The organism is Chitinophaga parva, from assembly GCF_003071345.1.
Lineage (GTDB): Bacteria > Bacteroidota > Bacteroidia > Chitinophagales > Chitinophagaceae > Chitinophaga > Chitinophaga parva.
Genome location: NZ_QCYK01000003.1, coordinates 634,387 through 692,057 on the forward strand (window position 1 = coordinate 634,387; position 57,671 = coordinate 692,057).

The window sequence follows — 57,671 nt, forward strand, 5'->3', positions numbered from 1 at the left end:
AGATATTATGTGTTTCGGGCATACGCATAAACCCTATCACCGCATATTACCTGGCGCACCGGATGCAGCAACGCCGCATTACCGCCACGCCATCAACATTGGCGCGGTCGGTAAGCCCAAAGACGGTGATCCCCGTGGCGGTTACGTGCTGCTTCACATCGATGAAAATGCCAGTACGAAGTCTACTGCAGGTATCCGGGTAGAATTTATCCGGTTTGAATACGACGTAGAAAAGGCTGCAAAAGCGGTAGAAGATAGTCCACTACCGGATGCATACGCAGAAAGCCTCAGGAATGCCCGCTAGTCTCCATTAATCCCGGAAGTGGAATACCGGTTCTTCCAGGCCGGTGCTGCATAGGGCAGGAGATAAAATGATACACATGGTCAACAAAGCAGGCGGTATAGGTGTATGGGGTGCTTGCTACATTATCCTTCATGGCGCTGCTGCAGCAATTTCTCCAGCTGTTTCAGTTTGCCTTTCCAGAAGCCCTCAAAAAATTCCAGCCATTGTTTCACTTCATTGAATCCAGCTGCCTGGAGGCTGCAATGCCGCTCCCGGCCCAGGTCTTCAATGGTGATAAGGCCGGATTCCTGCAACACTTTTACATGCTTTGACACCGCCGGCCGGCTGATGTTAAAATTGTCTGCCAGGGCATTGATGGTAAGGCTTTGCGCCGCCAGCAGCACCAGGATGGCGCGGCGCGTGGGATCGGCGATGGCCTGGAATACGTCTGCTTTATGCGGGTACATGGGCGCGTTCATTTAAAAGATCTGCAAAACGGGCTGCTATCTTGCCTTTCCAGCCCTTGCTCATGATCATGGCGGCTATTACATTCTTCCAGCCTTTGAAACCAGCTTGTGTAAGCGTGAGGGCGGTGCCGCCTTCCCGGGCCTCCAGCGTCCAGGTGATCAGGGTGTCCAGGTTAATAACGCCGGGCCTTGGGCCTCCCTGCCAGGTATACACCAGGCGGTGCGGGGCCTGTACTTCCTTTACTTCTGCATACACAATACCGTCCCATCCCATCTTTACGCGGGGCTGGCTGTGAAACCGGAAGCGATGCCCCACTTCCGCACGGAAATCGTTTGGCATGAGCCACTGGCCCAGCAGGGCAGGGTCTGTCAGGTATTCCCATACCTGCTGCGGCGGGTGCGGCAGGAACCAATGCACCAGGATATCTTTTTCCATGATAAGTAACCTTTGAGTTACGTAAAGATAGGTAACCTGCAGGTTATATAAAAATGTTTTCCCCCGGCGCTTGTAACAAAACAGCCGGGTACGCCGTTAAAAGGGCATTCAAGATAAGGGGGCCCGTCCCTGTAGCACGAATGTGTTAAATTCGTCTACGCCATTTTTACTTGCAGGAATTTTTTCTACTTTGTTATTTTAGAACCAAAATCAATCAATTGTAACCCTTTTTCATGATATCACAACAGTTCCCAGCAACTGGTGATCGTGTTTGCCTTGTAGTCCAGGAACGTGTAAAAGTTTGTTTGAGAAAGGGCGCCCCGTCCCGTCCACGTGCTTTTTTTGTAATGGTGTTTACGTTGTTTTCCTTTGCCTGCTTTGCACAACAACAATCGTCCGGTTTTATTGACAGTGTGCGCCAGCACTATGAAAAAATGGCCCTGCCTTTTTTGTTCAACGGGTTTGAATACGTGCGGTATGACCTGCGCATCTTCAAACAGGAGCATCCTTACTTCCGCAAGCCCGCTTATGCACCGGGCGACATCTGGTACGACGGACGGTATTTCGCCGGCCGCACCTTGCTGTATGATGATGTGAAGGAACAGGTCATTATTCCCGCGGACTATATACCCGGTCTTTACGGGCAGATAGCGCTGCTTTCTGAGCGGGTGGACAGTTTCAATGTGTACGGTATGCAATTCATCCACATGAAAGACAGTACCCAGTACCGTCCCGGTTTTTATGCGCGCATGCACCGGGGTAACAAAGGCACGTTGTATGGCCACTTCCTGAAAACGCTCCAGAAAGGCGTGATCACGCAGGATGGGGTAAGAGACGTGATCACTGACGTTACCTATTTTGAATGGGAGTCCAATGGTACTTACCAGACCTTGCGTACCCAGGCAGACCTGAGCAGGGCCCTGCAGGTAAAACGCAGCCAGCTGAAACGGTACATCCGCAGCCAGGGAATAGAATTTCGTAAAGACCGTGAAGCCGCCATGGTGGCCGCGGTGCAGCATTTCGATCCTCAATAAACCGCTTGCATGAAATATTGTTTACTCCTCCTGTTCTGTATCATAGCATGCACCGGTGCCCTGCGGGCACAAAGCCCCGTGCTGGCCAGGCCTGTAACCGTGCGGCTGGACAGCGCCGGCATACAACAGCTCACAGATACACTTGAAAAACAGACAGGCGCTTACTTTTACTATGACGTAACCGCATTTGACAATACTTATTTCACCGCCACCCTGGTGCAGCAACCCATGCGCGAAGTGCTGGACTCCCTGCTGGGCAGGTTGGGTTTTTCTGTAACGGAGGATGCACAACATCATGTGTTCATCGCCTCCGGCCCCCCGCTTACGTTGCAGATCCCGCTGGCAGGCAGGCCACCGGCCCCCATACTGGCAGTAACCCCGCACGCGAACGGGCGGGTGTTGCCCCGCGCCGGCAAACGCAAGACAGCCGGAGGGCCCGCTACAGAAGAAGAGAATGCGGCCGTAAAGGCTTCGTACGATGATTTCAAAACGTATAATATTGGTAATAGCAACAGCACGGCGGGCAATGCCACCATTACAGGCTATATCCGGCGTGCCACTACCAATGAAGGCATTGGCAACGCTACGGTAGCAGTGCAGGGCCTTACCGTAAAATCTGTTTCTGATCCCTATGGTTACTACACCATCACCCTGCCCAAAGGCAGCTATGTGCTGCGCTTTACCTGCATTGGCATGATGGATGCCCGCCGCCAGGTAAGCCTCCGCGGCGATGGCAAACTGCCCGTGGTGATGCATGATTTTGTGCAAAGCCTGAAAGGTGTGACCATTGAAGGGGAGAAGTCGTCCAATGTGCGGAGCGCCGCCATGGGTGTGCAGAAAATAGATATCCAGACCATCAAGCGCGTGCCCTCGCCCATGGGAGAAGCAGATATCCTGCGCGTGTTGCAAATGCTGCCGGGAGTTACCTCCGCCGGCGAAGGCAGCACCGGCCTTAACGTGCGCGGTGGCAACGTAGACCAAACCCTGGTACTGCTGGATGGCGCTACCGTGTATAACCCCGCCCACTTCTTTGGTTTCTTCTCCGCCTTCAACCCGGATGTGATCAAAGATGCGGAATTGTATAAAAGCAGTATCCCCGTGCGTTACGGCAGCCGCCTGTCGTCCGTGCTGGACGTGATCACCCGCGAAGGTAATCAGCATAAGTTCTCCGGCTCCGGCGGCATAGGCCCGCTGAACGGGCACCTTACGCTGGAAGGTCCTATTGGTGACAAGACCACTTTCATCCTGGGTGGCCGCGCGTCCTACTCAGACTGGATACTGCACCTCCTCAAAGATCCGCAGTACAAGCGCAGTTCCGCCGGCTTTTATGATGGAAACCTGAAGATCACCAACTCCTGGAACGATCATAACACCATTTACCTCTCCGCCTACATCAGCCACGACAATTTTAAACTGGATAGGGATACGGCGTACAAGTACGGCAACAAGAACGCGGTGCTGCGCTGGAAGCATATTTTCAGCAGCAAGGCATACGGCACCTTCTCCGTGGGCACGGACAATTACAATTTTAGTATGAACAGTGATGCCAATGAGATCACTGCCTTTAAATACAGGTTCAACGTGGCACAGCAGCATGCCAACGTGGACATGAACTTCATGCCGAGCAACAAGCATCACCTGGAAGCAGGTCTGGGCGGCATTTACTACCAGCTTTCGCCCGGCGATTACCAGCCCAGTGGCAAAAGCCTGGCGCGCCCCAACACGGTGCCGAAAGAACAGGCGGTGGAAGCCGCTGCTTACGTGGCAGACAACTACACCATTACGCCAGATCTTACGCTGAATGTAGGCCTGCGTGGTGCTTTCTTTGCCAACCGTGGCCCCGCCGTGGTGAATGAGTACCTGCCTGGCCTGCCCCGGGAAATTTCCTCCGTGAAGGATTCTGTGATGTACGGCTCCGGCAAAACGATCAAATCATACGCCGGGCTGGAGCCCCGCATGGCACTGCGTTACACGCTCACTACCAATTCTTCCGTGAAGGCGGCGTACAACAGGACCCAGCAGTTCATCCACATGCTGTCTAACACCACGGTAGTGTCACCCACGGATGTGTGGAAGCTTAGTGATACTTACATCCGGCCGGAGATCGGCGACCAGGTGTCCATTGGTTACTACCGCAACTTTAAACATAACACCATCGAAACATCGGCAGAGTTGTATTACAAATGGATCCGCCATGCCCTTTCATACAAGAGCGGTGCTAACCTGCTGCTGAACCACCACGTGGAAACGGATGTGGCCAATGCAGACGGCAAAGCCTATGGGGTGGAACTGCTGGTAAAGAAGACCGCCGGCAAGATGACGGGATGGGTAAGCTACGCCTACAGCCGCACCCTGCTGCGCATGCGCGATCCGCTGGTAACCGATCCTACGAACCACGGCAACTATTATCCCGCGGACTACGACAAGCCGCACACGGCGAACCTGGTGGCGAATTACAGCATTTCCCACCGCTTTAATGTATCACTGACATCGGTGTATGCCACCGGGCGCCCTATCACACTGCCCATTGCCAGTTATTATATTGACGGATCGGTGCGTGTACTGTATGCAGACCGCAACAGCGCCCGCATCCCGGATTATTTCCGTACAGATTTTTCCGTGAACATTGATGGTAACCACAAGCTGCACAAGGTGGCGCACAGTTCATGGTCGCTGGGCGTGTACAACATGCTGGCCCGCCGCAACGCCTACTCGGTCTACTTTGTATCGGAAAATGGCCAGATCCATGGTTACAAGCTTTCCATTTTCGGTACGGCCATTCCATTTATCACGTACAACTTTAAGTTCTGAGGTACGGGTAGAAAATTTTTTTAAGATCACATCCTGAACGGATGATAAACCCAGGTTGATGAAGCGGAAATTAATTTACGGACTGTTAGGAATGATGTGCCTTACATGGCATTGCAAAGATCCTTACCGGCCGGATGTAACCAGTACGGATGTGCACTACCTCGTAGTGGATGGTGCCATCACGGGTGGGCAGGATGATACCACGGCGATCATGATCAGCCATACCCGCCCCCTCACAGATAATAACGCCAGCGGCCCGCTGGTGGATGCCGGGGCCCGGGTAGAGGTAGAGGCAAAGGACGGGCCCACGTACCCGCTTGTTTTTAACCCTGCCAGCAGTAAGTATGAGGCCACGGGGCTGCCCCTGCAGGCCGGCGCGGAATACCGCCTCCATGTATGGAGTGAACAAAAGGAATACCTGTCTGACTACACGCCTTACAAGCTAACGCCGCCCATAGATTCTGTGTACGGGGTGGAAGAAAAAGGTGGCATGCAGATCTACGTCAATACGCACGACGCCACCAACACCAGCCAGTACTACCGCTGGCGGTATGCAGAAACGTGGGAATACCACTCCAACTACCAGTCGCAGTTGAAGTTTGATACCTTGTCGCCCGATTTTGACCCGCTCCACCCGGACCTGGTGCCGCGGCCTTATCCTGAAATACAGGCGCTTTACCGGTGCTGGCATACGCTGCCTTCTTACAACATCTTGATAGGTACTACCAGCCAGCTTAGCGCAGACGTGCTGTACAAAGGGCCGCTGGTCTTCTTCTCATCAGGGGATGAGCGCCTGCAGGTGCTGTACAGCATTATGGTGAAGCAAACGGTGCTGACCCGGGAGGCGTATAACTATTGGGTGAATGTGAAAAAGATCACGGAGCAGATCGGGGACATCTTTGGACCCCTGCCTTCAGAGATCCATGGCAATATTCATAACGTGAACGACCCTGCGGAAACGGTGGTGGGCTTTATCACTGCCGCTTCCTCCATGTCCCAGCGGATCTTTATCAAGCCCCCGGCCGACTGGATACGGTCCCACTACAATTGCCCGGCGGACACGGTAGTGATCTGCGATCCCATGGAGCCCGACTGCGATCCATGGCAACGGCGGAAAGGATTGTTTGCCGGTGGCGGCTATTTCCCGCTGAACTGGGTTGACCCGCAGCTGCCGCATAACAAGATCCTGGCGGCAAGTGGTTCCTGCGTGGACTGCCAGTACCGGGGCGGTGTCAATGTAAAACCGGATTTCTGGCCCAATTAATTTTTGAACGTGATGAAAAGATGTCTTTTTATACTGGGTTTCCTGGTGGCCACCTGCTGTGCGCATGCGCAGGATGGGGTATACCGGGAACGCCTCTACGTAAATATGGACCAGGACCATTACCTGGCAGGTGAGTGGTGCTGGTTTTCCGTATATAGCCTGGATGCCGCCACAGACCAACCCCGGGTCTTCAGCCGCATTGCGTATCTGGAACTGCTGGATGCCCATGGCACGCCCGTGGTGCAGACCAAGCTGGCGCTGGACAGTGCGCGGGCACAGGGTGCCGTGCAGCTGCCGGCAGACCTGCCCAGTGGTACCTACACCTGGAGGGCCTACACCCGCTGGATGCGCAACTTCAGCAGTGAAGGCTTTTTTACGCAGCAGGTCAATGTGTACAATACCCTGCATCCTGAAGCAATGAACGGGGCGCATCTCATACCCGGTGCCCTGCAAGGCGCGCCGGATGCGGCTTTGCACTGCAGCACGGATAAGCCACTGTACGACCGCCGCAGCCAACTGGAGATCCGGCTGAAAACCGGCGTACCGGTCACCGGCCTGTCGCTCTCGGTGTTCCGCGTGGATACGGTGATGGAGAAAGTAAAGCTATCGCCGCAGGCCTACAAACACTACCCGCTCATCGATACGCTGCTGCCGGAGCTGCGGGGCAATATCATCACCGGCCGTATTGTAAACCGGGCTACAGGTACACCCGTGGAAGGCGTTATCGGCACGCTGTCCGTACCCGGCAGGAAGCCGGTGTTCCAGGCCGTGAGCTCCGATGCGAACGGGCGCTTTATTTCCGAACTGGAGGAGGCGTACGGCAATAGTACCCTGATCATGGAGTGCAGGGAAAAGCAGTACCGCATTATCCCCGATTACCAGTTTGCCCCGGTGCTTACGCCCGCCCAGGAAGCCGCGCGGGATAGCCTGCCGGAAAATGTATTGGAAGCGTATGCCACCCGCCATGTTTCCGCGCAGGTGGAGCATGCCTACCGGGAGCGCGACCTGGCCGCGCCACCTGCACCCCTGCGGGATAGCGTGCCTTTCTTTGGCCGCCCGGACGAAGAAATATTGCTGGATGATTATACGCGCTTTACCACTATGGAAGATGTATTCCGCGAGGTGATCAAGCAGGTGTTTGTGCGCCGCGCAGGCGGTGTGCTGCACCTGCACTGCTGGAACCTGGGCACGGAAATGATGGAGCACGATGATGCGCTGGTGCTGCTGGATGGGGTGCCGGTGTACAACAATAAGGAACTGTTTGAGTTTGACCCGCTGAAGATCCGCAAGATATCCGTGCGGGCAAGGCCGGTATATTACGGCCCCATACGTGCCGCCGGCGTGGTGTTCATGCAAACGTACAGTGGTGACCTGAAAGGCTACCCGCTGGACAGCACCCAGGTATCCGCACAGGATTTCGTAGGCCTGCAAAACCCGCATCCATTCCCGGCACCGGCCTATGTTTCGCAAACAGAGCGCAACAGCCGTTTCCCGGACTACCGCAGCCTTTTGTACTGGCAACCATCGGTGCGCTTTGATGCAGCCGGTGCCGCCACGGTACAATGCTATACCGGTGACCTGCCTGGGCATTACCTCGTAGTGGCCGCCGGGCTGGATGCCGGGGGTAAGCCTTGTTATACCACGCACGCATTTGATGTGAAGTAAACTGTTTCCACATACCACGGAAAAAGCAAGGGTGTATCGCGCTGGTCGATGCACCCTTTTATTTAGTGTTCCTGTACTTGCAGTGCTTTATTTTTCCGGGGGGCACACCTGCATGAAAGACACGGCGCTGCTGGCCTCATAAGATTGAATGGTGCCGGTGGGGCAGGGGATGGCGTAGTTGCGGTATGTAAGGCCCCTGGCCACATCGCGGTTACCCCAGGCGGTGTTGATGTTCTTGCGGATCCAGGGCAGGTATTGTGCCTGTCCGCCATCATTCACCAGGTTCATGATGTAGTGCGCAAAGATAGCTTTGAGCACCCCCTGCTCATTCCAGTCGCCCTCCGCGGGGAGGATACCGGCAGTGTCGCAAAGATGCTGCTGCGTGTAGTCTGCCACCTTCTTTGCATCGTCCAGGTAAGCAACGTCATTACTTTGCTGGTAGAGCATTACAGCGGCGCCAATGAAGGTGCCGTAGTTGTAAGTATAGTCGCTCCACCCCGGATTGCCTTTGATGTTGTTGTCTGCCACGCGGCCGGTGCTGCTGTTGTACAGGTTATGGCGCCCGTAGTTGAACACTGTTTTTGCTTTATCCAGGTAGCTGGTGTCTTTTGTGATGTTATACAATGTCATCGCGGCGATCACGGTGGGGAAGGTGATGCAGGAGTTCTTACCGGTGTGCTGGAAGTCCCAGAACATGCCACCATCCGCAGGATCAAAGGAGCCTGCAAACACGCGGCTGAAGCCCGCCTTGGCGTGGTCCAGGTATTCCGTATTGCCGGTAAGCTGGTGGGCGCGGGCCAGGGAAATGATCCACCACATCATATCGTCGTAGATAAACCATACGGTGGTGTTGTTCCAGTTATACTGGTCATACCGGTTCAGGCCACCGGTGTAGATGTCTTTCACTTTTTGCAGGTAGTCTGCGTTGTGGGTGCGTTTGTAGGCATCCATGGCCATGTCCCAGTACACGGCCTGTGTCCAGATGGCGCCTATACCGGTTTTCTCCGTGGTGGCGTAGTATAGTTTGTCCGAAGGACTGTAGCAGTACTGGTTGAAATTGTTATAAGCGGCCGTGGCGTCTGCATCCGTGTAATTGACGATGGCGGGCGTGGGTTTGCCCGGTGTAACCGGGGCCGGGTCATGTTTTTGCTGGCTGCAGCTGATGTAGCCTGCGGCCAGTAAGGGGACCAGGAACAGTAGTTTTTGCATGGTACGTTTCATTGGGTGAAGATAAGCATGGTTCCGTGTAAATGTAAACCGGCAGCGCGCAAAAGGCACTGCCGGCGGAAAGATGCTACCAGCCCGGGTTCTGGACCAGTTGTTTATCGTTATTGATATCGTTGTTCGGGATGGGGAAGAAGTAGTGGCGTTTGTTGAACACGCGGGTTTCAAACGGCACCACCTTCAGGAAGTCCGGCAGGTCTGCGCTGATGTTCAGGCCATACATCGGGCCATTCTCCGTTTGCTCGGCTATTTTCCAACGGCGCACGTCAAAGAAGCGGTTGTTCTCAAAGGCCAGTTCCACGCGGCGCTCTTTGCGGATCAGTTCCCGCAGCTCATCACCGGATTTGGGTGCCGGCAACGTGGCGGAGCCGTATTGGGGGATGCCCGCGCGTTCCCGGATCTTGTTCAGGTATTTCAGCGCTTCGGGGCTGTTGGGATTGGCTTCGTTCTCACATTCCGCGTAGCTGAGATAGATCTCTGCCAGGCGCATGAGGATCACCCCGCGGTCGTCTATGTCCCACTTGCCCAGGCTCATGGCTTTGCGCACAATGTAACCGGTAGTGGAGTGATCGCCACCGCCGGCTTTCATGCCGGAGTTGCCGGAGTAGAACAGTTCCGTGGTAATGGGCCCAAAGTCTTTGTTTAACCATGTGCTGTTGTTGTACGTGATGTCCACGTAAAACCGGGGCTCACGGTTTACCCATTGGTTGTAAGTGCTTTTGGGCATTACATCGGAGGGCGCCTGGAAGTCAGTGAAGCCGGTCTTTACATAGCCGGATTGCGGATCGTCAATGTTGCGGCCATTGGCCGTAAAGAAAGCGTCCACCATGTTCTGCGTAGCGCCCAGGCCACCACTGCCTCTTACATCGCCGGAAGAGGCGCCTGCGTGGTAGGGGCACAGCTCGTACTGGCGGGGGCCAATGGAAGACTGGCGGCGTTCAAAGATCACTTCCTGGTTCCAGTCTTTGAGGGTCACGTTGCGGCAGGAAAGATAGGGGTCAATGCTGCCATCCGCTTTCCGTTCCGTATAAAGATTGTAGGTGCTGCCGTCAAACTGGGTGAGGAAATCCTTGAAAGCCGCAGCTGCGGCAGCCCAGCGGGCAGGGTCAGCGCCCTGGTTGATCAGTTGTTTGCCATCCTGGTTTTTCAGGGCTGCAAGGTCCGTGTTACCGTTGTACAGCGGGCTGGCATTGTACATCAGCGCTGTGGCGCGGAAGGCCAGGGCAATGTCCTTCGTGATGTGGCCCAGCTGCGATGTGTTGCCGGATTGCTGTGCCTTCATGGTGGGCAGGTCCTGGGCCGCCAGTTGCAGTTCATTGGCTACGTATTGCGTGCACTCGTCGAAGCTGCTGCGGGGGATCTGGAGGTTGGTATCCACGGGTGTGGGTGTTTCGCCCAGGATCACCACCGGCCCGTAAATGCGCATGAGGTAAAAGTAGTACATGGCACGCAGGGCGCGGGCTTCCGCCTTGTACTTGGTTTTGCTGCCGGCATCCAGGTCGGTTACTTTATCCACGTTCTGGATAAATACGCTGGCGGCACGGATGCCTCTGTAAAAATTGGTCCAGTAGTCGCCCACGAAGCCTGAATTGGCATCCCAGTTACCGATATTCACATCATTGGATTGTACAAAACCCCATACGTAATCGGCTTCATCACTGCCGCCGGTCCAAAGGCCACGGTTGGTCACACCGCCGGGATTGCGCTGGCCGTATTCATCGGGTACCCGTTCGTACACGTTGGCCAGGAATTGTTCGGCATTGTGCCAGTTATGAAAAGTAAGATCTATGGTCAGCCGGTCATCCGGCACCTGGTCCAGGTAGTGTTTGCAGCTGGTCATGGTCAGCAGCACGGTGGCAATGGCTAATATTTTCTTCATAACGCGTTGCTTAAAAATTAGAATTTAACATTGATGCCGGCGGCAATGGTCCGTACGTTCGGGTAGCTGGCGCCATTGGCTTTACCCCCCTGGGTATTGATCTCAGGGTCCCACAGTTTAAAGTCGCTGAAGGTAAGCAGGTTGATGCCGTTCAGGTAAATGGAAGCGGCGCGCAGGCGGGTGCGTTTCAGGAAACTGGCAGGCAGGTTATAGGCCAGCTGTGCACTCTTCAGGCGCATAAAGCTGATGTCTTTCACCCACCAGGAGCTGGTTTGTGTATTGTTCTTGTTCTCAGCTTCGCCGTAGGCCAGGCGGGGATAGAAGGCATGCGGGTTGGGAGCGTCCACTGTCCAGCGGTCAGTTGCAACCGCATAAGCGTTGGTCTGGCCGCCACCGCCATTAAAGGGAATGATAGCGTCACCCCCCAGGTACACATCTGCATGCTGAACGGCTTCAAACAAAGTACCGAAGGAGAAGCCTTTGTAATCCACCGTAAAGCCAAAACCATAAGTAAGGGAAGGCACGTCGCCATGACCGATCTTTGTTACGTCGTACCCGTTGATCAGGCCATCGCCGTTGAGGTCTTTGTATTTGATATCCCCTGCTTTTACCGTTGATCTGTCACCCGGTACGGCGCTTTTGGCCACCTCGTCATCGCTTTGGAACAGGCCTTCTGCCACATAGCCATAGCGGGCGTTCACGTTATTGCCGCGATGGTTCATCCAGGGATAAGCCTGCGGTGGTGTATCGTCTTCCCGCAGTACATCTTTGTTCAGTGTCATGTTGCCGCGCAGTTGTACACCTACTTCGCCAAAATGGGTGTTGTATTCCAGGGATGCGTCAATGCCTTTGTTGTCCACTATGCCCAGGTTACCATACTGCTGGTTTTGCAATCCCATGAAAGCCACGTTGGACGCGCGTTGCAGGAAGATGCCGGTACGGTGTTCCTTGAACAGGTCCACGTTCACGCTCAGCTGGTCGTTCAGGGTATGAAACTCCATGCCCAGGTCCTGTTTATTGGATACGGACCATCTTACATTGGTACCGTAACGGTCTATGTAAATGCCATCCACGTGGTTCTTGCTGTCGCCAAAGGTATAACCCTGGTTGCCATCCTGGTTCAGCTTCGTGATGTAGAGGAAACGTTCGCCGGTGCTGCCAAGGCCGCTGTTACCATTGGAGTAGCGGAATTTCAGGAACGTAATGGCGTGCTCCAGGGGACGGAAGAATTTTTCGTTAGACACCACCCAACCGATGCCTACAGCAGGGAAAAAACCGTAACGGTTCTGCGGTGCAAACAGTTCTGAACCGTTATAGCCGAAGTTAAATTCCGCGAAGTAGCGGTCATCATAAGAATACGTGCCTTTACCTGCGTAACCCAGGTAGCGTTCCGGGATAGAGGTGATGAAATCATTGGCCAGTGCATTGGTCTTGTCACTGGAGTAGAACAGCGCCAGCCCGGACACCGTATGTTTGCCAAAAGTACGGTTGTAGTTGATGGCGGCTTCCGTGTAGAACTGGCGGGTGGTCTGCCGGTCGTTGTCATCCCGGTCAAAGCCGAGGAACTGGTCGCCGCTAAAGGTCTTTACCAGGTTCAGCGAACCATCGTCGTTGTAAGGTTTGTTCTGGTCCGGGAAGTAGGTGTCTTCACGGCGGGAACGGATGATAAAGTTCTGGTTATACGTATCAAAAGAGAACATAGCCGTGGCATTGAGGCCGGGCGTGATCATGCCCAGGTCCTGTGTGGCGCGGATGTTTGAATACAGTTGTGTCTTAAATTCATTACGGTAGCCGCGGCGGGTGAGGTCTGCATAAGGATTGCGGAAGCCACCGTTAGCGCTCTGGCCGGGCACAAAGCCACCGGGATACATGACGGGATAGGCCACGGGTGCGGCGTCCATGGCGCTCTGGAAAATATCTCCGGTATTGATGCCGGGATAGTTACCGTTAGAAAAATAACCCTGCACGCCTACATCCAGTTTGGTGGTCCTGGTCACCTTCAGGTTCAGGTTCGTGGTGAAATTATAACGGTTGTATTCCAGGGACGAATTGTATTTCTGCAGCGCGTCCGTTTTCAGGAAGCCGGATTCATTGTAATAGCCCAATGATACATAGTACTGCGCGTTCTCCACGCCGCCGCTGGCATTCAGGTTGGCCTGGCGCATGTGGCCATGCTTGTTGAACACCGCGTTCATCCAGTCCACGTTGGGATACAGCAGGGGATCTGCCTGGTCCTTTGTTTTCTGGATATAATCGTCGCTGTAAATGGGGTTGTGGTTGCGGGTGGTCAGGGCTTCGTTGGCCAGCTGCATGTAGGTAACGCCATCCAGCATTTTGGGGCGGCGGGTAAAGGTGGTCTGGCCTTCCTGGTAGTCCAGGTAGATCTGGGGCTTGCCCACTTTACCACTTTTTGTTTTTACGATGATCACCCCATTGGCGCCCCGCACCCCGTACACTGCGGTACCGGCAGCGTCTTTCAGCACCGTAAAGGATTCAATGTCTTCCGGGGAAATGCTGTTGATGGAGCGTTCTACGCCATCCACGAGGATGAGGGGATGGGAGTTGTTGCCCCCGCCAAAAGTGGAGATGCCGCGGATCCAGATATCCGCGCTGCCGCGGCCGGGCTCACCGGAGCGCTGTACGCCCACCACGCCTGCAATGCGGCCTGCCAGCATGCTGGTAATGTCGGACGCCGGCTGTTTGAGCTCCACCGGGCGGATGGAGGATTGTGCGCCCACCAGGCTGATGCGGCGCTGGGTACTGAAGCCTACCACGGCTACTTCGCCCAGCGACTTACTATTGCGCTGCAATTGCACCGCGATGTTTGTTTGCGAGCCTACCGTTACTTCCGATGTTTCATAGCCAATGTAGCTGAAGGAAAGCACTGCGGCAGGAGAGCCTACAATGATCTTGTAGCGGCCATTGGCGTCGGTGGCCGTCATTGTAGGGTTGCCTTTCACGGCCACGGCTACACCGGGCATGGGCTGGCCCGTTTCATCGGTCACCGTACCGGAGATGATGATCTCCTGGCGGCTTTCCGTGGTGGTACGGGCCGGTGGCGTGGTTTGCTGGCTGATCACGAGGATGTGATTTACCTCCGTGCATTCCAGCGTGGTGTTATTGAATAATTTGTTGAGCACCTGTTCCAGTGCTTCGTTATTGAACGTACATTTTTGCACTGCATAGGAGCGGAGCAACTGGCGGTCGTAAGCAAAGGTAATGCGGGTAGTTTGCTGCAGCGCTTTTACCGCCGTTTCCAGGGTACCGCTTTTGATCGCCACGGTAACGCGGGTATCCTTAAGCAGTTGCCCGCGCCCGGCATAGGCCGGCGCCATGAAGGCGACGGTAAAAAAGAGCACGACAATGAGTGCCTGACGGACTAAGTGTGTAGGCTTTCTTTTCATACGTGGTGAATTAGTAAATGGTTGAGGGCTGTGGTAGCCGGTTCATGGAATTTTGGTGACAGTTACAGTTTTCAAATCGGGCTTTTGCGCAAAAGCGGTATTTATTCATGAAGCAGCACCTGGTTCCCGATGCCGCTGATCTTAAGATGGTGAATGGCTGCCAGTACGGCCACCGCCTGTGCGGGGTCCATGTGGAGATCCAGTTCTGTGGTATAGCGTGTAGCCTTTACCGTAGCCGAGGTAGCGGTAATGCGTACGCCGAAGTTCTTTTCCATGAGCACGGCCATGTCTGCAAACGAAGCGTCGTTCAGTACCAGGGAACCATGCTGCCAGGCCAGCGCATCCGGCTCCATGGCCTGCACGCGCAGGGTGTGCGCTGTTTTATCCAGCAGCAGGGCCTTGCCTTGCGTGAGCACAGTGCCTCCACCGGCGCCTTCCACCTTTACCCGGCCGCTGCGCACGCTGATCTCCATAGTATGCAGTGCCGTATAGGCGTTTACGTTAAACGAGGTGCCCAGCACCGTGGTATGGAGGTCGCCGCTCTGCACGGTAAAAGGAGCGGAGGCGTTGGTCTTCACGTCAAAGAAAGCTTCACCGTCCACCACTTCAATGTGCCGGTGGGCACGGAAATCGTCGGCAATGCGTACGGTTGATCCGGCGTTGAGTGTCATCCGGGAACTGTCCGGCAATTGGAGGGTGCGTTGCTCCCCGTTGCGGGTATGCACTTCGTGGTAGGCCAGGGTGGAGGAAGGGCCTGCCTGCCGGTACCACCAGGCACCCAGGGCCAGCCCGCTTACCATTGCGGCAGCAGCGGTGGTGCGCACCCAGCGGCGGCGGTGGAAGGCGATTAAAATCGATTTAGCAGGCACCAATGCGGGACGGATGTGTTGCCACATTTCCTCGCTGATGCGGGCTTCCTCTTCCGCGGTGAGTTGCACCGGTGCTTCGGCGTCAAAATGCTGGTACCATTGTTCCACGGCGTGGCCTTCAGCAGGTGTATGCCGGCCCAGTAAATAACGCTGCAGCAGCTGGCGGATCTTTCTTACTTCCAAAACGTGCGTTTTATAGCTTATACAGAAAACGGACTGGTAGTACCAGTGCTGGTGAAAATTTTTTTCATACGTGGCAGGCCCCGGAAGGAACCGCTTTATTCACATATATGCGTAGTGTACACCAGGTACTAGTCCGGGTTTGATTTTTTTTAACAGGTTGGAGCGCTGAGCAGGTAACCCTTTCCGCCTGCTGGTAAAACAGGTTGGCATGCCGCGCAGGTGGTTGTTCCCATTTGCCGGCAGCTGCATATGGCAGGGCACAGGTGGCGTAGACAGCAGGATGAAATTGTTTTCAGGAACGGATATGACAGAATAAGTAGAACAAAAGGATGGCCCATTCGCCGGCGCTATTGGGGGCCAGGGCGGTACGCAGTCTCTTGAGGGCTTCTGTAAGCTGGTTCTTTACGGTTTGCTCTGAAACGTCCAGCTGGGCTGCAATTTCTTTGATGGGCAGGTCCTGTTCCCGGCTCATGCGGAACACTTGTTGCATGCGGGCAGGCAGCCTGCCCACTTCCGCGGCAATGCGGGCTTCCAGTTCCTTGGTCTCCGTGAGCTGGCTGGCAGCGGGTGTGTCGAGGATGTCAAAAAGCGCGGCTTTTTTGATCTCACCTGCCTGGAAGGCAAAGTGGCTGATCACCCGGTACTTGATGGCCGTAAATAAGTAAGGGGCCAGGCCGGCGCCGGACGGAAGGGATATTTCCTGGCGGCGTTTCCACAGGGAGATCATCACTTCCTGCACTAGGTCTTTGGCCTCGTCCGGGTCTACCCGCTGGCAGGCCTTGGTGTACAGGGCTTTCCAATACCGGTCGTACAGCTGCCGGAAGGCGGCCGTATCGTCTTGCTGCACGGCAGTGAGCAGTGCAGCGTCAGTTGGTAAAGACTCGTACCCGTGCATGTTAGAGGGAGAAGAAGTAAATGATACTGTTATCTGGCAGGGCCGAAAAATAATAAAACCCGGTGAATTGGCATGGGTAATTTTTGAAACCGGTGCGGGCCATGCCGGTGACAAACGGGGCTTTTCCTGGTACGATCTGTGGGTAAAACGATTTCAATACGAAATAATTCTGTAGAAATTCTAAATTTGCTGCTGGTTTTTCCTGAAGCTTCACCGCCCCGGCGGGACAATTTTACGCTGTACCTGATGAGAGTTACGATCAATTGCATGCTGGCTGCATTCACATTAAAGAAGAGCGCCTTTATCATAATATGCTTGTGCGCCTTTGCTGGTAGCGGGTTTGCGCGGGCGGTGGCAGGGTCGCCCAATGCCGTGGATACCCTGCTCACGGACACCCTGCCCACGGACACGCTGCCGCATGGGTCCCCCGCCATCACCGCGGCCGATACCACCGTGCTTTACCGCATTAACAGCACTTATTTCCTGAGCATCTGGCAAGACCTGAAATACACGGTGGCCAGGCCTGCCCACTGGGAGAAAAAGAACTGGCTGCAATTTGGCGCCGTAGCCGCCGGCACCGGTGTGCTGCTTGGGGCAGATCACTCCATCAAGCAGTTCATGATGCATAACCAGACGGTCACTACTACCCATATTACCAACCAGGTGGAGCCCTGGGGCAATGCGTATGCGCCTTACCTGATAGGCGTGGGCTACCTTACCGGGGTGGTGCTGCACGACCGTAAGCTGGAAAGCGGCAGCCTGATGGCCGCTAAATCCCTCGTGATCTCCACGGCTATCTACACCGCTATCAAGAGCGTAGTGCGGCGGGGACGCCCCACCTATTATGATGGCAACGTGAATTTCAGGCCTCCATTCAGTTCAGATAAATACCATACCTCGTTCCCCTCGGGGCATAGCAACACCGTGATGACAGTGGCCACTGCCCTTGCGGAGCTGTATGGCAAGGACTATCCCTGGGTGCCGTATGTGGCCTACAGTGTGGCTGGTCTTACGGGCATTACCCGCATGTATGAGAACCGCCACTGGAGCAGTGATATCCTGGTGGGGATGGCCCTGGGGCATTTCGTGACCCAGAGCGTATTCCGCCACTACCGGGAGCGGGAACATAAGCTGGCGCTGAAAATGCAGCAATACCATTAGGCAATAGTGTGAGATCCATACCCGTAAGCGGTTGTATCCCAATGGATGCAGCCGTTTTCTGTTGGTGAAAATATTCGCATCCGGAAGGGAAAAATTTCGCAGGCGATATTTGATACCACCCTTTTTTTAACTTGCACTTATGGAACAACTCACCATCCGCCCATTGGCATATGACGACGCTACCATAGCGGCCCTGGCGGAGCTGATCGTGGAAACGGTGGCCCATGGCGGTTCTGTGAGCTTCATGCATCCCTTTTCAATGGAAGATGCCCGCGCATTCTGGCAAAGTTCCCTGCACGCGGCAGGGGAGGGTAGCCGCATCGTGCTGGGTGCTTTCCTGGATGGTGCGCTGGCCGGTACCCTCACCCTGCTGCTGGAGTGCCCGCCTAACCAGCCCCACCGCGCCGAACTGGCTAAGATGATGACCGCCGTAACACACCGTGGCAAGGGCATTGCCCGCGCACTGGCCCTGGAAGCAGAAAAGCTGGCAAAGCAGCATGGCAAGTCCCTTATCAACCTGGATACCGCGGAAGACGAGGGTGCGGCCGGCCTGTATGAAAAGCTGGGCTATATCCGTGCCGGCCTTATCCCGGATTATGCCCTGAAGCCGCATGGCGGGCTAACGGGCACCATTCTTTATTACAAGCGCATTTAATCCCTATCCACCTGCATGAGCGTACAACCGGTTCACAAACTCAGGAAAGTATTAGGCGTAGCCTTTGGCATCGCCATCGTGGTGGGCAGCACCATTGGCGTGGGCATTTTGCGTACACCGGGCAGCATAGCAGCCCTGGTGCCCAGCGCCCCGCTCATCATGGCGTGCTGGGTGGTACTGGGGCTTTACATCCTGCTGTGCGCCGCATCGTACGCGGAGCTTACCGCCATGCTACCCAAGGCCGGAGGGGCTTACAACTACATTAAATATGCGTTTGGTAATTATGCAGGTTTCCTGAACGGGTGGCTGGATTATATCTGCAACATTACTGCGCCGGCGTATTTCTGTATTGTGATCAGCGAGTATGCGGTACTGTTATGGCCGGCCATGGTGCCTTTCAAGACCCTGGTGGCGCTAGGGGTACTGACGTTGTTTACCGCTATCCACCTGCCCGGGATCAGGGGCGGCGCGGCTACCCAGCAATTTACCAGTGGCCTCAAAGTGTTGCTCTTCCTGGTGCTGGTTGTAGGTTGTTTTGCCAGCGGGCATGCCAGGGGATTTGCGCCGGCGGCCAGGCCTTTGCTGCAGGGTGGACTGGTGTTGGGTATCATCAAATCATTGCAGCTCATCATGGGTACGTATGACGGGTGGATGTCGGTATCATTTTTTGCGGAAGAAAATGAAGACCCCGGCCGCAGCGTGCCCCGTGCTTACTTACTGGGCGCCCTGATGCTGATGATCATTTATGTGCTGATCAATGCCGCCATCCTGTACGTACTGCCGGTGCAGGCCATCGCCAGCTCGCCGCTGGCTGCGGCTGATGCGGCTGGCGTGGCATTTGGCAAATGGAGCGCCCCTTTCATGGTCATCATTTCCCTGTTCTCTTTACTCAGTATTCTAAATGCTTACATGATGATCCCTGCGCGCATTTTATTTGGCCTTTCGCGCGATGGTTTTTTTGTGCAGGCGGGAACCCGTGTGAATAAAGGCGGTACACCCTGGGTGGCATTGGCCATCTGTTACGTGATCACGGCGGTGCTGATCATTGTAAGCTCTTTTGAGCAATTGTTCACGCTGGCAGCGTTTATGATGAACATCACCACCGCCTTTACCTTTGCCTCCCTCATTGTGCTGCGCCGGCGGGAGCCCTTGCTGCCACGGCCTTACCGGGCATGGGGCTATCCGTTTTCCACCTGGCTGTCCATCCTTGTTACGCTGGCGTTACTGGTGGCTTTTGCGGTGAGCGATACCCGCAGTTTGCTGATCGTGCTGGGTATGATCGCGGCTTCTTATCCTTTGTACAAATTTGTGATCATTAAAAGGTAACGACAGGTGCTACCTGGTAAGGTGCCTGTTTGCGGTGCACAACCGGTAATGTCCGTTGTGGCCACTTTCCAGTATTGGGGGTGGTTTAACGGGAGGAAGTGTGAATTTTTTTATTAACTTCAGAAGATAAAACCCCAACTCCAATGCAACCAAAGATCGCTCGCTGGTACCTGTACATGGTGCCAGTACTGGCCCTCATCCTCGCGTTTGCCGTAGGCCATGTCCCGTATCAATATTATGTACCCGTATGGATGCTGAATAGCCTGTTGATGTTACAGGCGCTGCGCATATTGAGCGCCGGCACGCGGCCGGCAATACGTACGTTTGCCTGGCTCTCGGTGCTGCCCTGGGTGGCGTTTACCATTTTTGCAGGCATGGGGCGCCCGCCCCAGACCACGGAAGGGTGGGCCTTGCTGGCCACGGAACAGGAAGTGCGGTTTGCCATACTCATTGCAGGCAGCATTTCGGTGATGCTGGGGCTGTCTGTTATAGGCCAGGCATTGCGCGAAGCGGGCGCCGGGCTTCGCGGCCAACTGGCTGTGGCTGCGGGTTTCATGGCTACGCCGTTGTTCATTATCAATATGGCCTTTTGGGGCGCTTGCCTGCCCATTGCCATGCAACATTTTATGGCGAGCGGCGCACCGGAGGCAAGGCCGGACCTATGGGCGCCTTTGAAATACCTGTTCTTTGAAATTGCCAGCGTGGCGGGCCTGTTGTATTACCTGTGCGCCTTGTTACTGGCGGCCGGACTGGCACAGGTGGGCTGGATGAAACCGCGTAGTGCGCGGGTGGTGGGCGGTATCTGTATCGTGGCCATGGTGCTCTCCATCCTGCCACCGGGATTGCCCACCCCATTGGATGTTTTGTCTTACTTCGTGTCTATTCCTGCTATTGGTTTCCTGTTGTTTTATTACATGGCGCTGCACCTGCTTTCCTTAAAGGACAAGGAGGTATAAACACGAAAGCCCGCCACCAGGGCGGGCCTCCATGTTTATCAGGATAATGGAGATTACAGGCTGTTTTGTGCACGGGCTGTATCCGTCACAGATTTGGTGTCCGGCTTTACGGCACCCGTGGCGTTGATGATGTACTTGATCGTCACCGCGGTGCTGTCTTTTGCATTAGGAATACCAGACAGCAGGAAGGTGTAAATGTTTCCCTCCGTGAGGCTTACAGTGCGGCTGGTGCTTACCCCCGCGCTGCTGCTTACATTCAGCGTAAAGTTGCCCGCGCTGGCAGCGGCAAAGTCAGACACGCCACCAAAGGCCAGTTGCACGTCGCCATGCCCATTGTTGATATGCAGGGCGGCAGAATCCGGCACTGCATTCACATAGCGTACCAGGGCCGTGCCTTTGTCGGTTTGCAGGCTGTCTACATTGTCTTTCGTTACTACGTTGCGGTAGTTGCCTTTGGCGCCCATTACAAAAATGGAGTAATACTGGGTCGTGTCCAGTTGCGCGGTGCTGCTGGCCAGCAGGGTACCGTTCCAGTAGTTGTACGAACGTACATTGCGCTGGCCGGGCCATGCAGCCAGGTAGCCGCCGGTATAGCTTTGGTAATAAATGGGAGCAATGATAAAGCCGCCACCGGAAAGATCTACCCCGATATTGGACTGGTCAGGGGCCAGGTTAAAGGCCATGATCCCGGCCACGGGTACATTCGGATGATCGTTGTCATGATCTTTGTTACAAGCAATCAGGAACAGGCCTCCCAAGAGCACGACGCCCAGCATCGCAAGCATGTTTCTCGTTTTCATTTTGCAGGTTTTTTTTCAGTTAAGCGATTTCAATGGAACAATGTTACAGCTGTTACAGCCGTGGTTGTAACGCGCAGGTGTTATTATAGACAGCCGCATGGGCAAAGGGTTTATTTTTTTAAGGAATCCTTAACAAAATCGATTTAAGCAAGCATTGTGCCTGCGCTACCGGGCGCTGCGGAAAAATAAGGGTTGCGGGAAAACGCCTGCTGCGTTGTCCTGGTTGGGATGCCGGGAAGGCGCATGAAACACGGCTGGCGCTGGAAGAGCGGCACGCCGTGCCTGGTCCGGGTTCACGTACGCCTGGGCTAACTAAGGCCATCGTATTTAACCCTGCTGCCCATTAACAGGGTGACCATTTTTTATTTACTTTTAGCCCCGGTTTACCGGGCCTAAGGTCTTGCGCTGCAGCACGTCCCCGTGCGCTACCATCTGCGCCCACCATGCCCTTATTTTTTTACCTGCCCAAGGGCCCACGTTACTTCATTCAGTTATGAGAAAATTTCTCGACGAAGATTTTTTACTGCGCGGGGAAGTTGCCCGCCAGCTGTACCATGATTACGCCGCCACCATGCCGGTGATCGATTATCACAACCACCTGCCGCCCGACCAGATCGCGGCCGACAAGCAGTTTGAAAACCTGACCCAGGCCTGGCTGTATGGCGACCATTACAAATGGAGGGCCATGCGCATACACGGCGTGGCAGAAGCATACTGTACCGGCGCTAAGAACGATTGGGAAAAGTTTGAACAATGGGCGGCCACCGTGCCTTACACGATGCGCAATCCCCTGTACCACTGGACCCACCTGGAACTGCGCCGCTACTTTGATGTACAGGAATTACTCAGCCCGGCCAGTGCTGCCAGCATTTACCGCGTGTGCAGTGAAAAACTGCAATCACCGGAATATTCCGTGCAGCACCTGCTGCGCAAAATGAAGGTAAGAACCCTCTGCACTACGGATGATCCGGCAGACAGCCTGGAATTTCACCAGCAGTTGCAGGGGCTGGACATCAAAGTGCGCCCGGCTTTCCGCCCGGATAAATCCCTGGCAGTGGAAGATCCGGAGCACTACAACGCTTACCTGGAGCGCCTTGGCGCGGCCGCAGGCATTAACATCCGCCGCTACCAGGACCTGCTGGATGCACTCAAAAACCGGCATGATTTCTTTGCGGCTATGGGCGGTACGGTAGCAGACCATGGACTGGACAAGCTGTATGTAGCGCCTTTCACCGCAGCGGGCATCAACGCCAGCTTCGACAAGGTAAGAGCAGGGCAAACCATTTCCCCGGAAGAAGTAGCTGCCTTCAAATCGGCCCTGATGCTGCAACTGGCGGAGTGGAACGCGGAGAAAGGGTGGGTGCAGCAGTTCCATTTGGGGGCGCTGCGCAATACCAACTCCCGCATGCTCAAGCTGCTGGGACCGGATACCGGCTGGGATGCCATTGGCGATTATCCGCAAGGCATCGCCCTGGGCCGCTTCCTGGACCTGCTGGAAAGCAAAAGTAAGCTGGCCAAGACCATCGTCTATAACCTGAACCCGGCTGATAATACCATGTTCTCCACCATTGCCGCCAGCTTCAATGACGGCAGCACACCCGGCAAGGTGCAGTACGGGGCTGCATGGTGGTTCCTGGACCAGAAAGATGGAATGACGGATCAGCTGAATGCCTTGTCCAACACGGGTTTGCTGAGCCGCTTCGTAGGCATGCTCACAGACTCCCGCAGCTTTTTATCGTATCCCCGCCATGAGTATTTCCGCCGCATCCTGTGTGACATGCTGGGCACGGAAATAGAGAACGGGGAACTGCCGCACGACATGTCCTGGATAGGCAAGATGGTGCAGGATATCTGCTACAACAATGCCGCATCGTACTTCGGTTTCTAAACGGCATTTACCTGAAATAAAAACACCGGTCATCCTGCAACAGTGACCGGTGTTTTTTTATGGCTATATCGCAGGGCTTACAATGCCAGCGATGACTTTACTTCTTTGATAGACTTGAGCAGGGTAGCGGTGTGCTGCTGCAGGGTATCGTACTCGCCGTTTTCCAGCACGCCGGCGGTAATGAGCTTGGAGCCCAGGCCCACGGCGCATACACCGGATTTGAACCAGGTGGTAAGGTTCTCTTTGTTACGTTCTACGCCACCGGTGGGGATGAACAGCTGGCCGGGGAAAAGTTCGCGCACGGAACTGATGAACGCGGGGCCTACAATATTGGCCGGGAAGATCTTGATCAGCGGGGCGCCGAGCATCTGGGCCTGCAGGATCTCGGTGGGGGTCATACAGCCGGGCACCCACATTTTGCCGGCGGCTTTTGCCACTTCGGCCACTTCGGGCAGTACCACGGGGCTCACCAGGAAATCTGCGCCGGCATCCAGGAATGCTTTGGCTTCTGCAGCACTTTTAATGGTGCCGGTACCCAGGAAAAGATCCGGGAATTGTTTGCCAGTTTCGGCCTTCAGGTAACGGAAGTTTTCCAGTGCTTTCTCACCGCGGTTGGTAAATTCCACCACGCGTACGCCGGCGTTGTACAGGGATTTCAGTACCTGCAGGCACACGGCAGGATCGGGCCAGTAAAAGAGGGGCAACAGGCTTTGGTCCAGCAGTTGTTGCAAGGGCGTGGAATTATTGCTCATTTGATAAAATGGTTTGATGAATCGTATCAACGCTACTGGTGGTAGCATCGCTTTCGATGAAAAGTTTATTAAAAGCCGCTGCAGCAGCAAATTCCAGGGTTTGTGGCCAGTTGTGCCCCTGTGTGTGGCCATAGAGCAGGCCCGCCATGAAGCAGTCGCCGCTGCCTACCTTATCCAGGATGGATGCAGCTTTGTACGTGCGGGATACGATGGCTTCCGTGCGGGTATTGAGTGCGGCATAATATAAGATGCCGCCGCCCGGCTGGTCAAAACGGAAGGTGTTTGCCACGGCTTTCACTTTAGGGAAAGCCGCCATGAGGGCCTGGCTGGAGCGGGTGGCCTGTGCCAGGTAATCCGCCTGGGTATTGCCTTCCGGCCGCAGTGCATCCACCGGTATGCCCAGCATTTTCTCTGCCGCCCACACATTACCCATTACCAAGGTACAATGTTTTACGAGGGAGGGCATCACCTGGTGGGGCGTCATCTTGTACTGCCAGAGGCGGGCGCGGTAATTAAGATCCACAGACATGGGAATGCCCAGGTCTGCCGCGGCCAGCACGGCGGCTTCGCAAATGGCGGCCAGGGACGCGTTCAGTGCGGGCGTGATGGCGCTGAAATGGAACCAGCTCACATCTTCCAGGATCTGCTCCCAGTTGATCTCCGCCGGCTGCAATTGTGCAAAGGAGGAATGGGCGCGGTCGTAGATCACGCCGGTGTGCTGCAGGTCATTGCCCTTGGGCAGGTAATACAGGCCCAGGCGGCCTTCCCGCAGGATCACCGGTGTGGTATCTATGCCTTGCTCCTGCAGGTATTGCAGCAGCGAAGCGGAGAGGGCGTTGTCTGGCAGGGCGGAGAGGTAAGCAGGCTGTAAGCCCCAGCGGGCCAGGGCGGTAGCTACATTGGCCTCGGCGCCGCCCACAAAAAAGGGAAGCTGGTGGGTATGCAGCCACTGGCCGCTGAGGTCAGGACAAATGCGCAGCAAGAGCTCCCCGAAGCAAAGTATTTTTTTCTTGGACATGACGGTTTTCGGTAATGCGGTTGATAACGTGGGTTTAAAGATAAAGGTTGAATTTAATTAAAAGGAGCAAAACAGCCGCTAACGGCGGTAATAATTACTATAACGTTTTCATGGAGGTACTTGTTTGGCTTTCCCGGTGGCATGGACCGCCCGTTTTTTGCAGCGGATTTAACAATTTTTTTTGTTTTTATTTTTCAGTCTGGATTATCATTATTATCTTGACATAAGAAAGAGCGCGGCTATTGATGTTTGCCACAACCAAATTCTAAACACATTACCTTTTAGCTAACATAGACAAGTATCACCCAGCATTGAGCCGATTGAGAATTTTTCCTGAAATCATTTATCAGTGCGATGTTGTAACGTTGTAGGGGTATACAGGGAAAACACAGTATCACTTATTTTTACAACCAAAATCGAAACTTTCACCCTGCCAGTTTTCGCCATACGGCGGCAGTGACATTTCATTAATCCATCAACACACTTATGTATCGCACGGCAACGAGGGTTGCTGCGGTACATTTTTATTTTACAGTTGACAATAAAGGCCCCGTTTTCCACGGGAGCGGCTCCCGTATGCCTGTTATGAGTGATGGTCAACAGATCTGAGCGCCTGCTGCAGCGGGGAGGGGAGGTCCATATGCCGGTATTGAACGATTTGTTTTTATAAGCATCAACCAAAATCTGAATCATTATGCGAAAAATTCTACTGCTGCTTAGCTGCATGCTGTTAGTAATGGCGTCTGTGGTACATGCACAGGTGCATCCCGTGAATGGGAAGATCGTGGATGAAAACGGGAGCCCCGTGCCGTTTGCATCCGTAAAATTAAAGGGGTCTAACACGGGTACCTATGCCGATGCCAAAGGCCTGTTTACCATTAATGTAAAGCATGGCGCTACGCTCAATGTAACCGGTGTAGGCTATGTGCCGGTAAATGTAACGGTGAATGGGAGCGAGGTGGCCGTTGTACTGAAAACGGATGTACAATCGCTCAATGAAGTGGTGGTAACCGGTTTGGGCGAAGCCACTTCCCGTAAGAAAGTGCCCATTGATGTGGCGAGCGTGAACTCGAAGAACTTTGCAAAGAGTGCCACCACTTCGCTGGAACAAAGCCTGCAGGGACAGATCGCGGGTGCGCAGATCGTGCAGGATAACGGGCAGCCGGGTTCCGGCTTCACCATCATCCTGCGTGGTGTGAACGCACTGAACGATCCCGGCCCCATGATCCTGGTGGATGGTGTTGAAAACAACGATATGAGCGCCCTGGATCCTTCCATGGTGGACCATGTGGAAGTGATCAAAGGCCCTGCTGCCGGCCAGCTGTACGGTGCCAAAGGTGCCAACGGGGTGATCCAGGTATTTACTAAAAAAGGCAGCCGTAATCAACGCCCCAGCATTACCCTTACCTCCAAGATAAGCAGTGACCAGATCCTGCGTACCGGCCGCTCCCTGGTGGCGGAAAAGCACCACTGGAAAACAGATGCACAGGGCAATATCCTGAACTCAGACGGGGAAGTGCTGAAGCCGGACGCAAACGGCTACTGGGAAGATCCCGTGGAGGACCTGGACGTGAATGCCAGCAACGACAAGCCATACAACATCCCAACCTATGACCACCTCAAACAAGGCTACCGTACCGCGCTGACCTACAACAACGCGCTGAACATCATTGGAGGCGGTAACAATTTTGACTATGCATTCGGCGCATCCCGCCTGGACCAGCAGGATGTGTTCAGCAATAACTTCAACCGTACGAACGTGACGGCCAACCTGGGCATGGAACTGGCCAAGGGCCTGACCCTGCGTAGCACTACGCAGGCCATTTTTGGGTATAACAACCTGCTGGGTGGTAACCGCTTTGCCATGGTGAACTCTTATCCCTTCATTGATCTTACACACCTGGATACCTCGGGTATGATCGTGCGCAAGGCCAAGAATGAGAACCAGATCAACTCCCTGTCTGAAAAGCAATGGCACGACCGGAATAACAAAAGCACGAAGATCTTTGAGAACGTGAACCTGAATTACAAGTTCCCGAAGTTTGTAGAAGTGGATTTCAAGTATGGCTATAACCTGGCCATCTATGATAACTACAGCATGTACAAAAACCAGGAAAGTGCCGTTACCAAGAACATCTACTGGGGCCCTTCTGTAGATGGCGCCATCACGGATTATTACGACCGGCAGCTGAACCAGAACGCGCTGACCACGTTGTTCTTCAGAACAGATTTCAAACAGGACTTCCACCTGGACGTGCCGCTGCACACCGTTACCCAGGCGGCGTACGACTGGCGCTCCTTTGATGAACGTTATTTCAAAGCGGTGGGCGTAGGGCTGCCCACGTTCCCGCCGTACAACCTGAACTCTGCCAACACCAAAACGGTGTATGATAACGATGGAGACGGTACCAACCAGCATATCCGCACTTTTGGTTACCTGGTAAGCCAGTCGTTTGATTATGATGACTGGATCGGGATCTCCGGCGGCTTCCGTGCTGACTATGCGTCTACTTTTGGCGCGGGCCAGAAAGCAGCTACCTTCCCGCGCGGAACCTTCTTTGTGCATCCTTCCCATTTTCTCCGCATAAGCTGGCTCAATGACTGGAAGCTGCGCGCAGCCTATGCCTCTGCCGGTACACCTCCCGGCGCTTATGACCGCCAGATCACACTGGATGCAGGTACCCTGGGCGTAGGCGGTGTGGCAGTGTCACTACCCGGTACGGCCTCTAACCCCGACCTGGTAACACAAAAAACCAAGGAACTGGAAATAGGCACCGACATTGCCGTGCTGCCTACTACCGGCGATTGGTTCAGTAAAGTGAGCCTGAACGCAACGTATTGGAAGCGCCGCGCGGAAGATATTATTCAGAATGCAGACGTGGCCCCTTCTACCGGTTCCGGTGCATTGAAATCCAACCTTACTACGCTTAGTTCCCGGGGTGTGGACCTGGCACTGGACATTATCACGGCTTCCATGAAGAACTTCCAGTGGAACACGGCGGTGCGCTGGGGCTTTGCCAAAACGCACGTGGAAGATATTTCCAACCACCAGACCGTAGTAGCCGGTATGTTTGGCCTCCAGGAAAAACAGGACCTTGGCATCTTCTATGGCCAGACCCCGCTGCACAGCCTGGACCAGCTGATGGTAGATGGCAAAACACCCTACATTGCCGAAGCAGACCGTGGTAATTACACGCTGGTAAATGGCAACGTGGTGGATACCCGCACCAACGCGGCAAAGCTCACCGCTGCCAACGATCTGAAAGTGATCGGTAAATCCTTCCCCGACTTCAACGCCTCCCTCATCAATACCTTCACTATCTACCAGGCCTTCACGGTGTCTTTCCAGTTTGACTGGACCCATGGCAACCAGATCTACAACATGACCCGCCAGTGGCTGTACCGCGATAAGATTGCAAAGGACTATGATGATGTGATCAATGTGAATGGTAAGAGCGGCGCTTTTGCAGCCTATTACACCAGCATGTACAACACCCTGCAGCCTAACGGATGGTACGTGGAAGATGGTTCTTTCATCCGCCTGCGCGACCTTTCCCTTACCTACGACGCTACGCGCCTGATCAATGCCCGCTGGATGAAACGCCTGGCGGTAACTGTTTCCGGCCGTAACCTGGCCACCTTCACCAAATACAAAGGCCTGGACCCGGAAACCACTACCGCCGTGGATTCCCAGGGTAGCGGCATCTCCGGTGTGGGTGCCTTCAAAGGGGTGGACTACTTCACCATTCCTAACCTGAAATCTTACCAGGTAGGACTGAATATTGGTTTCTAAAATCTTGCGTGAACAAAAGGAAAAACAATGAAGAAGCTATTTATATATTTCGTGGTGGGCGCAGCGCTGGGTATTACTGCCTGCAAAAAATCCACCCTGCAGCAGGTAAACCCGAACAATCCATCCCCTTCCGGCTCACTCGTGGCGGAAAGCGGTATTAAAGGTTTTGCACTGGGTATTTTCCAGAAATGGATAGCCGATGTGCCGGGTGCCGCCGGTACCAATATCATGTTCATTGGTACCAATAACCACGCTATCATGGGGGATGAAGTATTTTCTCCCTACGGTAACTACGGCATGCGCTACACGGGCCAAACGTATGCCATCACCCTGCCTAATGGCACCAAGGTGATCAACCCTATCGGTACCACGCAGGAAGCGCAGTTGCAATCTACCAATACCCGCCTGGCCGGCTCTACCAACTCTTTCCTGTACGAATGGGATGCATGTTATTACACCAACTCACAGGCCAATACGCTGCTGGCAGCCCTGGACAATCCCGCGTTGAACTTGAGCGGCGATGCCGCCACGAAAAAGGCCGTGCTGAGCGCGTGGGCTTACTGGTGGAAAGGATATGCCTATTCCCGCGTGGGCTCCATGTACCTGGCCGGCGTGATCACCAACGACCTGGGAGGCGCAGGTACTACCAATGGGAACTATGTGGATCATAACGCCATCATCACAGAAGCGAATGCCAACTTTGACAAGGCGGCCGGTATCCTCAATGGTATTGCGGAAAACAGCGCTTATGATGAAGTGATGACGGCGGTGGTGCCCTCCTTCAACGACAATACAGACATCACCACCCCGGCAGCCTGGGTGCGCATGATCAATACCTACAAGGCCCGGAACCTGCTGGCCAACAAGAAGGTGGCTGCTATGACCGCGGCCGACTGGACTGCCGTTAAAACCCTGGCGGAGCAAGGCTCCCTGGCTACGGACCAGGTGTTTAAATTCGGTATGGACCCGGATGCCACAAATGACTTGTCTGCCAACTTTTTCCATCCCTTTGCATTCATGGGCGAAGGCTCTGCATTTACTTTTGTAAGTGAGCGCCTCATCCAGGATTTCAAACCGGGCGATCAACGCTTTACCAAGAACTTTAACCTGCTGCCTGCCGCACAGGTGAACGTGCGCAGCCGCGGGCTGCAGTTTGGCACCCGGTGGAATGCCATCGCCGTGGAAGATGGAGGCCGCTATGCTACCAATAATAGCATAGGTATTATGCCCCTGTGCGTGTCTTACGAAGAGGCGCGCCTGATGGTGGCAGAAGCCGATATCCGCACCACCGATGTGGAAGCAGGCCTCAAGATCATTGACGAAGTGCGCGATTACCAGGGCGCCGGGCTGGCGCATGTAGCCGGTACAGGGCTGACGCAGGCACAGGCCATTGAAGAACTGCGCCGGGAACGCCGCATAGGCCTGTTTGAAAGAGGGGTGGCATTTTACGATGCCCGCCGCTGGGGCGTTACCGCGCCTGCCGCGCAAGGCGGTGGCCGTGCAAACGCTATTGTAATGGTGCCCGGCCAGCTGGTAGGCTCCGCGTCTGCACAGGCACTGCCCTGCTTCATTGAGTATAACTACATGGACTACTGGGATGTGCCGCAGAACGAGCTGGATTTCAACGGCGCGCTTTCCGGTTCAGCACCCATTAAGAACTAAGGAGCACTGCATAAAATCAACCCTGGCCCGGCATGTACAATGCCGGGCTTTTTTTGCTTGCATACAGGACAAATACTTGTTACATTAACGCAACTATTGACAAGCTTATGCGAATTCATTGTTTCCACGTTATGCTGGCCTGCTGCCTGTCACTTCCCGCAGCAGCACAGGAGCGCATTGCGCTGAACCAGGATGGTTTTTATCCCGCGGGCCCTAAGCTGGCCTTTGTAACCGGGCACCTGCCAGGCGGCCCTTTTTATGTGCTCACGGAAAACCGTGCGGACACCGTGTTTAAAGGTACCCTGGGCCCGGAAACCGCCTCCCGCAATTCATCCACCGTGACACGCAGGGCCGATTTTTCCGCGTTGCGGCAAGCGGGACGCTATGTGCTGAGCATTCCCGGTGTGGGGGTTTCTTATGCGTTCCCGGTGAGGGCCCATGCCATGGAACCTGCATCCATAGCGGCTTTGAAAGGGTACTATTACCTGCGCTCCAACATGCCGCTGGAAGTTGCATATGCCGGGCCGTGGCAGCGCCCCGCGGGCCACCCGGATACGGCCGTGCTGGTACATGCCTCTGCGGCAGATGCCCGCCGCCCGGAAGGTACAGTGCTGGCCAGCCCTGGCGGATGGTACGATGCAGGGGATTACAACAAGTACGTGGTGAATTCCGGCATCAGTGTGTACACGTTGCTGGCTGCCTATGAAGATTTTAAACCGTACTACGATACGCTGCGTACCGGTATTCCCGAAAGCAGCAACCACCTGCCGGATATCCTGGATGAAGCTTTGTATAACCTGCGCTGGATGCTGACCATGCAGGACCCGCAGGATGGCGGGGTATACCACAAGCTCACCAATGCCGCTTTTGACGGATGGGTGAAGCCGGGAGCCACCACCTTGCCCCGCTACGTGGTGCAGAAAAGCACCGCCGCCACGCTGGACCTGGCTGCAGTGGCTGCCCAGGCGGCACGCATATTCGGTGCCTTTGAAAAAGAAGCGCCCGGGCTGGCAGATTCCTGCCGGCGCGCGGCCATTGCGGCCTGGAACTGGGCGCAGGCACATCCCGCGGTGCTGTACGACCAGGATGCGCTGAATAAAAGGTTTGCACCGCCCATCAGTACCGGCACCTATGGCGATAACCACGTGGAGGATGAATGGTTTTGGGCGGCGTGTGAACTCTATACCACCACCAAAGAAAAAGTATACCGGCAGGCATTGGAAAAACGTATATCCCTCCCCGTTAGTGTGCCGGATTGGGGCCATGTGCAGTTGCTGGGCTACTACACGCTGCTCCGCACGGGTGCCGTGGGCCGGCCCGCGCTGAAAGACAGCCTCCTGCGCCTGGCAGACGGGTATGTGAATGCCCTGCAGCACACCGCCTTTGCCACGGTAATGGGCGGCAGCACAAAGGATTTTGTATGGGGCAGTAACGCGGTGGCGGCAAACCAGGGTATGCTGCTGCTGGCGGCTTACCGGCTTACGCATGCCCCGCGCTATGCCCTGGCCGCGCTGGATAACCTGGACTACCTGCTGGGCCGCAATGCCACAGGATATTGTTTTGTAACGGGCCAGGGCAGCTTTGCTACTATGCATCCGCATCACCGGCCTTCTGTATCGGACGGCGTGGTGCCGCCGGTACCGGGGCTCCTGGCGGGAGGGCCTAACCCGGGCATGCAGGACCATGTGCATTACGGGCATACCGCACCGGAACTGGCCTATATGGACGATGCGGCATCTTATGCCAGCAATGAAATTGCGATCAACTGGAATGCGCCACTGGTATATCTTTGCGGCGGCATAGAGGCCCTGCAGCGGGACCTGGGGCTGGCCAGGTAACAATGAAGGGAACTGTTGTATGAATCCACGTAAAGGCCGGCGGTGAATTACGGCTTTGTAGTAACTTGCAGGAGCTCAATTTTAAACGAATCACCATGCTACAAATTTCCAATGACCGCCTGCAGGTAAGTATTGCAACAAAAGGCGCTGAATTGCAACAGGTCCTGCGCAAGGACCTGCAACAGGAATATCTCTGGCGCGCAGACCCGCAGTTCTGGGCCAAGAAAAGCCCTGTGCTGTTTCCCATTGTGGGCGGGTTAAAGGACAACCATTATACGTACCAGGGGCAATCCTATTCCCTGGGCCGTCATGGCTTTGCACGGGATATGGACTTTAGCGTGGCGGCGCAATCTGCCACCAGCATTACCCTGGAGCTGCGGGACACTGCGGATAGCCGTGCCCGTTATCCCTTCGCATTTTCATTTTCCATTACTTATACCCTGGTGGATACAGTGCTGGCGGTGAAATACCAGGTGCACAACCCCGGCGGGGAAACGATGTATTTCTCCGTGGGCGGGCATCCTGCGTTTAAGGTACCGCTGGCGGAAGGAACTGCTTACACGGATTACCGGCTGGAGTTTAACCGGGTGGAAAACGCTGGCCGCTGGCCGCTCTCCGCGGATGGGCTGATCAAAGAAGCGCCATTGCCGCTGCTGGACCATACGAAGGTGCTGCCGCTGAAAAAGGAATTATTCCTGGAAGATGCGCTGGTGCTGAAGCACCTGGAGTCAGATGTGGTAACGCTGTGCAGCGATGCTACGCCACGGGGGCTGCGCTTTCATTTTGGCGGGTTTCCTTACCTGGGCATCTGGGCGGCGCCCAATGCAGATTTTGTATGCATAGAGCCATGGTGCGGTATTGCAGACAGTGTGCTGGCCAGCGGGGAGCTTACGGAGAAGGAAGGGATCAATGCGCTGGAAGCGGGCGGTACATTTGAGCGCCAGTGGGAGGTAGGATTTTTTTAGAAAAGGTTTAGTATTAACTAAACGTTAAGAAAAGGGCGGGAGGAATGTGGGAAATTCGGGTCATTGATAACCCAAAATTCCAGACGCCATGCTACTAACGTTTACTACAGGGAACTACTGCTGCTTTAAAGAACCACAATCATTATCACTTTTAGCTGATGGCCGGCACCTGCCCCATGATGTGCGGGTGGTGCAGGCCAGGGGCTGCCGTGCTTTGCGGGTGGTGGGTGTTTTTGGAGACACGGCCACCGGCAAAAGCCACCTGGGCAAGGCGTTGCGTTTCATGCAGCGCGCCGTGCTGGAGGGCTGGCAGGATGCGGCTTTACACTGTCCGCCCTTTTGGGCGGAGGGCCATGCAGCGCAGGCACCTTCCTTTTTTGAAGTGTTGCTGGTCCACAATGATGTCCGCTATCGCTATGGATTCACTTTGCAGGAACAGCAGGTAGCTGCAGAATGGCTGTATGAGCGGAAAGGGCGCCGGGAGCTGCGTTTATTTTCACGCCGTGGGCAGGCGTTGCTGGTCCACGCTTCTTTTACGGAAGGGCGCCGCCTTATTGGTATTACACCACCGGATCTTTTACTGCTTACCATAGCGGCGCGTCTCCGGTTTGCACTCGTGGCGCCGGTGGTAACGTTTTTCCGCGGGTTCCATTTTACAGACGCTGCGGCTCCGTATCCGTTTGATGCGGCATGGGAGGCCAAGGTGGCCATACCGGCGCCGGTCATGAGCCTGCGCAGGTTATACAATGAACTGGGCATGGAGTATACCGTAGGTGCCATGCAATCCTTAGTGCAGGCCCGTGCAGCGGCCCGGCGCGGGGAGGGAAGCCCGCCGGTTACCGCTATTACCGGTATATGCCAGGATGCCCGCCAGGAGCTGATTACGGCTGGCACCCGCAGCCTGCTGGCCATTACGCCGTCCATCCTCAAAGTGTTGAACGAAGGTGGCACCTTGTTCCTCGATGACCTGGACGCACATTTATCCTTTGCAGTGCTGCAAGGCCTGTTGGGTATTTTCCAGCACCCGGAGCTTAATCCGCTTAACGCCCAGCTGGTATTTACCACCCATTTACCGGACTGGCTGCGCCAGGGCAAGTGGCTGAACGGGCAGCGCTACATGCTCGAAAAGCCACACGCAGCGGCATCCCTGCATTACTGGAGCATGCAGGCCCGGGAGCGCGTATAGGCGCTCCCGTTATAAACGCTTCAGAATGATGTTGTTGCTGCAACGGTCTGGCCCGGTTTATTTTTGACTCTACTTAACGCGTTGTAAAATAATTTGTTATTGCACGTTTTTTGAAGGAGAAAACGCAGGAGTTTTTTTCGTACTTTCCAAGTAAGGAAGCAAATAAGGAAGTCTGTCACCTTAATATCTAACCGAAATCTACGCTTAGCGTTTGTTCTTGTTGTTGAAAAAATGTGTTTTCATGAGGAGACTACACCGGTCCGCCTTAAAGATTGTTGCTGCCTATATTGTTTGCGGCGTTCTATGGATCTATTTTAGTGATATCATATTGTTCCGGCTTACAGGCAACGATGTGAAATTGTTCCAGCGCCTGCAGTTGTACAAAGGATCATTTTACGTGGTCTCTACGTCTCTGTTACTGTACTGGCTTATTTTTAAACAGCACTTGCGGCTGAGCCGTTCAGAGGCTGCGTACATGCGGATCTTCAAGGAAAATCCCCAACCCATGTGGGTCTATGACGTGGAGTCTTTTGCTTTCCTGGAGGTGAATGAAGCCGCCATCCGGAAGTACGGATATAGCCGGGAAGAGTTCCTGGAGATGACCATCCTGGACATCCGCCCGCCGGAGGAGGCGGCCCGCATGCGCAACATAGCGCCGCGTGCGCAAAGTTTCTCGGAATCCGGGACGTGGAAGCATTTCCGGAAAGATGGCAGTTCTATGTACGTGAAGGTAAGCCTGTTCCGTACCCGCTACCAGCACCACAACGCGGAGATCGTAAGCGTATGGGACGTAACGGACAAGTACCTGTCAGATGCAGAACTGATGCAGCACAAGCAGTTGCTGGATGCCCTGATCAACAGTTCTGATGCCCTGATCTGGGCCGTGGATAAGCAGCAACGCCTCATTGCATTTAACGAAGCCTTTGCCGCAGCTATCTACCAGCTTACGCAGGTGCACGTCCACCTGGGTATTACCTTGTCAGATGCGCCATTTGGCCGCCTGTTCCGCAATTGGAACACTATTTACCAACGCGCCATGCTGGGGGAGAGGAGCAGCCTGCATGAAACGCGGGAGCTGGGTGTCATTGGGTGGAAGCATGCGGAAGTGACGCTTAACCCCGTGAAGGCAGATGGGCAGACCATCGGCATTGCCATGTTTGTACGCAACATCAGCGCCCGCAAGCGCAATGAACTGCGCCTGCAGCGTGCCCTGAACCGTTACAATGTTTTGTCGCGCGCTACCAATGATGCGATCTGGGACTGGAACCTGCAAACCAATAAAGTGGTGTGGAACAAGCGGGCGTACGCTGTATTTAAGTACCGGGAAATGTCACCTTCACCGGACTGGTGGATGGAAAATGTGCACCCCGAAGACCGTGAACGCGTGGAAAAAAGCATACAGGATACCATTGGCCGTGGAGAAAACCTTTGGTCTGATATGTACCGCTTCCGCTGCGGCGATGGCAGTTATAAATCTGTATACGACCGTGGTTACCTGATCTACAACGAACATCATAAAGCAGTGCGTATGATCGGGGCCGTGCAGGATATACAGGAGAAAAAAGAGTACGAGGAAGAGATCCTGAAACTGTCCATGGTGGCTAAGAAGACGGATAACGCGGTGCTGATCAACGACCGGGAAGGACGCGTGGAGTGGGTGAATGAAAGCTTTACCGCCCTTACCGGCTATACCCTGGATGAAATGAAAGGACGCCGCCCCTGGGAGCTGCTGCACGGGCCGGGCACGGACCCGGAGCTGGTAGCGCGGATAAGGGATACCCTGGCCAATAAACAGTCTTTCATTGGGGAGTTGCTCAACTATCATAAGAGCGGCCGGCCTTACTGGATCATGCTCTACATCACACCGGTGCTCAACGAACAGGGGGATATCGTAAGCCATGTAGTGATCCAGGCAGATATTACGGAGCGCAAGCGCTTTATAGAACAGTTGGAACACCGCAACCGCCACCTTACAGAGATTGCCTTTATCAGTTCCCATGAGCTGAGAAGGCCCGTGGTATCATTGATGGGCCTTCTCCAACTGCTGGATGTGGAGAACCCGGCAAACATGGCCAATAAAGAGATCTTATCCTACTTTGACCAGTTGGTAAAAGAGCTGGACCGCATGATCCATGTGATTGCAGGGAAGTGTAACGAGGTGAATGTGTGACCCGCTAATACAACAACGCATACATGATAATATTTACACCAAACCTGGTATTGTCTTCTGCCAGGAAACGCTTATTGCGGAAGTCGTAGTCCCACTCACAGCCATAATCTTTGTTGCTGTACAGCACCCCGATGCGGCCATTGATAGTAATGGCCTTCAGGTAATCATGTACCAGGTCGTCGCCCCAGCCATTCAGCTCAAACGAGGTATTGGGCGGGCCGTCAAACGTGAAGAAGCTGTGGTAAAGGGGATGGTCTTTGGGTATTTTCTGCAGGGCGTCGTGGCCAAAAAGGGCTTCCATCTGGGCCTCGAATGATTTGGCAAAAAGGCCGTCAATATCGTGGTTGCAGTCATCCGCAAAAACAAAGCCGCCGTTTTGCACATATTGCTTGAAGTGGGCGGCTTCCGTAGCATCAAACTGCACCAGCTTATGCCCGCTCAGGTAGCAGAACGGAGCATTGAAAATATCGGGGCTGCTGAGGTCTATTACCTTTTCCTGCAGGTTCACTGGTACGGTCGTGTATTCAATGAGGGAGTTGAGCAGGTTGTTGGGCATGCGCTGGTCCGTGTCCCAATCGCCGGAACGGTAGCGCAATCTGGTGAAAGTAAATTTACCACCCTGTAATTCTTTGGTCACTGCACTCATGGTTAGCTTTTGCCCGTTTGTATAAAAATTCAGCCCTGCAATCAATTATAGTTTTATTTTACAACTGTGCTTATGCCCGCAATCTTGCCGGAGAAAATCGTTATTCTAAACCAAAATCAACCGCTTTGAATCAGCCCAGCATTGCGATCGACAAATTACTAAATAAATTACCGCAGTTAAAGTCAGCCATCCAAAAAGTGATAGTCGGTCAGGACAACATTATCGAAGAGATCGTGGTAAGCCTGCTGGCCGGTGGACATTGCCTGCTGGAAGGAGTGCCGGGACTGGCTAAAACACTGATGGTACGCACCCTGGCCGATGCACTGGACCTGCCTTTCCGCCGCATCCAGTTCACACCAGACCTGATGCCTACCGATATTGTAGGAACGGAAGTGCTGGAAGAAGATCATGCCACCGGCAAGCGTTTTTTCAAGTTCAATAAAGGACCGCTGTTTGCCAATATTGTGCTGGCAGATGAGATCAACCGCACCCCGCCTAAAACACAGGCCGCCCTGCTGGAAGCCATGCAGGAGTTTTCCGTGACCTACGGCGGACAAACCTACCCGCTGGACCGGCCCTTCTTTATCCTGGCTACCCAGAACCCGATAGAGCAGGCAGGCACCTATCCCTTACCGGAAGCCCAGTTAGACCGCTTCCTGTTGTACATTAAGATCGGCTATCCCAGCGCGGAAGAAGAAGTGCAGATATTGAGCAATACCACCGGCACCCGCCAGGCAAAAGTGGAGCCGGTACTGGGCGCCGCTGAGATCATACAATTGCAGTCACTGGTACGGGAAGTAAGCATCAGTGAAGAACTGGTGCACTTTGTAGCCCTGCTGGTGCGCGCCACACGCCCGGATACCAGCACAGTGCCCTATATAAAGGAATGGGTGCGCTGGGGCGCGGGGCCCCGTGCCGGCCAGGCCCTGATCCTCACCGCCAAGGCCCGCGCGCTGAGCCATGGCCGCTATGCGGTGACCATGGAAGACCTGCACGCCATGGCCTTTCCCGTGCTACGCCACCGCCTGCTCATGAACTTCCGTGCAGAAGCGGAGGGCATTACATCCGACATGGCTACTGCGGAGTTACTCCGCAGCGTGGAAAGACCTAAAGGCAACCTGTAGCCTATCCATTCACTAACAACTTCCATTTTATGCAACCGGTACCCGCCCACCTGATGGCTGTAAAAGACCTGTCACTGTTTGCCAGAACAGTGGTGGATGGCTTTATGACCGGTATCAATAAAAGCCTGAACAAGGGCGCGGGCCTGGAGTTCAGCCAGTACCGCAGTTACCAGCCCGGGGACGACCTGCGCTGGCTGGACTGGAAAATGTATGGCCGCTCCGACCGGTATTACATCCGCGAAAGCGAGGTGGAGACCAGCATTTCCGTGCGCTTTATCGTGGATGCCAGCCATTCCATGGCGCATAACGACAGTGGCTACACGAAAATGGACTATGCCCGGCACCTGTGCGCTACCCTGGGCTACCTGGCCCACCGCCAGGGCGATGCCATCGGGTTATATGGACTGACTGAAAAAGGAGTGCATGTACTGGCAGCCCGCCGTGACCCGCAGCACCTGCAGCGGTTTTACTACCAGTTGGAAAACCTGGAGCCCGGCGGAAAGTTTACGGAGCCCGGCTACTACAAAAATATATTTGGTGCCAGCACCACGCGCGAGCTGACGGTGATCGTGACGGATTTTTACGAGCGGGCAGGGGAGATCAGCGCTTTGCTGAAAGAGCTGGGTGCGTACCGGCATGAGTTATTGTTATTTCACCTGGTGGGACGTAATGAGCTGGAACTGGATTATGGTAATTACACCAGCCTGCGCGACCTGGAAACCGGGCAAACCATCAGCATTCATGCACCGGAAATGCGCGCCGCTTACCAGGAGCGGCTGCGGGAACGACTGGAAATGATCCGCCACCAGATGCTGGAGCAGGGCGTGTTTTACCGCCTGCTGCGCATGGATGTGCCGGTGGACCAGGCCCTGCGCGACCTGCTGCAACAGCGGCAAAAGATGATGCGCTGAACCTGCAAGCCTGCTTCAATTTTACAACCGGTTCTAAACTTGCAATTTGCTTCAATTCTTACATCCCATATGGCTTTTCGGTATCACGGGCATAACATTGCCGGTGATGATCCATTTGTGGAACCACCGCCAGGGTAAGGTACTGGCGGTAGGCAGCATAGCATTGCTGCAGGAAACCCCGCGTAACAGTGCACGCCGTGTGCAGCTCAGTGAAAAATGGCTCCTGTTGCTGCGTTGCTTAATCATTATCCTGCTCTCTGTTATACTGGCTGGCCCGCAGTGGAAACAGCCTGCATCCGCCGCCGCAAAGCGGGGCTGGGTGCTGGTGCCCCGGCAACTGGCCGGCGCCTTCCAACACCAGGTAGACTCACTGGTGAAGGCCGGCTTCCGCGGGCATTACTTTGAACCGGGCTTCCCGGATATGGATGGAGACACGGCAAACGGCCCGCAGCAGGATTACTGGTCCACACTGGCGCTGCTGCAGCAGGCCGTAACCCCGGAGCAACCGGTCTACCTCTTTACAGACCGGCAGCTGCGGCATTTCAGCGGGGAGCGCCCCCGCGTGGAAATGGACCTGCACTGGCAAACGGTTGCTATTCCTGCGCCCGCATCTCCGGATACACTGGCGGATACCAGCCGGCAATTTACTATCTGGGCGGGCGCGCACGCGGAGGATGCCGCATTTGTGCAGGCCGCGTTGCAGGCCATCCGCCAGTTCAGCGGGCGGCAAATGGAGATTAAAGTGGTAAGCACAACCGGGGCCCTGCCGGCATCGAAGGACTGGCTGTTCTGGCTCAGTGAGGCGCCCCTTCCGGCGGTGCAGGCAAAGCATGTGCTGCGTTACATGCCTGGAAAGCCCCAGCCGGAAGACTCATGGCTGGCGGGCTACACGGACCTGGTGGTTCGCCGGTATGTGCCGTCTGCTGCAGCAGATGCACGCTGGCAGGATGGCTTTGGGCATGCCCTGCTGACCACAGACGGCACTAACTATAGCGCATATACGCATTTCAACAGTACGTGGAATGGGCTGCCCTGGAGCCCCCGCATGCCGGGACTGCTGCTGCAGCTTATTTACCCGGGAAACTACCCGGATGCCCAGCTGCCGGACCATGCAGCGGTACAGCCACTGCAAGTAAAAGGCATGGCCCGGGCGGCAGGCACACCTGCACTTTCATTGGTGCGGGCAGGATGGCTCCTGCTCCTGCTGCTGTTTGTTGCAGAACGGCTGGCAGCAGGATGGGGGCAGAAGGCCGGTGGGGCATAGTATTATAACACAGAAAACAACAGCATTGAACAAAGGTGGTGAGATCATATTACAACTACAGCAACGGTGGAAGCTAAAAGGCTTGCTGGTAAATGCTTTGCGGGGACTGGCATTGGGCCTTATCCTGTGCGGCCTGCTGCAGGTAAGCCGGCAATGGAGTGTGTGCTGGCTGCTGCCTTTATGGATACTTTCCACGCTGGCATTTTATTTCATATTTCCTTACCGCAGGATCACCGCAAAAGATGTAACCACCTGGATAGACCAACACTGCCCGGAAATGGAAGACAGCAGCGCCCTGCTGCTGGAGCCGGCGCCCGCAGGGCTGGCGGCTTTGCAGGCAGATAAAGTGGGAAACGTGCTGGAAGGCCTGCACGTGCCGGCGCCACTGGGTCATGCCTTGCGTAGCGCCTTGTTACTGGCTGGCGGCAGCCTGCTGGTGCTGGTGATGATGTGGTACGTGAGCAGCCGGCAGGTTCCGGCAGGCGCCAATCACACGGCGGCAGCAGGCGCACCGGCACCCCGCCCCGCAGGTATTGCCGCGGTGCAGGTGATGGTGGAAGCACCGGCTTATACCCGTCAGGGAAAAACTACCCAGGCTGATTTTGACCTGAAGGTGCCAGCGGGCAGCCATGTGCAATGGATGCTGCGCACTGATAAACCCACGGCACAACTGGCGCTCCGGTTCAATGATTCACTGGAAGTGCCTTTGCAAACAAAGGACAGCGTGCACTGGCAACTCGAAAGAGTGGTGCAGCTGCCAGGATTTTACCAGGTGAAATTACATGGCGTCTTATCTGCGTTATATAAACTGGAAGTGATCAGGGACCAGCCGCCCCAGGTGGAGATCACAGCACCCGCTGCTTACACGCTCATAGACTATGGGCAACCGCCGCAGGTACAACTGCAGGCCCGCCTGGAAGATGATTATGGGCTGCAAAAGGCCACGCTGTTTGTCACGGTGGCCAGTGGAAGCGGGGAGGCGGTAAAGTTCAGGGACCTGCAATTTCCGCTGCCATTGCAGCCTGGCGCCCGCCAGGCAGGGGCAACAAAGCTGCTAAGCCTCCGCGCATTCAACATGCAGCCGGGGGATGAGCTTTACTGCTACATCAGCGCAGCAGATGCCCTGCACCAGGAGGCCCGCTCTGAGCGCGCCATGATCGTATGGCAGGATACCGCCCAACTCATGAAACTGGAAGGCATGACCAACGGGGTGGACCTGAAACCGGCTTTCTTCCGCAGTGAGCGCCAGATCATCATTGAAACAGAACAACTGCTGCGCGATAAGGACACCATATCCCTGCAGCACTTCCAGGAAAAAAGCAGTGACCTGGGCATGGACCAGAAACTGCTGCGCCTGCGCTACGGCCAGTTCCTGGGCGAAGAAGCGGAGGAAGGAACGGAGCACCGCGAGGCCCTGGATGCGCTGAACAACCCGGCTGATTTCAGCAACGCGGCCAAGATACTGGACCTGGTAACAGACAAGCATGATAACGCGGAAGATGCCACCTTCTTTGATCCAAAGACCAAAGCACAACTCAAAGCCACGCTCACCGAAATGTGGAATGCGGAATTACGCCTGCGCACGTACGATCCCGCGGGTGCCCTGCCTTTTGCTTACAAGGCCCTTCGCATGCTCAAGGACCTGCAGCAGCAAAGCCGCGCCTACGTGGCCAAAACCGGCGCAAAACTGGCGCCCCTGAAACCGGAAAAGCGACTGACCGGTGAACTGGGTAAAATTGCCGGCCCACTAACGGAAAGGGATATACGTAATTTAAACCCGGACACATTATACCGCATCAGCCTTGGCCTGCTGGAACAATGGCGCGATGGCCAAGCGCCGGACGGGCACCAGCAGCAACTGTTGCAGCGCGCAGGCATACAACTGGCCACCCAGGCCGTGCGCGATCCGGGGGGCTACCTGCCCGCGGTGGCCGCCCTGCGCCGTATGCTGGCAACGGGTCCGTCTGCAATGGATCTGCAGGTGGCAGAACGGGCCTTGCAGCAATTAGTGCCGGTGCCCCCCTTTCAGCCTTACCGGCGGCCGCAGGTGGTGGACATGAACCTGTCTAAAACTTATTTTGAACAATTGAAGGAAGGGAAAAATAAATGATTGCACCGGGAATGGATACAGGACAGATTATGGTCGTTGCTGCCACCGGCCTGGTTACCGTCACACTGGTGGTGCTGGAGTGGCGGCGTGCCCGCAAGGCCCGGCTGGGATGGCGGCTGCTGGCCACGTTAGTGGCGCTGGCCTCCCTGCTGGCGCTGGCCCTGCCGCTGCGTATACCGGCAACTGATACGCTGCAGGCAGATAAGGTGTTAGTGCTCACGGAGGGCTTTGATGCAGACACGGTGCGCGCATTGTACCAGCCACATACCCCCGTATATGCAACGGATAGCGTATCCTGGGTAAGAGGGCGGCGCTGGCAGGCGCAATGGATGCCATTCCCCGGAAACTGGCCACAGCCAGGCCGTACGGTGCACGTGACCGGCAGTGGGCTGGAAAGCTGGCAGCGGGGGCATATCCGCTATGTATTTCATCCTGCGCCTGTACGGGATGGCATCACCCACCTGCACTGGAACCAGCAAATGCCCGGGGGCGCTGCGTTACGCGTGCAGGGGCAGTTTCAAAGCCGGCGGCCATTGAAAGTGTTATTGTATGGATTGAATGCGCCATTGGACTCTGCTACTGCATCCCCCTTTACGCTAACCACCCGGCCCAAACACCGGGGGGGCGCGGTATACCGGCTGATCACCCTGCAGGGGAAAGATACTTTGTCTAATGACCCACTGCCCGTGTTTGTAACGGCGGCGGATACACTAAATGTGCTGCTGCTGGCAGCAGTGCCGGACGCGGAGAACCGTTTCCTGAAAGACTGGCTGGGCAGCCATGGCAGCAAAGTGGCTGTGCGCACAGTTATCAGCAGGGGCAAAGCAGACCAGGCGTTTATGAACCAGGATAAAAAGGAGGCAGGCAATGCAGGCAACTTTGCGCCTTACGACCTGGTGGTAGCCGATGCCGCCGCCCTGCAATCCTTGCCCATGGCCACGCTTAACGGCCTGCGCCGGCAGGTGGAGGAAGGGATGGGCCTCCTGGTAAAAACGGATAGTGGGCAAGGCAGTACCGGGTTTTATAATAGCGGCATTGTCCTGCAGACCTTACCGCCGGGAGAAAGTATTCGGCTGCCGCAGGCCGTCCCGCTGAAAGATGAACAAGCCGTATACATGAAGCCTGGTGCGGCACAGCAGCCATTGATCTCGGATGAAAAAGGCCGCGTGTTCTGCGCGGTGACGCCTTACGGAAGGGGCAATATCCTGCACACTACGCTGCATAATACTTACACCTGGCAGCTGGCATCACACCCGGATGACTATGACCGGCTGTGGGCGATGCTGCTGCACACTATAGCCCGGGAAAAGCCGGTATCCATGGAATGGCGCACGGGCACTGCGTTCCCGCTGCAGGATGCCCCGGTACTGTTGCAGGCATACAGCACTGAAATGCCGGTGGATGCCAGCTTTTCGTTTGCCCGTAACAGTGATATACCCTTCCTGTGGGCGTGCATGCAGTGGCCCCGCCGCAGTGGATGGCAGTATGGCCCGCAGGGGCAGGTGTGGTATGTGTATGGCCGCGGGGACTGGGCCACCCTGCGCGCCCGCGAAAGAACCACAGCCACCGCGGCACTGGCAGGCAGCGGGGATACTGCATCTATTGCGCAAACGCCCGAAGGGCGGCCTGTGCCCCCGCTCTGGCCTTTCCTGGCTTTCTTACTGGCCGCGGGTTTCCTGTGGGTAGAGCGAAAATTGTGATAAACGGTTTCCGGGCCCGTGCATTTTTAATTAGCTTGTGTGTACGCCATTGCTATTGTCCATATCAACAAATACCATTATCTAAATCTGAAAAGGGTTACATTTTGAAAAGAAAAGAATTTCTACAGTGGTCCGCTATGGGCCTGGGGGCATTCATGGTGCCTTCCCTGCCGGCATTTGCCCGGGCAATAGACCCGGCAGAAGCGCTCAATGAGGGCATTGATGTGAGGCTCAAAAAAGAGCTCGCTGATGTGGCCCTTAGCGCCGCCAAAGCCAAAGGCGCCACCTATGCAGATGTGCGCATAGGCCGTTACCTCAACCAGTTTGTACTGACCCGTGAAAACCGCGTGCAGAATGTGGCCAACACGGAATCGTTTGGTGTAGGCATCCGCGTCATCGCAAATGGTTGCTGGGGCTTTGCCGCTACAAACAAGGTGACCAAAGAAGATATTGCCAGAACCGCGGAACGTGCGGTGGCCGTGGCCAAAGCCAACAGCCGCGTGCCGGCAGACCCGGTGCAGCTGGCGCCCCAGAAAGGTTATGGGGAAGTGGCGTGGAAAACACCCATTGAGACCAGCGCCTTTTCCGTACCGGTAAAAGACAAGGTGGACCTGCTGCTGAAGGTGAACAGCATTGCCATGGGCGCCGGCGCTAACTTTGTGAACTCGGGCATCTTTGCTTCCAATGAGCAGAAATATTTTGCCTCCACGGATGGTTCGTACATAGACCAGGACATTCACCGGATCTACCCGCAATTCAATGTGACCAAAATAGACAAGGCCTCCGGCAAGTTTGAAACCCGTGCCTCGCTTAGCTCTCCCATGGGTATGGGGTATGAATACCTGACACCCACCCCGGAAGCAAAAGTGAGCGGCATTGTAACGCGGTATAAAGACCGCTACGATATGCTGGAAGATGTGAAGAACGCCGCGGCAGACGTAACCCAGAAGATCAGCGCCAAGAGCGTGGAACCGGGTAAGTACGACCTGCTGCTGGACCCTTCCCACCTCTGGCTCACTATCCACGAATCAGTGGCCCACCCCACGGAGCTGGACCGCGTACTGGGCTATGAAGCCAACTACGCCGGTACCAGTTTCCTGACGCTGGACAAGTGGCGCTCCGGTAATTTCCAGTTTGGCAGCAAGCTGGTAAACATCGTGGCAGACAAGGCCCAGCCCCATTCCCTGGGCGCCGTAGGGTACGATGATGAGGGCGTGGCCCCCAAGAAATGGGACCTGATCAAGGATGGGGTGCTGGTGAACTACCAGGCCATCCGTGACCAGGCGCACATCATTGGTCTCAAGGAATCACAAGGCTGCTGCTACGCGCAAAGCTGGTCTGATGTGCAGTTCCAGCGTATGCCCAACGTATCCCTGCAACCCGGTAAGGATACCCTCAGCGTGGATGACATGATCAAGAACATCAAGAAAGGCATCTATATCATCGGCAATGGTTCTTTCTCCATTGACCAGCAGCGCTACAACTTCCAGTTTGGCGGGCAAACCTTTTACGAGATCAAAGAAGGCAAGATCACCGGCATGCTCAAGGATGTAGCCTACCAGGCAAACACCCGTGAGTTCTGGAACTCCTGCAGCGCCATTGCAGACAAACGCGATTACCGCCTGGGCGGCGCCTTTAACGATGGTAAGGGCCAGCCTTCGCAGTCAAACGCAGTGTCGCACGGCAGCTCCACGGCCCGCTTTGACGGCGTGAACGTGATCAATACGGCAAGGAAAATCGGTTAAAGGTGGATCGTTAAAAGCTAACCCTTAATGGTAGGTCATGCACCCGGGCAAGCAACCTGCGATAACCGTTTACCATTAACAATCACCATTAACGCTTAACGATTAATGCCATTAACTATTAACCATTAACGCTTAACAACCTGACAATGTCCATACTGACAAAAGAAGAAGCCCAGGCACTATTGAAAAAAGTACTGGCCTTTTCAAAATCGGATGAGTGTGAAGTAAGCCTTTCCGGTACGGAAGGCGGCAACATCCGCTATGCGCGCAATGCGATCTCCACCGCGGGTGATATCAGTACCCTCACACTTTCCGTAAGCGCCACTTATGGAAAAAAGACGGGCTCCGCCAGCATCAATGAATTTGACGATGCATCCCTGGAAAAGGTAGTGCGCCGTGCAGAAGAACTGGCACAACTGGCGCCGGAAAACCCTGAGCACATGCCGCTGATGGGTCCCCAGACTTTTAAAGATGCGATCACCTACGTGCAGGCCACGGCGGATATGACGCCGGAAAGCCGCGCGGATGCAGTGGCGCAGAGCGTGCAGGCATCCAAAGATGCAAAACTGCAGGCCGCCGGCTATATTGAAAATACCACCAGCTTTGATGTGGTGGCCAATTCCAAAGGCCTCTTTGCCTATAACCAGGGTACGGATGTGATCTTCTCCATCACCACCCGAAATGAAGAAGGCACCGGCTCCGGTTATGCTGCCCGTGGCTTCAATGACGTGCGTAAGCTGGATACGCTGGGCGCTACCAAAGTGGCGGCTTCCAAGGCCAACGGTTCTGCAGGCGCCAAAGCCATTGAGCCCGGCAAATACACAGTGATCCTGGAACCGGTGGCGGCAACCTACATGATTGAAAACATGTTCCGCGGTTTTGACGCCCGCAGTGCCGATGAAGGCCGCAGCTTCATGAGCAAACCCGGTGGTGGGAACCGCCTGGGCGAGCAGCTCATGGACGAAAAGGTGAACATCTATTCCGATCCTTTCAACAAAGACCTGCCCTCCGCCACGTGGAACCGTGAAGGCTTTCCGCTGGAGCGCACGGACTGGATCAGGAACGGGAAGGTGGAAAACCTGGCCTACAGCCGTTATTGGGCAGAAAAGAAAGGCGCAAAACCCTTGCCCTTCGGCGCCAACTATATCATGGAAGGTGGCGACCAGACCATTGAAGACATGATCAAAAGCACGGAGAAAGGCATCCTGGTAAGCCGGCTCTGGTACATCCGCCTGGTGGATGCGCAGACCCTGTTGCTCACCGGCCTTACCCGCGACGGGACCTTCTACATTGAGAATGGGGAGATCAAATTCCCGATCAAGAACATGCGCTTTAACGAAAGCCCCGTGATCATGCTCAATAACGTGGAAGCACTGGGCAAAGTGGAACGCAGCATCAGCGTGGAATCTTACCGCAGCTATCTCATTCCGCCCATGAAGATCCGTGACTTCACCTTCACGTCCCTTTCAGACGCAGTGTAACAGGATCACAGTGGGCTGCCGGTAATAAAGCCGCAGCCCACTGTTTTTTTGTTTAAGTTGTCTTGAAAAATACATTCCCCAAAAAGGCGGTATATGCCCCGTTTTTTTATTGTAAATTCATAAGGTATCAACAATACGCTGGAGCATTACCTTTTTCTGATTCAATCAAACTTTTATTCAGCCATCTAAATCTGCTTAACTTGAAAAGAAGAGACTTCCTGCAATGGACGGGCATGGGGCTGGGCGCCACCATGTTGTCCGGTATGCCGCTGGTGGGCAAAGCATTGCCCCTGGACGCACCGTGGTACACGGTAGATGCAGCCATCAAAAAGCAACTGGCCGATGTGGCCCTCAATGCCGCCCGCAGCAAAGGCGCTACCTATACGGACGTGCGCATAGGCCGCTACCTGAACCAGTTTATCATTACCCGCGAAGACAAGGTAGAGAACGTGGTGAACACTGAGAGCTACGGCATGGGCATCCGCGTGATAGCCAATGGCAGCTGGGGCTTTGCGGCCACAGACAAGCTGGATAACGACAGCATTGCCCATACGGCCGCACTGGCCGTGGCCATTGCCAAGGAAAACTCCCGCCTGCTCTCTGAGCCGGTACAACTGGCCCCGCAAAAGGGTTATGGGGAAGTAAGCTGGAAAACGCCGATTGAAAAGAATGCCTTTGAAGTGCCCATCAAGGAAAAGGTAGACCTGCTGCTCAATGTGAATGCCGCCGCCATGAAAGGAGGCGCGGATTACATGAACAGTTATCTTTTCCTGGTGAATGAGCAGAAATATTTTGCATCGTCCGATGGGTCTTACATAGACCAGGACATTCACCGGATCTGGCCCACCTTTACCATTACAAAAATTGATAAAGCCACCGGCAAATTTGAAACGCGCAATGCCCTGAGTGCCCCGGTGGGCATGGGTTACGAGTACTTGTTGCCCCGGCCGGAAGATAAGATCCACGGTATTTCCACGCTGTACAAAAAACGGTACGATATGGTGGAAGACGCCGCTCAGGGCGCTAAACAGGTGGCGGAAAAAATGGCCGCCAAAAGCGTGGAGCCGGGCAAGTACGACCTGATCCTGGACCCTTCTCACCTCTGGCTTACCATTCATGAAAGCGTGGGCCATCCCACGGAGCTGGATCGTGTGCTGGGCTATGAAGCCAACTTTGCGGGCACCAGTTTCTTAACCCTCGATAAATGGGAATCCAGGAATTTCCAGTTTGGCAGCAAGCATGTAAACATCAAAGCGGATAAAACACAGCCAGGCTCCCTCGGCGCCGTGGGTTATGACGATGAAGGGGTGGGCACCCAGGAATGGGACCTGATCAAAGACGGGGTGCTGGTCAACTACCAGGCCATCCGCGACCAGGCGCATATCATTAACCTTCCTGCATCGCAAGGCTGCTGCTACGCGCAAAGCTGGAGTGATGTGCAGTTCCAACGCATGGCCAACGTGTCATTGCAGCCGGGCAAACAAACCCTTTCCCCCCAGGATATGATCAAGAACGTGGAGAAAGGCATTTACATCATTGGTGACGGATCGTTCTCCATTGACCAGCAACGCTACAACTTCCAGTTTGCCGGCCAGCTGTTTTACGAGATCAAACAGGGTAAGATCGTAGGTGCATTGAAAGATGTAGCCTACCAGGCCAATACCCGCGAATTCTGGAACAGTTGTTCCGCTGTGGCAGACAAGAACGACTACCGCCTGGGCGGCTCCTTCTTTGACGGTAAAGGCCAGCCCATGCAGGCCAGCGCGGTTTCCCACGGCTCGTCCACCGCACGTTTTGATAAAGTGAACGTGATCAACACCGCCAGGAAAATCGGGTAAGGGTTCATCATCTAACAATTCAACTATCTAACAATCTTAATCATGTCTATACTTAGCAGAGAACAATGCGAAGCCTTGCTGAAGAAGGTGCTGGGCTATTCAAAGGCGGATGAGTGTGAAGTGAGCATTTACGGGGCGGATAGCGGCAATATCCGTTTTGCCCGCAACGCAGCGTCCACCAGTGGCGGCGTGTTTCAGACACAACTGGCGGTGAGCGCCACTTTTGGGAAGCGCAATGGCATAGCCACCATCAATGAATATGACGATGCATCGCTGGAAAAAGTGGTGCGCCGCGCAGAGGAACTGGCCCGCCTGGCGCCGGAAAATCCGGAGTATGTAGGCATCCTGGGCCCGCAGCAATACAAGGAGAGCAAGCGTTTTATTGATGCCACCGCCGCCATAGATCCTAAATGGAGGGCGGATGCCGTATCGGGCGTATTGCAGGTGGCAAAGGATAACAAGCTTACCGCGGCGGGTTTCCTGGAAAACAGCGCGGCTTATTCCGCGATGGCCAATAGCAAGGGCTTGTTTGCCTATGATACCGCTACCAATGTAAACTTCAACGTGACCATGCGCACGGCCGATGCACAAGGCTCCGGCTATGGCACCAAGGGATACAACGATGTGAGCCAGCTGGATGTACCCGCTATTGCCAAACGGGCAGCGCAAAAATCGGCCGGCTCTGCCAATGCTAAAGCCATAGAGCCGGGCAAATACACGGTGATCCTGGAACCCGCTGCCGCCATCGTGCTGCTGGAGAACCTCGCATTTGGGATGGACGCCCGCAGCGCGGATGAGGGCCGCAGTTTCCTGAGCCTGCCCGGTGGCAAAACCAGGCTGGGAGAGAAGCTGGTGGACGAGCGTGTCAATATTTACAGCGATCCCTTTAACCCTGCACTGCCCACCAGCAGCTACAACCAGGATGGGCGCCCTATGGAGCGTACCTCCTGGATAGAGAACGGGGTGGTAAAGAACCTGGCCTACAGCCGCTACTGGGCAGAAAAGAAAGGCGTGAAAGCTGTGCCCCAGGGCGATGCATTCATCATGGACGGTACCAATGCCAGCCTGGAAGAGCTGATCAAAAGCACCGAGAAAGGCATATTGGTAACGCGGCTCTGGTACATCCGCGAGGTGGACCCGCAGACCCTGCTTTTCACCGGCCTTACCCGCGACGGGACTTTCTACATTGAGAACGGCGAGATAAAATACCCGGTGAAAAACCTGCGCTTCAATGAAAGCCCGGTGATCATGCTCAATAACCTGGAGGCATTGGGCAAGCCGGAACGCACAGTGAGCGGGGAGTCCAGTACCCACGCCATGGTACCGCCCATGAAGCTGCGCGATTTTACGTTTACGTCATTATCAGACGCAGTATAAGCGTTGCATGCTTATTACGCCTGGCGGGCACTGGTGGTTGCTTTGCAGCAAACGGGCCCCGCCTGGTGGATATTACTGGCAAGTGCCGGCCCCTGTGGCTGGCATTTGCTGTTTTTACCCTTTTCCTTGTACTATTTGCCGCCTATTTTTTCGTTACATCCGGCGCACCATGCGGTGTAGTGTTTGCAAACTGGCTATGGTGGCTGGTTTTGCCGGGTATTGTGTGCCGGAAGTGCAGTAACAGGGGCGGAGGGCGGCCGGGCGCAAAACAGCCGAAACGATGTATCTTTGCGGTACGATTTTAGAACGAACGACGGGACTCAAGCCTTAAAGCAATTGATTATGACACCAATGGAACACCTGGACACCAGCGGCCCACTGCCTAGGGTAGTGATTGTAGGAGGCGGATTTGCGGGGCTGGAAGTAGCCAAAACCCTGCGCAAGGCCCCGGTAGACGTGCTGCTGATCGACAAGCACAATTACCATACATTTCAGCCCCTGCTTTACCAGGTTGCATCCGGGGGTATAGAGGCTGAGTCGATCGCATTCCCCATCCGCCGCATTTTTTCCCGACAAAAGAATTTCATGTTCCGCATGGCGGAAGTGCTCCGGGTAGAGCCGGAGGAAAACCTGGTCCATACCGAGATCGGGCCTATCCGTTATGATTACCTGGTGATCGCAACCGGTGCGGATACCAACTTCTTTGGCAATGAGCAGATCAAGCACTACTCTATGCCCATGAAGAGCATTCCCGAGGCCCTGAACCTGCGCAGCCTCATCCTGCAGAACCTGGAAGCTGCCCTGGTAGAGCCGGACCCCGAAAGGAAAAAAGCCCTCATGACCTTTGTGGTGGTGGGCGGCGGCCCTACCGGTGTGGAGCTGAGCGGTGCGCTGGCAGAGCTGCGCAACAAGGTACTGGTAAAAGAATATCCTGAACTGGATGCCAGTGAAATGCGGGTATTCCTGGTAGAAGGCAAACCGCGTGTACTGGGCACCTTCACGGAGCAGGCTTCCGCAAAAGCGGCGCATTTCCTGCGCAAAATGGGCGTAGACGTAAGCAATGGTGTGCACGTACAAAGTTATGACGGGTATGAGCTCCGCATTGACGACGGCCGCTGCATCCGCACCCGCAACGTGTTGTGGAGCGCCGGGGTAATGGGCGCTGCACCTCCCGGTATTGAAAGCGGGGCCGTAGTACGGGGCAACCGCCTGCAAACGGATGAATTTTTCCGTGTAAAAGGGCTCGATAATGTATTTGCCATCGGCGACGTATCGGTAGTGGTAACGGAGGCCAACCCCGAAGGCTACCCCGGCGTAGCGCAGGTGGCCATCCAGCAGGGCATGCAACTGGCCAGGAACCTGGTGCGCCTGCTGAAACAGGAGCCACTGAAACCCTTCAGATATTTCAACAAAGGCTCCCTGGCCACCATTGGCCGTAATAAAGCGGTGGCAGACCTGGGCTTCATCCGTTTCCAGGGCTTCTTTGCATGGCTGGTGTGGATGTTTGTACACCTGATGTCGCTGGTAGGGGCGCGCAACCGCCTCATTGTGTTCATCAACTGGGCCGGTAGTTATTTTACGTTTAACAGTATTACCCGCCTGATCATCCGTCGCTATGACCGTGGCAGCGTGCCTAAACCGGCAGCGCCGAAAGAGGAAGTGAAAGCTGCGCAGCAGGTATAACGGATGACAGGGGCCAATAAAAAAACAGCCGCAAAATCACATTTTGCGGCTGTTTTTATTTTACAATCCAGTTATTTCCTTACGCTTCCACGGTCACCGGTACTGCGCATTCGTCGCGCTCAAAGATGTCGCCGGCAAAGTGGCAAAGGCTTTCCAGCATATTAGACAGCTCCATGCCTTTGTCGGTCAGCGCGTAGGTAACCTTAGCGGGTACACCAGCGTGCTGCTGTTTGGATATTAAACCATTTTTTTCCAGGAGCTTTAAACGGTCGGAGAGAATGTGATCGGTGATATGTTCCAGCGCTTCCTTGATGCTGGAGAAGCGGTCGTTGCCTTCTTCAATGGTGAACAGTACGTCCGTGATCCAGCGCTTGCTCAGCAGATAGATCAGCTCATTGAGGGCGCAGCGGCTTTCAAGGAATTCCTGGTTCAGGTAGTTGGATGAATTCGTCTTGCGTGTGGCCATCGCTTTCTTTTTTGTTAGTTACTATTTAATCGGTGAGTTGTTGGCTACTTTGGCCAGATGATGTTGCTTTGTAATCCGAGACCCGAATGATAGGAGAAAGAGGAGCAAATTGGTGGAGCAACATCTGACCAATCCGCTGCAATTTACCTATTAATGAGCAAATTAACCAAAACCAAACCAAACAATTTATGATTGCAGCAAAAGGCTATGCGGCACCAACGCCCTCCGCGCCACTGGCACCGTTCAGCTTTGAACGCAGGGAAGTAGGCCCCCACGATGTACAGATCGAGATCCTGTACTGCGGTGTGTGCCACTCTGATCTTCACCAGGCCCGCAATGAGTGGGGCGCCGGCATCTTCCCGATGGTGCCCGGGCATGAGATCGTAGGCCGCATCGTGAAAGTGGGAGACCATGTGAAGAAATTCAAGGTAGGAGACCTGGCCGGCATCGGCTGTTTTGTAGACTCCTGCCGTACCTGCCCCAGCTGCCAGGAAGGCCTGGAGCAGTACTGTGAAGTAGGATCTGCCTCCACTTACAATGGTACCGAAATGGATCGTAAAACGCCCACTTACGGCGGTTATTCCAACACCATCGTGACCGACGAAAATTACACCCTCAAAGTAGCGCCCAACCTGCCCCTGGACCGCGTAGCGCCCCTGCTCTGCGCCGGCATCACCACCTGGTCCCCCCTCCGCCACTGGAAAGTAGGCAAAGGACACCAGGTAGCCATTGTAGGCCTGGGTGGCCTGGGCCATATGGCCGTAAAGCTGGCCGCCTCCCTGGGCGCGGAAGTGACCGTGCTGAGCACCTCTGCCAGCAAGGAAAAGGACGCAATGGACCTGGGTGCCCACCATTTCGTAGTAAGCAAGGACGCCGAGGCGATGAAAGCGCAGCGTGGCCGCTTCGACTTCATCCTCGACTGCGTATCGGCTCAGCACGACCTGAACCTGTACCTGTCGCTCCTGAAACGCGACGGTACCATGGTGATGGTAGGCGCACCGCCGGCACCCGAGGCAGTGCATGCATTCAGCCTTATCCCGGGCCGCAAGACCCTGGCCGGCTCCATGATAGGCGGCATTAAAGAAACCCAGGAAATGCTGGACTACTGCGCGGAGCACAACATTGCCTCCGATGTGGAAGTGATCGCCATCAAAGACATCAACACGGCGTATGATCGGATGCTGAAAAGCGATGTGAAATACCGGTTTGTGATAGACATGGCCACCCTCTAAAACACTGGTGGAAAAGTCGGGGTGCTGCCCCGACTTTTTCATTACCTTAGGCCCGCATTCTTGTTCCACCTAAAACTATAAACGCTAACCATGAAGAGTACTATTCTCCGCCTGCTGATCGGCATGGCGCCTGTACTAAGTGCCCCGGCCCTGCTCCACGCTGCAAAGCCCGTGCATGAAGGTGATAAACCCGCAAAGGCTGCCCCGGCCGTAGTGAACGCAGGCCTGAAACTGCCCGCAGGCTTCTCCGCTACCGCTATCATTGAAGGCCTGCCCCAGCCCCGCCATATTGCCGTGAATAAAAATGGCGACGTGTATGTGAAACTGGGCAAACTGAAAGACGGTAAAGGCATTGTGCAGCTGCACCAGGATGCAGGCGGCAAAGCCACGATCGAAAAGGCGTTCGGCGATTTCCGCGGCACCGGTATGTACCTCAAGAATGGTTTCCTGTACGCGTCTTCCGATGAAGAAGTGTTCCGTTTTAAACTGGATGGCAGCGAGAACGTAGCCGATGAAACGCCTGAAAAACTGGTGACCGGCCTGCTGAGCCGCGGTGAGCACGAAGCAAAGGCCATCCTGGTAGATAATTCCAACCGCCTGTTTGTGAACATCGGCGCTTATTCCAATTCCTGCCAGGGCGAAGACCGTAAAAAGGGCTCCATGGGCGTGCAAGGCTGCCCTATCCTGGACTCTGCCGGCGGTATCTGGGAATTTAAGGCAGACCAGGCCAACCAGCACTATGGCGATGGCTCCCGCTACGCCACCGGCCTGCGCAACGTGGTAGGCATGGACTTCAACTATACCAACAACGAACTTTTTGTGATGCAGCATGGCCGCGACCAGCTGCATGACCTCTTCCCTGATATGTATACCGTACAGCAATCTGCCGAACTGCCGGCGGAGTGCATGTACATGGTAAAGAAAGGGGACGACTGCGGCTGGCCTTATATCTACTACGACCAGTTCCAGCATAAAAAGATCCTCGCACCGGAATATGGCGGCGATGGCAGGAAAACAGCCGGCGAAAAGGCAAATGACCCGGTAATGGCCTTCCCCGGCCACCTGGCACCTAATGGCCTCCTGTTCTACACGGGTACCCAGTTCCCCGCCAAATACCACAACGGTGCTTTCATTGCCTTCCACGGCAGCTGGAACCGTGCCCCGCAACCCCAGGAAGGTTACTATGTGGTGTTTGTTCCATTCAAAGACGGCAAGCCTTCCGGCAAATGGGAAGTATTTGCAAACGGTTTTGCCGGCGTGGAAAAGATCACCTCTCCCGGCCAGGCAAAACACCGCCCCTGCGGCCTGGCACAAGGCCCTGATGGCTCACTCTACGTTTCTGACGATGCCAAGGGCACTATTTATAAGATCACTTACAAGGGTAAATAAAATATGAAGTATTTCCTGGCGGCCGGCGCGCTGCTGCTCAGTATGAGCCTGCAGCCTGCTGCCGCACAAACGAAGAAACCTGCTACCACGACAAAACCCGCTGCGAAGGCTGCGACTAAAACTACCGCCAAACCCGCTGCCGGCGGAGGTCTTAGCGCATCTATAGCCAGGGGGAAAGCAGTGTACACGCAATATTGCCTCACCTGCCACCAGGTAGACGGAGGCGGGGTGCCACGGATGAACCCACCGCTGATCGCGACAGATTACGTGACCGGCGACGATGCGCGCCTGGTCAAAGTGATCCTGCAGGGCTTCAGCGAGAAAGTGGAAATTGAGGGCGACATTTATTCCAACACCATGCCCGCCCACAACTTCCTTACGGACCAGCAGATAGCTGACGTGCTCACCTATGTGCGCAAGAGCTTTGGTAACAAGTCCAAAGCCGTGCAGCCAGACCAGGTAAAGCAGGTGCGCGCTACGCTGCCGGCCACCAAATAACAGCTTGCACACCAGCAAAAAATACAACCGCGGGCCCGCCTTCTGACAGGCGCGGGCCCGTGTTTTTTACATCCACACCTGAAATGATCATGAAGCGAACCATTGCTGCCATCTTTATGAGCTTGTTGCTGGCCTTCGGTGCCGGTGCTCATGCCGCCGATAACACCGGCCGCTATTTTTACGCCATCCGCGTGTATCACTTCAATAACGCCGCCCAGGCCGCGCGCCTGGACAGCTTTCTGGAGAAGGCCTACCTGCCTGCATTGCACCGGTATGGTATTCCTAAAGTGGGGGTATTTAAGCCCGTGGAGACAGACACCCTGGGCCTGCGCACCTACGTGTTCATCCCCTTCAAATCACTGGACCAGTTTGAGAAACTGCCCAATGCGCTGAACCAGGATGAAAAATTTGCCGACCAGGGGAAAGCCTTTACAGACGCAGATTTCAACAATGCTCCGTTTACCCGCTACGAAACCATTCTTCTACAGGCCTTCACCGGTGCGCCGGTGCCCACCACGTCTAAACTGACGGGCCCCAAAACGGAACGCGTGTATGAGCTGCGCAGCTACGAAGGCCCTACAGATGGGTTGTTTGGTAACAAAGTGCAGATGTTTAACAAGGGCGATGAGATGGGTATTTTCAGCCGCCTGGGTTTTAATGCCGTGTTCTATGGCTCCGTGATTGCCGGCGCTCATATGCCCAACCTGATGTACATGACCTCCTTTGAGAACAAGGCAGACCGGGACGCGCACTGGAAGTCGTTCAGTGATGATGCATACTGGAAATCGCTTTCCGGCGATCCGCGCTACCAGCACAATGTGTCGCATGCAGATATTATTTTCCTGCACCCGGCAGCTTACTCAGAATACTAGGATCTTATACTAACCCTGCTGTATGCGTCTTATTACTTTCCTGCTTTGCTGTGTGTTGCCGCTGGCGTCCATCGCACAGCGCGATACGGCTATCCACCTTTCCGAAGTGCAGGTGACAGGCTTTACGGCAGATAAAAAACTGATGAATCAATCGTCGGCGGTGAGCTATATTGGCCGCCAGGCCTTTGACCGCTATGCCGCTACCAGCCTGGTAAGCGCGGTAAACAGCATGCCCGGCGTGCGCATGGAAGAGCGCTCTCCCGGCAGTTACCGCATCAATGTGCGGGGCAGCACCCTGCGCTCCCCGTTTGGCGTGCGCAACGTAAAAGTGTACTATAACGGTATCCCCTATACGGATCCGGGTGGCAATACCTACCTGAACCAGCTGTCGTTTGATAATATTGCCAGCGTGGAGGTGATCAAAGGCCCCGGTGGCAGCCTGTACGGGGCGGGGGATGGAGGCGTGTTGCTGCTGCGCAGCCCCTTGTGGACAGATAGCATGCACACTGCCAGCGTGGGCTTCACCGGCGGGAGTTACGGCCTGCGCCAGTTCACCGCAGCCCTTAACTGGGGCGAGGACGGCCACCGTAACACCCTCCGCTATAGCGACCTGCAAAGCGATGGCTACCGCGATCACAGCGCCCTGCACCGCCAGGTGCTGAACTATGAAGGCGTATTGAAACAGACCGGTAAGCAACAACTGGCCTTCTTTACCCATTACGCCAATTTATTTTATGAAACACCCGGCGCC

At 55.1% G+C, this 57,671-nt stretch carries 44 protein-coding genes (2 of these 44 only partly in view); 32 read left to right on the forward strand and 12 right to left on the reverse strand.

The features are described 5' to 3' along the window. Positions 1 to 304, forward strand: the end of a protein-coding gene (locus DCC81_RS21790; protein WP_108688783.1) for a metallophosphoesterase family protein. The gene continues 473 nt to the left of window position 1, outside the view; the window shows 304 of its 777 coding nt (coding positions 474-777); its start codon lies beyond the left edge, outside the window; the stop codon is at positions 302 to 304. Positions 305 to 426: 122 nt separating this feature from the next. Here DCC81_RS21790 and DCC81_RS21795 read toward each other — a convergent pair whose 3' ends face one another. Both DCC81_RS21795 and DCC81_RS21800 read right to left on the reverse strand, forming a co-directional pair. After that, positions 427 to 750 (reverse strand): ArsR/SmtB family transcription factor, encoded by a 324-nt coding sequence (locus DCC81_RS21795; protein ID WP_108688784.1) that lies wholly within the window; start codon positions 748 to 750, stop codon positions 427 to 429. Beyond that, a complete protein-coding gene (locus DCC81_RS21800) occupies positions 737 to 1,186 on the reverse strand; it encodes an SRPBCC family protein (RefSeq protein ID WP_108688785.1) in 450 nt (149 codons plus the stop codon). Before DCC81_RS21800 ends, DCC81_RS21795 begins: the two co-directional genes overlap by 14 nt. A 305-nt stretch (positions 1,187 to 1,491) precedes the next feature. Here DCC81_RS21800 and DCC81_RS21805 point away from each other — a divergent pair, with 305 nt between their 5' ends. The 4 genes from DCC81_RS21805 to DCC81_RS21820 are packed head-to-tail and all read left to right on the forward strand — an operon-like array spanning position 1,492 to position 7,960. Beyond that, complete coding sequence (locus DCC81_RS21805; RefSeq protein WP_133177762.1) at positions 1,492 to 2,220, forward strand: hypothetical protein; 729 nt, start codon at positions 1,492 to 1,494, stop codon at positions 2,218 to 2,220. 9 nt (positions 2,221 to 2,229) lie between these two features. After that, positions 2,230 to 5,031 (forward strand): TonB-dependent receptor, encoded by a 2,802-nt coding sequence (locus DCC81_RS21810; protein WP_108688787.1) that lies wholly within the window; start codon positions 2,230 to 2,232, stop codon positions 5,029 to 5,031. A 58-nt stretch (positions 5,032 to 5,089) separates the two neighbouring features. Then, positions 5,090 to 6,295 (forward strand): DUF4249 domain-containing protein, encoded by a 1,206-nt coding sequence (locus tag DCC81_RS21815; RefSeq protein ID WP_108688788.1) that lies wholly within the window; start codon positions 5,090 to 5,092, stop codon positions 6,293 to 6,295. A 12-nt stretch (positions 6,296 to 6,307) separates the two neighbouring features. After that, positions 6,308 to 7,960: a hypothetical protein gene (locus DCC81_RS21820; protein ID WP_108688789.1), complete on the forward strand. Its 1,653-nt coding sequence runs from the start codon at positions 6,308 to 6,310 to the stop codon at positions 7,958 to 7,960. Positions 7,961 to 8,047: 87 nt separating this feature from the next. On the opposite strand, the gene DCC81_RS21825 is transcribed toward DCC81_RS21820, so the two are convergent. The 5 genes from DCC81_RS21825 to DCC81_RS21845 form a co-directional block, all read right to left on the reverse strand. Continuing rightward, positions 8,048 to 9,181: a glycoside hydrolase family 76 protein gene (locus DCC81_RS21825; protein WP_108688790.1), complete on the reverse strand. Its 1,134-nt coding sequence runs from the start codon at positions 9,179 to 9,181 to the stop codon at positions 8,048 to 8,050. A 73-nt stretch (positions 9,182 to 9,254) separates the two neighbouring features. Next, positions 9,255 to 11,063 carry a RagB/SusD family nutrient uptake outer membrane protein gene (locus DCC81_RS21830; RefSeq protein ID WP_108688791.1) on the reverse strand — a complete coding sequence of 603 codons (1,809 nt, stop codon included), beginning with the start codon at positions 11,061 to 11,063 and terminating at the stop codon, positions 9,255 to 9,257. 17 nt (positions 11,064 to 11,080) lie between these two features. Beyond that, positions 11,081 to 14,467, reverse strand: a complete 3,387-nt coding sequence (locus DCC81_RS21835) for a SusC/RagA family TonB-linked outer membrane protein (protein ID WP_108688792.1) — start codon at positions 14,465 to 14,467, stop codon at positions 11,081 to 11,083. Positions 14,468 to 14,568: 101 nt separating this feature from the next. After that, the gene (locus DCC81_RS21840) at positions 14,569 to 15,519 is read right to left on the reverse strand and encodes a FecR family protein (protein ID WP_108688793.1); all 951 of its coding nucleotides are present in this window, start codon (positions 15,517 to 15,519) and stop codon (positions 14,569 to 14,571) included. 292 nt (positions 15,520 to 15,811) lie between these two features. After that, entirely contained in the window at positions 15,812 to 16,414 is a 603-nt protein-coding gene (locus DCC81_RS21845; protein WP_108688794.1) for a sigma-70 family RNA polymerase sigma factor, read from the reverse strand. Between DCC81_RS21845 and DCC81_RS25615 the strand changes: the two genes are divergently transcribed. The 5 genes from DCC81_RS25615 to DCC81_RS21865 all read left to right on the forward strand — a co-directional run bounded on the left by DCC81_RS25615 (position 16,413) and on the right by DCC81_RS21865 (position 20,512). Continuing rightward, positions 16,413 to 16,589: a hypothetical protein gene (locus DCC81_RS25615; RefSeq protein WP_165806693.1), complete on the forward strand. Its 177-nt coding sequence runs from the start codon at positions 16,413 to 16,415 to the stop codon at positions 16,587 to 16,589. The genes DCC81_RS21845 and DCC81_RS25615 overlap by 2 nt on opposite strands. 71 nt (positions 16,590 to 16,660) lie before the next feature. Next, positions 16,661 to 17,575, forward strand: coding sequence for a phosphatase PAP2 family protein (locus DCC81_RS21850; protein WP_133177763.1), 915 nt, complete (start codon positions 16,661 to 16,663; stop codon positions 17,573 to 17,575). A gap of 139 nt (positions 17,576 to 17,714) precedes the next feature. Next, the gene (locus DCC81_RS21855) at positions 17,715 to 18,230 is read left to right on the forward strand and encodes a GNAT family N-acetyltransferase (RefSeq protein WP_108688796.1); all 516 of its coding nucleotides are present in this window, start codon (positions 17,715 to 17,717) and stop codon (positions 18,228 to 18,230) included. A gap of 15 nt (positions 18,231 to 18,245) precedes the next feature. Next, the gene (locus DCC81_RS21860; RefSeq protein ID WP_108688797.1) at positions 18,246 to 19,556 is read left to right on the forward strand and encodes an APC family permease; all 1,311 of its coding nucleotides are present in this window, start codon (positions 18,246 to 18,248) and stop codon (positions 19,554 to 19,556) included. A gap of 143 nt (positions 19,557 to 19,699) precedes the next feature. Then, positions 19,700 to 20,512: a hypothetical protein gene (locus DCC81_RS21865; RefSeq protein ID WP_108688798.1), complete on the forward strand. Its 813-nt coding sequence runs from the start codon at positions 19,700 to 19,702 to the stop codon at positions 20,510 to 20,512. A 53-nt stretch (positions 20,513 to 20,565) separates the two neighbouring features. Here DCC81_RS21865 and DCC81_RS21870 read toward each other — a convergent pair whose 3' ends face one another. Then, the gene (locus DCC81_RS21870; protein WP_108688799.1) at positions 20,566 to 21,312 is read right to left on the reverse strand and encodes a DUF4397 domain-containing protein; all 747 of its coding nucleotides are present in this window, start codon (positions 21,310 to 21,312) and stop codon (positions 20,566 to 20,568) included. A gap of 493 nt (positions 21,313 to 21,805) precedes the next feature. On the opposite strand from DCC81_RS21870, the gene uxaC reads away from it, so the two are divergent. After that, on the forward strand, positions 21,806 to 23,200 hold the full coding sequence (uxaC, locus tag DCC81_RS21875) for a glucuronate isomerase (protein ID WP_108688800.1): 1,395 nt from the start codon (positions 21,806 to 21,808) through the stop codon (positions 23,198 to 23,200). Positions 23,201 to 23,277: 77 nt separating this feature from the next. Here uxaC and DCC81_RS21880 read toward each other — a convergent pair whose 3' ends face one another. Both DCC81_RS21880 and DCC81_RS21885 read right to left on the reverse strand, forming a co-directional pair. Beyond that, a complete protein-coding gene (locus DCC81_RS21880) occupies positions 23,278 to 23,952 on the reverse strand; it encodes a bifunctional 4-hydroxy-2-oxoglutarate aldolase/2-dehydro-3-deoxy-phosphogluconate aldolase (protein ID WP_108688801.1) in 675 nt (224 codons plus the stop codon). Then, the gene (locus DCC81_RS21885) at positions 23,942 to 24,970 is read right to left on the reverse strand and encodes a sugar kinase (protein WP_108688802.1); all 1,029 of its coding nucleotides are present in this window, start codon (positions 24,968 to 24,970) and stop codon (positions 23,942 to 23,944) included. Before DCC81_RS21885 ends, DCC81_RS21880 begins: the two co-directional genes overlap by 11 nt. A 694-nt stretch (positions 24,971 to 25,664) precedes the next feature. On the opposite strand from DCC81_RS21885, the gene DCC81_RS21890 reads away from it, so the two are divergent. The 6 genes from DCC81_RS21890 to DCC81_RS21915 all read left to right on the forward strand — a co-directional run bounded on the left by DCC81_RS21890 (position 25,665) and on the right by DCC81_RS21915 (position 36,584). Further along, on the forward strand, positions 25,665 to 28,763 hold the full coding sequence (locus tag DCC81_RS21890; RefSeq protein WP_108688803.1) for a SusC/RagA family TonB-linked outer membrane protein: 3,099 nt from the start codon (positions 25,665 to 25,667) through the stop codon (positions 28,761 to 28,763). 27 nt (positions 28,764 to 28,790) lie between these two features. Beyond that, the gene (locus DCC81_RS21895; RefSeq protein WP_108688804.1) at positions 28,791 to 30,425 is read left to right on the forward strand and encodes a RagB/SusD family nutrient uptake outer membrane protein; all 1,635 of its coding nucleotides are present in this window, start codon (positions 28,791 to 28,793) and stop codon (positions 30,423 to 30,425) included. A 107-nt stretch (positions 30,426 to 30,532) separates the two neighbouring features. Continuing rightward, complete coding sequence (locus DCC81_RS21900) at positions 30,533 to 32,263, forward strand: glycoside hydrolase family 9 protein (RefSeq protein WP_108688805.1); 1,731 nt, start codon at positions 30,533 to 30,535, stop codon at positions 32,261 to 32,263. A gap of 95 nt (positions 32,264 to 32,358) precedes the next feature. Continuing rightward, the gene (locus DCC81_RS21905; RefSeq protein ID WP_108688806.1) at positions 32,359 to 33,228 is read left to right on the forward strand and encodes an aldose 1-epimerase family protein; all 870 of its coding nucleotides are present in this window, start codon (positions 32,359 to 32,361) and stop codon (positions 33,226 to 33,228) included. A gap of 88 nt (positions 33,229 to 33,316) precedes the next feature. Further along, entirely contained in the window at positions 33,317 to 34,414 is a 1,098-nt protein-coding gene (locus tag DCC81_RS21910) for an AAA family ATPase (RefSeq protein WP_108688807.1), read from the forward strand. A gap of 241 nt (positions 34,415 to 34,655) precedes the next feature. Next, positions 34,656 to 36,584: a PAS domain-containing protein gene (locus DCC81_RS21915; RefSeq protein WP_108688808.1), complete on the forward strand. Its 1,929-nt coding sequence runs from the start codon at positions 34,656 to 34,658 to the stop codon at positions 36,582 to 36,584. Between the two features lie 4 nt (positions 36,585 to 36,588). On the opposite strand, the gene DCC81_RS21920 is transcribed toward DCC81_RS21915, so the two are convergent. Further along, positions 36,589 to 37,230 carry a DUF4159 domain-containing protein gene (locus DCC81_RS21920; RefSeq protein WP_108688809.1) on the reverse strand — a complete coding sequence of 214 codons (642 nt, stop codon included), beginning with the start codon at positions 37,228 to 37,230 and terminating at the stop codon, positions 36,589 to 36,591. 125 nt (positions 37,231 to 37,355) lie between these two features. On the opposite strand from DCC81_RS21920, the gene DCC81_RS21925 reads away from it, so the two are divergent. From DCC81_RS21925 to DCC81_RS21970, 10 genes are all read left to right on the forward strand, one after another. Next, positions 37,356 to 38,354 (forward strand): AAA family ATPase, encoded by a 999-nt coding sequence (locus tag DCC81_RS21925; RefSeq protein WP_108688810.1) that lies wholly within the window; start codon positions 37,356 to 37,358, stop codon positions 38,352 to 38,354. Positions 38,355 to 38,383: 29 nt separating this feature from the next. After that, on the forward strand, positions 38,384 to 39,265 hold the full coding sequence (locus DCC81_RS21930; protein WP_205686405.1) for a DUF58 domain-containing protein: 882 nt from the start codon (positions 38,384 to 38,386) through the stop codon (positions 39,263 to 39,265). A gap of 46 nt (positions 39,266 to 39,311) precedes the next feature. Continuing rightward, positions 39,312 to 40,529 carry a BatA domain-containing protein gene (locus tag DCC81_RS21935; RefSeq protein ID WP_108688811.1) on the forward strand — a complete coding sequence of 406 codons (1,218 nt, stop codon included), beginning with the start codon at positions 39,312 to 39,314 and terminating at the stop codon, positions 40,527 to 40,529. Positions 40,530 to 40,554: 25 nt separating this feature from the next. Further along, positions 40,555 to 42,639 (forward strand): DUF4175 family protein, encoded by a 2,085-nt coding sequence (locus tag DCC81_RS21940; protein WP_133177764.1) that lies wholly within the window; start codon positions 40,555 to 40,557, stop codon positions 42,637 to 42,639. 11 nt (positions 42,640 to 42,650) lie between these two features. Beyond that, the gene (locus tag DCC81_RS21945) at positions 42,651 to 44,339 is read left to right on the forward strand and encodes a hypothetical protein (RefSeq protein WP_133177765.1); all 1,689 of its coding nucleotides are present in this window, start codon (positions 42,651 to 42,653) and stop codon (positions 44,337 to 44,339) included. A 104-nt stretch (positions 44,340 to 44,443) separates the two neighbouring features. Further along, positions 44,444 to 46,084: a TldD/PmbA family protein gene (locus DCC81_RS21950; RefSeq protein ID WP_205686406.1), complete on the forward strand. Its 1,641-nt coding sequence runs from the start codon at positions 44,444 to 44,446 to the stop codon at positions 46,082 to 46,084. Between the two features lie 146 nt (positions 46,085 to 46,230). After that, complete coding sequence (locus tag DCC81_RS21955; RefSeq protein WP_108688815.1) at positions 46,231 to 47,565, forward strand: TldD/PmbA family protein; 1,335 nt, start codon at positions 46,231 to 46,233, stop codon at positions 47,563 to 47,565. Between the two features lie 200 nt (positions 47,566 to 47,765). Next, a complete protein-coding gene (locus tag DCC81_RS21960; protein WP_205686407.1) occupies positions 47,766 to 49,403 on the forward strand; it encodes a TldD/PmbA family protein in 1,638 nt (545 codons plus the stop codon). 42 nt (positions 49,404 to 49,445) lie between these two features. Continuing rightward, entirely contained in the window at positions 49,446 to 50,780 is a 1,335-nt protein-coding gene (locus DCC81_RS21965; protein ID WP_108688816.1) for a TldD/PmbA family protein, read from the forward strand. Between the two features lie 342 nt (positions 50,781 to 51,122). Continuing rightward, positions 51,123 to 52,463 (forward strand): NAD(P)/FAD-dependent oxidoreductase, encoded by a 1,341-nt coding sequence (locus tag DCC81_RS21970; protein ID WP_240613046.1) that lies wholly within the window; start codon positions 51,123 to 51,125, stop codon positions 52,461 to 52,463. Positions 52,464 to 52,542: 79 nt separating this feature from the next. On the opposite strand, the gene DCC81_RS21975 is transcribed toward DCC81_RS21970, so the two are convergent. Further along, entirely contained in the window at positions 52,543 to 52,929 is a 387-nt protein-coding gene (locus DCC81_RS21975) for a winged helix-turn-helix transcriptional regulator (protein WP_108688818.1), read from the reverse strand. Positions 52,930 to 53,117: 188 nt separating this feature from the next. On the opposite strand from DCC81_RS21975, the gene DCC81_RS21980 reads away from it, so the two are divergent. The 5 genes from DCC81_RS21980 to DCC81_RS22000 form a co-directional block, all read left to right on the forward strand. Next, positions 53,118 to 54,161 carry an NAD(P)-dependent alcohol dehydrogenase gene (locus DCC81_RS21980; protein ID WP_108688819.1) on the forward strand — a complete coding sequence of 348 codons (1,044 nt, stop codon included), beginning with the start codon at positions 53,118 to 53,120 and terminating at the stop codon, positions 54,159 to 54,161. Between the two features lie 90 nt (positions 54,162 to 54,251). Beyond that, positions 54,252 to 55,550 carry a PQQ-dependent sugar dehydrogenase gene (locus DCC81_RS21985; RefSeq protein ID WP_108688820.1) on the forward strand — a complete coding sequence of 433 codons (1,299 nt, stop codon included), beginning with the start codon at positions 54,252 to 54,254 and terminating at the stop codon, positions 55,548 to 55,550. Positions 55,551 to 55,553: 3 nt separating this feature from the next. Next, positions 55,554 to 56,048, forward strand: coding sequence for a c-type cytochrome (locus DCC81_RS21990; RefSeq protein ID WP_108688821.1), 495 nt, complete (start codon positions 55,554 to 55,556; stop codon positions 56,046 to 56,048). An 89-nt stretch (positions 56,049 to 56,137) separates the two neighbouring features. Next, positions 56,138 to 56,920: an NIPSNAP family protein gene (locus DCC81_RS21995; protein WP_108689286.1), complete on the forward strand. Its 783-nt coding sequence runs from the start codon at positions 56,138 to 56,140 to the stop codon at positions 56,918 to 56,920. Between the two features lie 22 nt (positions 56,921 to 56,942). Further along, positions 56,943 to 57,671 carry the 5' end (the start) of a TonB-dependent receptor gene (locus DCC81_RS22000; RefSeq protein ID WP_108688822.1) on the forward strand. It continues 1,329 nt past the right edge of the window, so only the first 729 of its 2,058 coding nucleotides appear in the window; the start codon lies at positions 56,943 to 56,945; its stop codon lies off the right edge, out of view.

Bases quoted from the DNA above. Each gene is read 5' to 3' on its own strand.
- DCC81_RS21795 (WP_108688784.1), bottom strand. From the start codon at position 750: ATGTACCCGCATAAAGCAGACGTATTCCAGGCCATCGCCGATCCCACG.
- DCC81_RS21800 (WP_108688785.1), bottom strand. From the start codon at position 1,186: ATGGAAAAAGATATCCTGGTGCATTGGTTCCTGCCGCACCCGCCGCAG.
- DCC81_RS21810 (WP_108688787.1), top strand. From the start codon at position 2,230: ATGAAATATTGTTTACTCCTCCTGTTCTGTATCATAGCATGCACCGGT.
- DCC81_RS21815 (WP_108688788.1), top strand. From the start codon at position 5,090: ATGAAGCGGAAATTAATTTACGGACTGTTAGGAATGATGTGCCTTACA.
- DCC81_RS21820 (WP_108688789.1), top strand. From the start codon at position 6,308: ATGAAAAGATGTCTTTTTATACTGGGTTTCCTGGTGGCCACCTGCTGT.
- DCC81_RS21825 (WP_108688790.1), bottom strand. From the start codon at position 9,181: ATGAAACGTACCATGCAAAAACTACTGTTCCTGGTCCCCTTACTGGCC.
- DCC81_RS21830 (WP_108688791.1), bottom strand. From the start codon at position 11,063: ATGAAGAAAATATTAGCCATTGCCACCGTGCTGCTGACCATGACCAGC.
- DCC81_RS21835 (WP_108688792.1), bottom strand. From the start codon at position 14,467: ATGAAAAGAAAGCCTACACACTTAGTCCGTCAGGCACTCATTGTCGTG.
- DCC81_RS25615 (WP_165806693.1), top strand. From the start codon at position 16,413: ATGTTAGAGGGAGAAGAAGTAAATGATACTGTTATCTGGCAGGGCCGA.
- DCC81_RS21845 (WP_108688794.1), bottom strand. From the start codon at position 16,414: ATGCACGGGTACGAGTCTTTACCAACTGACGCTGCACTGCTCACTGCC.
- DCC81_RS21850 (WP_133177763.1), top strand. From the start codon at position 16,661: ATGAGAGTTACGATCAATTGCATGCTGGCTGCATTCACATTAAAGAAG.
- DCC81_RS21855 (WP_108688796.1), top strand. From the start codon at position 17,715: ATGGAACAACTCACCATCCGCCCATTGGCATATGACGACGCTACCATA.
- DCC81_RS21860 (WP_108688797.1), top strand. From the start codon at position 18,246: ATGAGCGTACAACCGGTTCACAAACTCAGGAAAGTATTAGGCGTAGCC.
- DCC81_RS21865 (WP_108688798.1), top strand. From the start codon at position 19,700: ATGCAACCAAAGATCGCTCGCTGGTACCTGTACATGGTGCCAGTACTG.
- DCC81_RS21870 (WP_108688799.1), bottom strand. From the start codon at position 21,312: ATGAAAACGAGAAACATGCTTGCGATGCTGGGCGTCGTGCTCTTGGGA.
- uxaC (WP_108688800.1), top strand. From the start codon at position 21,806: ATGAGAAAATTTCTCGACGAAGATTTTTTACTGCGCGGGGAAGTTGCC.
- DCC81_RS21880 (WP_108688801.1), bottom strand. From the start codon at position 23,952: ATGAGCAATAATTCCACGCCCTTGCAACAACTGCTGGACCAAAGCCTG.
- DCC81_RS21885 (WP_108688802.1), bottom strand. From the start codon at position 24,970: ATGTCCAAGAAAAAAATACTTTGCTTCGGGGAGCTCTTGCTGCGCATT.
- DCC81_RS21890 (WP_108688803.1), top strand. From the start codon at position 25,665: ATGCGAAAAATTCTACTGCTGCTTAGCTGCATGCTGTTAGTAATGGCG.
- DCC81_RS21895 (WP_108688804.1), top strand. From the start codon at position 28,791: ATGAAGAAGCTATTTATATATTTCGTGGTGGGCGCAGCGCTGGGTATT.
- DCC81_RS21900 (WP_108688805.1), top strand. From the start codon at position 30,533: ATGCGAATTCATTGTTTCCACGTTATGCTGGCCTGCTGCCTGTCACTT.
- DCC81_RS21905 (WP_108688806.1), top strand. From the start codon at position 32,359: ATGCTACAAATTTCCAATGACCGCCTGCAGGTAAGTATTGCAACAAAA.
- DCC81_RS21910 (WP_108688807.1), top strand. From the start codon at position 33,317: ATGCTACTAACGTTTACTACAGGGAACTACTGCTGCTTTAAAGAACCA.
- DCC81_RS21915 (WP_108688808.1), top strand. From the start codon at position 34,656: ATGAGGAGACTACACCGGTCCGCCTTAAAGATTGTTGCTGCCTATATT.
- DCC81_RS21920 (WP_108688809.1), bottom strand. From the start codon at position 37,230: ATGAGTGCAGTGACCAAAGAATTACAGGGTGGTAAATTTACTTTCACC.
- DCC81_RS21930 (WP_205686405.1), top strand. From the start codon at position 38,384: ATGCAACCGGTACCCGCCCACCTGATGGCTGTAAAAGACCTGTCACTG.
- DCC81_RS21945 (WP_133177765.1), top strand. From the start codon at position 42,651: ATGGATACAGGACAGATTATGGTCGTTGCTGCCACCGGCCTGGTTACC.
- DCC81_RS21955 (WP_108688815.1), top strand. From the start codon at position 46,231: ATGTCCATACTGACAAAAGAAGAAGCCCAGGCACTATTGAAAAAAGTA.
- DCC81_RS21965 (WP_108688816.1), top strand. From the start codon at position 49,446: ATGTCTATACTTAGCAGAGAACAATGCGAAGCCTTGCTGAAGAAGGTG.
- DCC81_RS21970 (WP_240613046.1), top strand. From the start codon at position 51,123: ATGACACCAATGGAACACCTGGACACCAGCGGCCCACTGCCTAGGGTA.
- DCC81_RS21975 (WP_108688818.1), bottom strand. From the start codon at position 52,929: ATGGCCACACGCAAGACGAATTCATCCAACTACCTGAACCAGGAATTC.
- DCC81_RS21980 (WP_108688819.1), top strand. From the start codon at position 53,118: ATGATTGCAGCAAAAGGCTATGCGGCACCAACGCCCTCCGCGCCACTG.
- DCC81_RS21985 (WP_108688820.1), top strand. From the start codon at position 54,252: ATGAAGAGTACTATTCTCCGCCTGCTGATCGGCATGGCGCCTGTACTA.
- DCC81_RS21990 (WP_108688821.1), top strand. From the start codon at position 55,554: ATGAAGTATTTCCTGGCGGCCGGCGCGCTGCTGCTCAGTATGAGCCTG.
- DCC81_RS21995 (WP_108689286.1), top strand. From the start codon at position 56,138: ATGAAGCGAACCATTGCTGCCATCTTTATGAGCTTGTTGCTGGCCTTC.